General features: G+C 69.7%; 63 protein-coding genes (2 of these 63 running past the window's edge). 28 read left to right on the top strand and 35 right to left on the bottom strand.

All coding sequences use genetic code 11. The features are described from left to right. The 3 genes from BZG35_RS01105 to BZG35_RS01095 all read right to left on the bottom strand — a co-directional run. Positions 1–605, bottom strand: the 5' portion of a protein-coding gene (locus tag BZG35_RS01105; RefSeq protein ID WP_077353960.1) for a TetR/AcrR family transcriptional regulator. Its footprint begins 64 nt before the window's first position; the window shows 605 of its 669 coding nt (coding positions 1–605); its start codon is at positions 603–605; its stop codon lies beyond the left edge, outside the window. Positions 606–752: 147 nt separating this feature from the next. Next, positions 753–3,062: a TonB-dependent receptor gene (locus tag BZG35_RS01100; protein ID WP_171981847.1), complete on the bottom strand. Its 2,310-nt coding sequence runs from the start codon at positions 3,060–3,062 to the stop codon at positions 753–755. A gap of 253 nt (positions 3,063–3,315) precedes the next feature. Continuing rightward, positions 3,316–4,479: a CehA/McbA family metallohydrolase gene (locus BZG35_RS01095; protein ID WP_077353958.1), complete on the bottom strand. Its 1,164-nt coding sequence runs from the start codon at positions 4,477–4,479 to the stop codon at positions 3,316–3,318. 183 nt (positions 4,480–4,662) lie between these two features. Between BZG35_RS01095 and BZG35_RS01090 the strand changes: the two genes are divergently transcribed. Continuing rightward, a complete protein-coding gene (locus BZG35_RS01090) occupies positions 4,663–5,529 on the top strand; it encodes a Ku protein (protein ID WP_077353957.1) in 867 nt (288 codons plus the stop codon). Here BZG35_RS01090 and BZG35_RS01085 read toward each other — a convergent pair. From BZG35_RS01085 to BZG35_RS01055, 7 genes are all read right to left on the bottom strand, one after another. Next, a complete protein-coding gene (locus BZG35_RS01085; RefSeq protein WP_077353956.1) occupies positions 5,526–6,356 on the bottom strand; it encodes a glutaminyl-peptide cyclotransferase in 831 nt (276 codons plus the stop codon). The two genes, BZG35_RS01090 and BZG35_RS01085, sit on opposite strands and share 4 nt — an antisense overlap. A 4-nt stretch (positions 6,357–6,360) precedes the next feature. Then, positions 6,361–7,191 carry a TerC family protein gene (locus BZG35_RS01080; protein WP_077353955.1) on the bottom strand — a complete coding sequence of 277 codons (831 nt, stop codon included), beginning with the start codon at positions 7,189–7,191 and terminating at the stop codon, positions 6,361–6,363. A 140-nt stretch (positions 7,192–7,331) separates the two neighbouring features. Next, positions 7,332–8,687, bottom strand: coding sequence for a sulfite reductase subunit alpha (locus BZG35_RS01075; RefSeq protein WP_077353954.1), 1,356 nt, complete (start codon positions 8,685–8,687; stop codon positions 7,332–7,334). Then, positions 8,684–9,667 carry an FAD:protein FMN transferase gene (locus BZG35_RS01070; RefSeq protein WP_077353953.1) on the bottom strand — a complete coding sequence of 328 codons (984 nt, stop codon included), beginning with the start codon at positions 9,665–9,667 and terminating at the stop codon, positions 8,684–8,686. Before BZG35_RS01070 ends, BZG35_RS01075 begins: the two co-directional genes overlap by 4 nt. Before the next feature lie 77 nt (positions 9,668–9,744). Continuing rightward, positions 9,745–10,545, bottom strand: a complete 801-nt coding sequence (locus BZG35_RS01065; protein WP_077353952.1) for a DUF4198 domain-containing protein — start codon at positions 10,543–10,545, stop codon at positions 9,745–9,747. 14 nt (positions 10,546–10,559) lie between these two features. Then, entirely contained in the window at positions 10,560–11,072 is a 513-nt protein-coding gene (locus BZG35_RS01060) for a DUF2271 domain-containing protein (protein WP_077353951.1), read from the bottom strand. 8 nt (positions 11,073–11,080) lie between these two features. Beyond that, positions 11,081–11,731, bottom strand: coding sequence for a PepSY-associated TM helix domain-containing protein (locus BZG35_RS01055; RefSeq protein ID WP_150125879.1), 651 nt, complete (start codon positions 11,729–11,731; stop codon positions 11,081–11,083). 255 nt (positions 11,732–11,986) lie between these two features. Between BZG35_RS01055 and BZG35_RS01050 the strand changes: the two genes are divergently transcribed. The 9 genes from BZG35_RS01050 (at position 11,987) to BZG35_RS01010 (ending at position 19,094) form a co-directional block, all read left to right on the top strand. Further along, positions 11,987–12,541 (top strand): F0F1 ATP synthase subunit delta, encoded by a 555-nt coding sequence (locus BZG35_RS01050; RefSeq protein ID WP_077353950.1) that lies wholly within the window; start codon positions 11,987–11,989, stop codon positions 12,539–12,541. Positions 12,542–12,621: 80 nt separating this feature from the next. After that, positions 12,622–14,157 carry a F0F1 ATP synthase subunit alpha gene (gene atpA, locus BZG35_RS01045; RefSeq protein WP_077353949.1) on the top strand — a complete coding sequence of 512 codons (1,536 nt, stop codon included), beginning with the start codon at positions 12,622–12,624 and terminating at the stop codon, positions 14,155–14,157. 33 nt (positions 14,158–14,190) lie between these two features. Beyond that, complete coding sequence (locus BZG35_RS01040; protein ID WP_077353948.1) at positions 14,191–15,069, top strand: F0F1 ATP synthase subunit gamma; 879 nt, start codon at positions 14,191–14,193, stop codon at positions 15,067–15,069. 42 nt (positions 15,070–15,111) lie between these two features. Continuing rightward, on the top strand, positions 15,112–16,647 hold the full coding sequence (atpD, locus tag BZG35_RS01035; RefSeq protein ID WP_077353947.1) for a F0F1 ATP synthase subunit beta: 1,536 nt from the start codon (positions 15,112–15,114) through the stop codon (positions 16,645–16,647). Then, on the top strand, positions 16,647–16,916 hold the full coding sequence (locus tag BZG35_RS01030) for an ATP synthase F1 subunit epsilon (RefSeq protein WP_077353946.1): 270 nt from the start codon (positions 16,647–16,649) through the stop codon (positions 16,914–16,916). The genes atpD and BZG35_RS01030 overlap by 1 nt, the downstream gene beginning before the upstream one ends. Before the next feature lie 6 nt (positions 16,917–16,922). Beyond that, complete coding sequence (locus BZG35_RS01025; RefSeq protein WP_077353945.1) at positions 16,923–17,906, top strand: metallophosphoesterase; 984 nt, start codon at positions 16,923–16,925, stop codon at positions 17,904–17,906. Continuing rightward, entirely contained in the window at positions 17,903–18,226 is a 324-nt protein-coding gene (locus tag BZG35_RS01020; RefSeq protein WP_077353944.1) for a YnfA family protein, read from the top strand. The genes BZG35_RS01025 and BZG35_RS01020 overlap by 4 nt, the downstream gene beginning before the upstream one ends. 247 nt (positions 18,227–18,473) lie before the next feature. Next, positions 18,474–18,803, top strand: a complete 330-nt coding sequence (locus tag BZG35_RS01015) for a multidrug efflux SMR transporter (RefSeq protein WP_077353943.1) — start codon at positions 18,474–18,476, stop codon at positions 18,801–18,803. Between the two features lie 63 nt (positions 18,804–18,866). Next, on the top strand, positions 18,867–19,094 hold the full coding sequence (locus tag BZG35_RS01010; RefSeq protein ID WP_077353942.1) for a DUF1272 domain-containing protein: 228 nt from the start codon (positions 18,867–18,869) through the stop codon (positions 19,092–19,094). 312 nt (positions 19,095–19,406) lie between these two features. Here the strand turns inward: BZG35_RS01010 and BZG35_RS01005 are convergent, their stop codons facing one another. From BZG35_RS01005 to BZG35_RS00930, 16 genes are all read right to left on the bottom strand, one after another. Continuing rightward, the gene (locus BZG35_RS01005; RefSeq protein WP_077353941.1) at positions 19,407–19,889 is read right to left on the bottom strand and encodes an RNA pyrophosphohydrolase; all 483 of its coding nucleotides are present in this window, start codon (positions 19,887–19,889) and stop codon (positions 19,407–19,409) included. Positions 19,890–20,002: 113 nt separating this feature from the next. Further along, the gene (locus BZG35_RS01000) at positions 20,003–21,202 is read right to left on the bottom strand and encodes a divergent polysaccharide deacetylase family protein (RefSeq protein WP_077353940.1); all 1,200 of its coding nucleotides are present in this window, start codon (positions 21,200–21,202) and stop codon (positions 20,003–20,005) included. A gap of 305 nt (positions 21,203–21,507) precedes the next feature. After that, positions 21,508–22,878, bottom strand: coding sequence for a S41 family peptidase (locus BZG35_RS00995; RefSeq protein ID WP_077353939.1), 1,371 nt, complete (start codon positions 22,876–22,878; stop codon positions 21,508–21,510). A 238-nt stretch (positions 22,879–23,116) separates the two neighbouring features. Further along, the gene (locus BZG35_RS00990; protein WP_077353938.1) at positions 23,117–24,184 is read right to left on the bottom strand and encodes a murein hydrolase activator EnvC; all 1,068 of its coding nucleotides are present in this window, start codon (positions 24,182–24,184) and stop codon (positions 23,117–23,119) included. Then, positions 24,184–24,648: a 23S rRNA (pseudouridine(1915)-N(3))-methyltransferase RlmH gene (gene rlmH, locus BZG35_RS00985; RefSeq protein ID WP_077353937.1), complete on the bottom strand. Its 465-nt coding sequence runs from the start codon at positions 24,646–24,648 to the stop codon at positions 24,184–24,186. Before rlmH ends, BZG35_RS00990 begins: the two co-directional genes overlap by 1 nt. A 7-nt stretch (positions 24,649–24,655) precedes the next feature. Beyond that, positions 24,656–25,012: a ribosome silencing factor gene (rsfS, locus tag BZG35_RS00980; RefSeq protein WP_253189320.1), complete on the bottom strand. Its 357-nt coding sequence runs from the start codon at positions 25,010–25,012 to the stop codon at positions 24,656–24,658. Positions 25,013–25,288: 276 nt separating this feature from the next. Then, positions 25,289–25,942 (bottom strand): nicotinate-nucleotide adenylyltransferase, encoded by a 654-nt coding sequence (locus BZG35_RS00975; RefSeq protein ID WP_077353936.1) that lies wholly within the window; start codon positions 25,940–25,942, stop codon positions 25,289–25,291. An 80-nt stretch (positions 25,943–26,022) separates the two neighbouring features. Next, positions 26,023–26,271, bottom strand: coding sequence for a hypothetical protein (locus BZG35_RS00970; protein ID WP_077353935.1), 249 nt, complete (start codon positions 26,269–26,271; stop codon positions 26,023–26,025). 50 nt (positions 26,272–26,321) lie between these two features. After that, the gene (gene obgE / locus BZG35_RS00965; RefSeq protein ID WP_077353934.1) at positions 26,322–27,374 is read right to left on the bottom strand and encodes a GTPase ObgE; all 1,053 of its coding nucleotides are present in this window, start codon (positions 27,372–27,374) and stop codon (positions 26,322–26,324) included. 325 nt (positions 27,375–27,699) lie between these two features. Then, positions 27,700–29,055 carry an amidohydrolase family protein gene (locus BZG35_RS00960; RefSeq protein ID WP_077353933.1) on the bottom strand — a complete coding sequence of 452 codons (1,356 nt, stop codon included), beginning with the start codon at positions 29,053–29,055 and terminating at the stop codon, positions 27,700–27,702. Then, complete coding sequence (locus tag BZG35_RS00955; protein WP_077353932.1) at positions 29,055–30,548, bottom strand: amidohydrolase; 1,494 nt, start codon at positions 30,546–30,548, stop codon at positions 29,055–29,057. The genes BZG35_RS00960 and BZG35_RS00955 overlap by 1 nt, the downstream gene beginning before the upstream one ends. 91 nt (positions 30,549–30,639) lie before the next feature. After that, complete coding sequence (locus BZG35_RS00950; protein ID WP_077353931.1) at positions 30,640–30,918, bottom strand: DUF167 family protein; 279 nt, start codon at positions 30,916–30,918, stop codon at positions 30,640–30,642. 8 nt (positions 30,919–30,926) lie between these two features. Then, positions 30,927–31,301 carry an SdpI family protein gene (locus BZG35_RS00945; protein ID WP_077353930.1) on the bottom strand — a complete coding sequence of 125 codons (375 nt, stop codon included), beginning with the start codon at positions 31,299–31,301 and terminating at the stop codon, positions 30,927–30,929. Further along, entirely contained in the window at positions 31,298–31,594 is a 297-nt protein-coding gene (locus BZG35_RS00940) for an autorepressor SdpR family transcription factor (RefSeq protein WP_077353929.1), read from the bottom strand. The genes BZG35_RS00945 and BZG35_RS00940 overlap by 4 nt, the downstream gene beginning before the upstream one ends. A 111-nt stretch (positions 31,595–31,705) precedes the next feature. Beyond that, positions 31,706–32,635, bottom strand: a complete 930-nt coding sequence (locus BZG35_RS00935) for an electron transfer flavoprotein subunit alpha/FixB family protein (protein ID WP_077353928.1) — start codon at positions 32,633–32,635, stop codon at positions 31,706–31,708. Position 32,636: 1 nt separating this feature from the next. Further along, positions 32,637–33,401 carry an electron transfer flavoprotein subunit beta/FixA family protein gene (locus BZG35_RS00930; protein WP_077353927.1) on the bottom strand — a complete coding sequence of 255 codons (765 nt, stop codon included), beginning with the start codon at positions 33,399–33,401 and terminating at the stop codon, positions 32,637–32,639. Between the two features lie 111 nt (positions 33,402–33,512). On the opposite strand from BZG35_RS00930, the gene BZG35_RS00925 reads away from it, so the two are divergent. Both BZG35_RS00925 and BZG35_RS00920 read left to right on the top strand, forming a co-directional pair. Beyond that, positions 33,513–33,854: a hypothetical protein gene (locus BZG35_RS00925; RefSeq protein WP_077353926.1), complete on the top strand. Its 342-nt coding sequence runs from the start codon at positions 33,513–33,515 to the stop codon at positions 33,852–33,854. Continuing rightward, complete coding sequence (locus BZG35_RS00920) at positions 33,854–34,072, top strand: DUF4287 domain-containing protein (RefSeq protein WP_077353925.1); 219 nt, start codon at positions 33,854–33,856, stop codon at positions 34,070–34,072. The genes BZG35_RS00925 and BZG35_RS00920 overlap by 1 nt, the downstream gene beginning before the upstream one ends. On the opposite strand, the gene BZG35_RS00915 is transcribed toward BZG35_RS00920, so the two are convergent. Continuing rightward, positions 34,069–34,962, bottom strand: coding sequence for an alpha/beta fold hydrolase (locus BZG35_RS00915; RefSeq protein ID WP_077353924.1), 894 nt, complete (start codon positions 34,960–34,962; stop codon positions 34,069–34,071). The two genes, BZG35_RS00920 and BZG35_RS00915, sit on opposite strands and share 4 nt — an antisense overlap. 58 nt (positions 34,963–35,020) lie before the next feature. After that, positions 35,021–35,506, bottom strand: a complete 486-nt coding sequence (locus tag BZG35_RS00910) for a Fur family transcriptional regulator (protein ID WP_077353923.1) — start codon at positions 35,504–35,506, stop codon at positions 35,021–35,023. Positions 35,507–35,695: 189 nt separating this feature from the next. Between BZG35_RS00910 and BZG35_RS00905 the strand changes: the two genes are divergently transcribed. Next, positions 35,696–36,499, top strand: coding sequence for a SapC family protein (locus BZG35_RS00905; RefSeq protein ID WP_077353922.1), 804 nt, complete (start codon positions 35,696–35,698; stop codon positions 36,497–36,499). A 110-nt stretch (positions 36,500–36,609) separates the two neighbouring features. On the opposite strand, the gene BZG35_RS00900 is transcribed toward BZG35_RS00905, so the two are convergent. Next, the gene (locus tag BZG35_RS00900; RefSeq protein ID WP_077353921.1) at positions 36,610–37,017 is read right to left on the bottom strand and encodes an acyl dehydratase; all 408 of its coding nucleotides are present in this window, start codon (positions 37,015–37,017) and stop codon (positions 36,610–36,612) included. 4 nt (positions 37,018–37,021) lie between these two features. Beyond that, on the bottom strand, positions 37,022–38,044 hold the full coding sequence (locus tag BZG35_RS00895) for an NADP-dependent oxidoreductase (protein ID WP_077353920.1): 1,023 nt from the start codon (positions 38,042–38,044) through the stop codon (positions 37,022–37,024). 315 nt (positions 38,045–38,359) lie between these two features. Between BZG35_RS00895 and BZG35_RS00890 the strand changes: the two genes are divergently transcribed. Further along, positions 38,360–38,722 (top strand): hypothetical protein, encoded by a 363-nt coding sequence (locus tag BZG35_RS00890; RefSeq protein WP_077353919.1) that lies wholly within the window; start codon positions 38,360–38,362, stop codon positions 38,720–38,722. A gap of 75 nt (positions 38,723–38,797) precedes the next feature. On the opposite strand, the gene BZG35_RS00885 is transcribed toward BZG35_RS00890, so the two are convergent. Next, entirely contained in the window at positions 38,798–39,592 is a 795-nt protein-coding gene (locus BZG35_RS00885; protein WP_077353918.1) for a response regulator, read from the bottom strand. 225 nt (positions 39,593–39,817) lie between these two features. Between BZG35_RS00885 and BZG35_RS00880 the strand changes: the two genes are divergently transcribed. The 7 genes from BZG35_RS00880 (at position 39,818) to BZG35_RS17485 (ending at position 46,335) form a co-directional block, all read left to right on the top strand. Continuing rightward, on the top strand, positions 39,818–40,030 hold the full coding sequence (locus BZG35_RS00880) for a NepR family anti-sigma factor (protein WP_077353917.1): 213 nt from the start codon (positions 39,818–39,820) through the stop codon (positions 40,028–40,030). A 2-nt stretch (positions 40,031–40,032) separates the two neighbouring features. Then, positions 40,033–40,644: a sigma-70 family RNA polymerase sigma factor gene (locus tag BZG35_RS00875; RefSeq protein ID WP_077353916.1), complete on the top strand. Its 612-nt coding sequence runs from the start codon at positions 40,033–40,035 to the stop codon at positions 40,642–40,644. A 4-nt stretch (positions 40,645–40,648) separates the two neighbouring features. Next, on the top strand, positions 40,649–42,493 hold the full coding sequence (locus BZG35_RS00870; protein ID WP_371454824.1) for a sensor histidine kinase: 1,845 nt from the start codon (positions 40,649–40,651) through the stop codon (positions 42,491–42,493). Positions 42,494–42,546: 53 nt separating this feature from the next. Further along, positions 42,547–42,684, top strand: coding sequence for an entericidin A/B family lipoprotein (locus BZG35_RS00865; protein ID WP_077353915.1), 138 nt, complete (start codon positions 42,547–42,549; stop codon positions 42,682–42,684). Between the two features lie 138 nt (positions 42,685–42,822). After that, positions 42,823–44,487 carry an MFS transporter gene (locus tag BZG35_RS00860; RefSeq protein ID WP_077353914.1) on the top strand — a complete coding sequence of 555 codons (1,665 nt, stop codon included), beginning with the start codon at positions 42,823–42,825 and terminating at the stop codon, positions 44,485–44,487. A 178-nt stretch (positions 44,488–44,665) separates the two neighbouring features. After that, entirely contained in the window at positions 44,666–46,120 is a 1,455-nt protein-coding gene (locus BZG35_RS00855) for an NAD-dependent succinate-semialdehyde dehydrogenase (protein WP_077353913.1), read from the top strand. An 11-nt stretch (positions 46,121–46,131) separates the two neighbouring features. Then, the gene (locus tag BZG35_RS17485; protein ID WP_150125878.1) at positions 46,132–46,335 is read left to right on the top strand and encodes a hypothetical protein; all 204 of its coding nucleotides are present in this window, start codon (positions 46,132–46,134) and stop codon (positions 46,333–46,335) included. Here the strand turns inward: BZG35_RS17485 and BZG35_RS00850 are convergent. Both BZG35_RS00850 and BZG35_RS00845 read right to left on the bottom strand, forming a co-directional pair. Continuing rightward, on the bottom strand, positions 46,325–46,732 hold the full coding sequence (locus tag BZG35_RS00850) for a hypothetical protein (RefSeq protein ID WP_077353912.1): 408 nt from the start codon (positions 46,730–46,732) through the stop codon (positions 46,325–46,327). The genes BZG35_RS17485 and BZG35_RS00850 overlap by 11 nt on opposite strands. 31 nt (positions 46,733–46,763) lie before the next feature. Continuing rightward, positions 46,764–47,240 (bottom strand): Lrp/AsnC family transcriptional regulator, encoded by a 477-nt coding sequence (locus BZG35_RS00845; protein ID WP_077353911.1) that lies wholly within the window; start codon positions 47,238–47,240, stop codon positions 46,764–46,766. Between the two features lie 117 nt (positions 47,241–47,357). Here BZG35_RS00845 and ald point away from each other — a divergent pair, with 117 nt between their 5' ends. From ald to arfB, 3 genes are read left to right on the top strand one after another with little or no spacing between them, the layout of a single operon-like run. After that, entirely contained in the window at positions 47,358–48,476 is a 1,119-nt protein-coding gene (ald, locus tag BZG35_RS00840; RefSeq protein ID WP_077353910.1) for an alanine dehydrogenase, read from the top strand. Positions 48,477–48,518: 42 nt separating this feature from the next. Next, on the top strand, positions 48,519–48,992 hold the full coding sequence (locus tag BZG35_RS00835; protein WP_077353909.1) for a YaiI/YqxD family protein: 474 nt from the start codon (positions 48,519–48,521) through the stop codon (positions 48,990–48,992). Next, the gene (gene arfB, locus BZG35_RS00830; RefSeq protein ID WP_077353908.1) at positions 48,989–49,390 is read left to right on the top strand and encodes an alternative ribosome rescue aminoacyl-tRNA hydrolase ArfB; all 402 of its coding nucleotides are present in this window, start codon (positions 48,989–48,991) and stop codon (positions 49,388–49,390) included. The genes BZG35_RS00835 and arfB overlap by 4 nt, the downstream gene beginning before the upstream one ends. Here the strand turns inward: arfB and BZG35_RS00825 are convergent. Then, a complete protein-coding gene (locus BZG35_RS00825) occupies positions 49,356–50,510 on the bottom strand; it encodes a DNA cytosine methyltransferase (RefSeq protein ID WP_077353907.1) in 1,155 nt (384 codons plus the stop codon). The genes arfB and BZG35_RS00825 overlap by 35 nt on opposite strands. A gap of 109 nt (positions 50,511–50,619) precedes the next feature. Here BZG35_RS00825 and BZG35_RS00820 point away from each other — a divergent pair, with 109 nt between their 5' ends. Next, positions 50,620–51,075 (top strand): COG3650 family protein, encoded by a 456-nt coding sequence (locus BZG35_RS00820; protein WP_077353906.1) that lies wholly within the window; start codon positions 50,620–50,622, stop codon positions 51,073–51,075. A gap of 3 nt (positions 51,076–51,078) precedes the next feature. On the opposite strand, the gene BZG35_RS00815 is transcribed toward BZG35_RS00820, so the two are convergent. Continuing rightward, positions 51,079–51,513, bottom strand: coding sequence for a hypothetical protein (locus tag BZG35_RS00815; RefSeq protein WP_077353905.1), 435 nt, complete (start codon positions 51,511–51,513; stop codon positions 51,079–51,081). 65 nt (positions 51,514–51,578) lie between these two features. Here BZG35_RS00815 and BZG35_RS00810 point away from each other — a divergent pair, with 65 nt between their 5' ends. The 3 genes from BZG35_RS00810 to BZG35_RS00800 all read left to right on the top strand — a co-directional run. Then, the gene (locus tag BZG35_RS00810; protein WP_077353904.1) at positions 51,579–52,682 is read left to right on the top strand and encodes an acyltransferase; all 1,104 of its coding nucleotides are present in this window, start codon (positions 51,579–51,581) and stop codon (positions 52,680–52,682) included. Positions 52,683–52,753: 71 nt separating this feature from the next. Further along, entirely contained in the window at positions 52,754–53,293 is a 540-nt protein-coding gene (locus tag BZG35_RS00805; RefSeq protein WP_077353902.1) for a CHAP domain-containing protein, read from the top strand. Between the two features lie 29 nt (positions 53,294–53,322). Beyond that, positions 53,323–53,635, top strand: the 5' end (the start) of a protein-coding gene (locus tag BZG35_RS00800) for a magnesium transporter CorA family protein (RefSeq protein ID WP_077353900.1). The gene runs 647 nt beyond the window's last position; 313 of the gene's 960 nt are visible here — the first part of the coding sequence; it begins with the start codon at positions 53,323–53,325; its stop codon lies off the right edge, out of view.

Raw genomic sequence — 53,635 nt, 5'->3', positions numbered from 1 at the left:
TCGATCAGACGCGCGATTGTGGGCCAGGCCCGGTCGGCATAGGGCCGCATTGGGCCCTCGAGTTTGCAGAGCAGCCAGGCCCGAATGATCGGTCGCATCAGGCCTAGAACGGCACCTGCTGCCACGTCAGCGGCAAGGGCGGACGGCGCATCGAAACTGGTCCGGATCACCGTCGCCAGCTCGCGATCGATCAGGCCGTTGTGGCGGCTCTGGGCTTGCTCGAGACCCGGACAGGCCGAGATGATTTCATAGTGCCGCCGCAGGATCGCGGCGTGAGCATCATAAGCGTCGGCAAGGTCTTCGAGGCCGCACCGAATTCGGGTGTAGGGGTCCGACACATCGTGCCGGCGCATGGCCGAGGCGAACCAGTCGTGGATGTCGAGCCCGTCAAAGAGCAGGGCTTCCTTGGTTTCGAAATAGCGGAACAGCGTCCGCTGGGTCACGCCGGCCTGTCGCGCCACATCGGTGGTGGTGACTGAATCGAAGCCGCGCTCGTGAAACAGTTCAAGCGCCGCATCCCGGATTGCACGTCGCACCGAAAGCCGGGTCTGCGCTCTCCGGTCGGTAGTGCCTTCACGCTGGATGAGGTCGGTCCCATGGCTCATGATTCATCTAGGCCCGCGTGATCGGCGGTGTCCAGCGATGGACGATCAGACCGGACGAACCCGGCTGCCGGCATCGTTCCAGGGCGAAAGGACCGGCCGCCATGCCGTCCGACGGCCGCGCTGGCGACCATCGGACGGGGGGTGCGATCAATACCGGGCTTCGAGAACCAGGCCGACGACGCGCGGATCGCCCAGCAGGGGCCGGAAGGCATCCTGTCCGGCGACATACTCGACGTCGAAGACGTTGCGCGCGAAGACCGAGGCGCGGACCTGGCCGAAATCATAGCCGGCGCGCAGGTTGACCAGGGTCCGGGCATCGTTGACCCGGGTGTTGCCCGTGTCGGAGAAGCTCTCATCCTGATAGTTGACGCTGCCGGAGGCGAACATCGGACCTCGGGTCCAGGAGCCCGCCAGCACCGCGCTCCACTCCGGGGCGTTTGCGAAGCTGTTGCCCTCGAGCCCGTCCAGGCCGGCCGGGTCGACCGCGAGACCCAGTCCCGCCGTGGAGGCCGGCAGCTGGATGTCGAACGACACGAACTCGGTGTGGCTGTAGCCCAGGCCCCCGTTGAGCTTGAACTCGGGGGTCAGGTTGGCCTCGAACTCCACTTCGAACCCGTACAGTTCGGATTGGCCGGCATTGGCCCCGACCTGATCGTTCTGCCGCGTCGACAGGTCGACGGTGACCTGCTGGTCCTTCCAGTCGACATAGAAGACGTTGGCGCTGATCCGGCCGAAGTCCCCCAGGGTCTTGCGGGCGTAGACCTCGTAGTTCGTGGTGAACTCCGGGGCCAATTCGGTCACCAGCTGGCGCACCACATTGACGCTGACGCCGCCCGCGCGATAGGCGCGCTGGGCGACGGCCCCCAGGGTCAGGCTGCTGTCGACATCGTAGCGGATCCCGACCTTGGGCAGCCAGGCGTCGAAGCTGAGTTCGGACGTCGACGTGGCTTCGACGAACGGGTCGAGGGCGGCGCCGATCGCGGCCGCCAGCGGACGAAGCGCCGGGATCGGCAGGGTCGCGGGATTGGCCAGTCCCAGGATCTCGCCCGAGGTCACCACACCGGACGTGTTGTCCTCGCTGTCGTAACGCAGGCCGGCGTTGAGCGTCAGCCGGTCGCTGAGATCGAAATCCACCTCGCCGTAGACGGCATGGTTTTCGACGTCCACCGGCTGGGCGTTGAAGGTGTAGAGGGCCACGTCGTCGGGATAGAAGGAGGCGAACTGGGCCGCCGTCGCCGCCGGCAGGCCCTGGCCCCGCGCCGTATCGATGATCAGGTTTCGCACATTGCGGAACACCAGCAGGCTGAAGTTGTCCTCGCGCTCGCGCTCCTGCGTATAGTAGGCCCCGAGCAGATAGCGCAGGCGGCCGCCGGCATCGTACTTCAGCCGGAATTCCTGGCTGAAGATCTCGAAATCTTCCTGCTGGATCGCGATCGGGTCGGCCGCGACGGTGCCCGCGCGCACATAGTCGAAATCGCCGATGCCGTAGGGATTGAGCAGCGCGACCGTCGGCGTCCGCAGGCCGGTGTAGTTGTAGATCCCGGTGTCCGGATCGTCCTGCTCGAAATCATCCGTGTCCGAATAGGTGGTCTCGGACGTCAGCGTCAGAGCAGTGCTGATGTCGTAGTCGACGGTAACGGCAGCGGCGAGGGTCTTGTTCAGTTCAAAGTCGGCGATATTGCTGAAGGTCTGGCGACGGCCGGCGTCCCCCTGACCCGCGATCCCGGCCTCGAACCCGGGCACCTGACTGGCGCTGCGCGGAAGGAAGCCGTCGGCGCCGAGCGCGCGGGTGTCCGACGACGCGGCGCTGCGGTTGATGTCGGCGTAGTTGACCACGGCCCGCACGGTCAGGTCTTGAGACGGTTCGAACAGCAGCTTGGCGCGGTACTGATAATCGTCGACGAGATCGGCGTCCTCCTTCAGCACCGGGTTGTAGATGAAGCCCCGGCTCTCGTGATGGTCGGCCGTCAGCCGGAACGCCAGGACATCATCAATGATCGGGCCGCCGACGGCGATGGAGGCGGAATAGTCGTCGCCTTCCGCGGCGATGACCCGGGCCCGGGCGTCGAAGCTGTAGGTCGGGTCGTTGGTGTTCAGATAGATGGCCCCGGCCAGGGCGTTGCGCCCCTGCAGCGTCGACTGGGCCCCGCGCAGCACCTCGACCGAGCGCACGTCCCACAGCATGTCCGGCCCGAACGCCGTGCTCTTGTCGCCCAGGCGAACGCCGTCGACGTACAGCGTGCCCAGCTGGCCGAAGCCGGCGCCGTTGACGTTGTCGAAGGGGATACCGCGGATCACGAACCGGTTGTTGGCCCCGGCGACGTTGACGTTGACCAGCTGGTCATAGGCGTCCTCGGCGGTGATCAGGACCTGGTCTTCGATGTCCGCGCCGGACAGAAGGCCGACGCTGGTCGCCGTATCCTTCAGCGTGCGACCGAACTTCGCGCCGGTGACCACGACATCATCCAGCGCCGTGCCCGGTGCCTCTGCGCTTGGGGCTCCGGAGCCGGCCTGTGAGACCTCACTCTCTTGAGCCCCCGCAGTGCCTGCAGTCAGAGCCAGAAGCGAAACGCACGCCGCGAGACGAATTTTCATGACAACCCCCCATGTCAAAATGACAGTGACTGACATATCGTCGCTGCGTGACAGGTGGGCGGCAGTCTCGCGATGTTTTCGCAGCCGCCGGTCCGCCGCGGATCCTCAGACCGGCTCAGAAGTCCGGGTCGAAGTTGAAATAGATGGGATTGGACAGGGCGACCATGTCACCCGCCACCCGCTGCCAGTTCACCAGCGATGGAAACGGCGTCTGTGGCCCGCGGACTTCCACGCGGTAGTAGGTTCGCGCTCCGGTGACCGGCGCGTCCGTGAAGCTGACGCGATCGGTCACCGCGCCGTCTAGGTCGATGACGGAGAGTTCGCCCCCGTCCCGAATGATGCGGATGCGATACAGGCCTGCCTCTCGGTCGCCGTTCAGCCGGACCTCGAACCGCACCGGTTGCCCCGATGCGACGACGTTGTCGCCCATCATCAGGTCCGGCGTGCCGTCGGCATCGAGGTCAGCGGTCAGCTCCACGCGCGGCGATGCCGGATTGGCGCTGATCGAGACGCGGCCGCTTTCGAGCGCAGCGATGACGGCCTCACCGGTTCGGTCTGCGGCGAAGACCCATGTCGTGGGTGTGCCAACGCTGTTGGCCGTCGCTTCCGTGGATTGGGGCGTGGCCACCTCGTCTCCCTGTGGCAACCCGTGATGGGAATCGCTGCCGCCACGACCGGGAAGGCGGCGGCCCGAGCGAAGCATGTCATCCCAGACCAGCAGCGACGCCTCGTTTCTGGGCCACAGCACCGAGTTCCAGACCTCCAGCGAATCCGCCAGGTCGAAGCTGAATCCGAAATGGTCCTTGCCAGTCGGATGGTTGGCCGAGAGGTGGACCCCCAAGGCGTCCTTGATCGTCTTGATGTCCCAATCGCGCGCGTCGCGGACATCATACAGGGCCTGATGGTCATAGGGTTGCGCCGCCATGATGTTGGCGTGCCCGCGGTTGGTGGTCCACTCCGCCCCGTAGAGCAGCACGATATCGTCGGCCACAAACTCCGGATCGGCCCAGGTATGGCCAGCCACATCACCGGCCTGGTGGTTGTCGTGATCGCTGATCAGCAGGAAGCCCATGTTGTTCGCGCGGGCCACAGCGAGGATCTTTCGGATCGGATTGTTGGTCGATTCCGTGCTGTGACGGGAGTGGACGTGCAGATCGCCGCTGAGCCACGTCCCGGTGGGGGGCGTGCCTCGGTCCGATGCCTGGGGAACGCTTTGGGCCGCGACGGACCGCGATGCCAGCGACAGGGCAAGACCGAGGGCGAGAAGGGGCGTTTTCATGAGCAGGGATCCGCGGGGTCTGGTGACAGCGGCTGACATATCCGTGCGGCATGACGTCCCGATGAAGCATCCGGGCGGGAAGGCGGGCCGGCCACTCCGTCGCAAGCGGGCAGCCGCGGCGCTGCCGGCTGTGAACCAAGCGGGGCGGTGGGTGTTTGACTCCGTCTTTCGTGGAGAACGCCCATGCCCAGCCGTCCGACCTGGCAAGGCCATCTGAAGCTGTCGCTGGTGACCTGTCCGGTGGCGCTCTACACCGCGACGTCGAGCACCAGCGACGTGCGCTTCCACATGATCAACCCCAAGACCAACAACCGCATCCGCATGGTGGCGACCGATCCGGACACCGGGCCGGTCGAGCGGTCGGACCTGGTCAAGGGCTATGAGGTGTCGAAGGACGAATACGTCCTGTTCGACAACGCCGATTTCGACAAGGTCCGGCTGGACAGCACCAAGACCATCTCGATCGACAAATTCGTCGACGAGACCGAGATCGACCGGCTGTTCTGGGACGATCCCTTCTTCGTGGTCCCCGAGAAGGGCACGGGGGTGGAGGCCTTCGCCGTGATCCGCGACGCCATGGCCAAACAGGGCAAGATCGCCCTGGGGGTGCTGGTGCTGCGCGGGCGCGAGCGGCAGCTGGCGCTGGAGGTGCGGGGCAAGGGGCTGGTCGCCTATACGCTGCGCGCCCACGACGAGGTGCGGGATAGCGCCGACTATTTCGACAGCATCCCCGAGGTGACCGCCGACGCCGACATGGTCGAGATCGCGGCGCGGATCATCGCCCAGAAGGAGGCGCACTTCGATTCCTCCGACTTCGTCGACCGCTACGAGGACGCCCTGCGCGAGATGATCAAGGCCAAGACCAAGGGCGGCAAGGGCGTGGTGGCGGTCGAGGAGCCGGACGACACCAATGTCATCGACCTGATGGCGGCGCTGCGGAACAGCCTGAAGGGGTCGGCGGCCCCGGCGGCCAAGAAGGCCCCGGCCAAGAAGGCGGCGGCGAAGAAGCCGGCCGAGAAGAAACCCGCGGCCAAGAAGAAGGCGGCCTAACCGCCCGTCCGGGCGCGCGGCACCAGCCGGATCTCGAACAGCTTCGGCCAGTTCTTGCCGGTGACGAACAGGCGGCGCCCGGCGGCGTCCCAGGCGATCCCGTTGAGGACGTCGTCCGACGGATTGGCGACCGGTTCGGGCAGGAGGTCGGACAGGTCGATGACGCCCGTGACCACGCCGGTGGCCGGATCGATGCGCAGGACGACGTCGCTCTGCCAGACGTTGGCGAAGACTTCGCCGTCGATGAACTCCAGCTCGTTCAGCTGGGGCACCGGCTGGCCGCGATAGGTCACGGTGACCGCGCCGGTCTCGGTCAGGGTCTCGGGGTCGAAGAAGCGCAGGGTCGGCGTGCCGTCGGACAGGATCAGCCGGGTGGCGTCGCGGGTCAGCCCCCAGCCCTCGCCCGTATAGGTCCAGGCGCCCGCCGGGGCGAGGTCGTCGGCGTCCCAGATGAGGCCCTGGCCGCCCTGCCAGGTCAGGCTGAGGATCCGGTCGCCCCAATCGGTCAGGCCCTCGCCGAACAGCTGGACCGGCAGATCCCGTTTCTGCAGCACAACGCCGTCCTCCAGCCGCACGCGGCGGACGCTGGAGGGGTGGCGGCCGGTGCTCTCGTACAGGACGCCGTCGCGATAGATCAGCCCCTGGGTGAAGGCGGCCGGGTCGTGCGGATAGGTGGCGACGATCTCATAGTCGTAGACCGGCGGGGCGGCGGGCCGGGTGTCCGGAGCCTGGACCGGGGCCGGCGCGGGGGCCTGGGCCCAGCCGGCCGTTGCCGCCGCGAGGGCGGCGACACCGAACAGGACCGGGATCAGACCCCTGGCGCGCATCGGCTCAGCGGGCCGCTTCGGAAGCGGCCTCGGCCTCGGCGGCCTGGGCGTCGGCCTCGGCCTTGTTCGCGAGGTTGCGGGCCATGACGGCCTTTTCCTTCTTGGTGGCGGAGGACCGCCCCAACATGTTCAGCGCCTCGACCCCGGCCGAGAAGGCCATGGCGGCGTAGATATAGCCCTTGGGCACGTGGAAGCCGAAGCCATCGGCGATCAGGACGAGACCGATCATCAGGAGGAAGCCCAGGGCCAGCATGACAACGGTCGGGTTCCTGGCGATGAAATTGGCCAGGGGGTCGGCGGCCAGCAGCATGACGGTCACGGCGGCCAGAACGGCGACGACCATGATCGGCAGGTGTTCGGTCATGCCGACGGCGGTCAGGATGGAGTCGATCGAGAACACGAGGTCCAGCAGGATGATCTGGAAGATCGCCGCCCCGGCGTTGGTGATCATCACGTCCTTCTTGTCCAGCACGTCGTGGCTGGGCGTGGGGTCGACGGTGTGGTGGATCTCCTTGGTCGCCTTCCAGATCAGGAACAGGCCGCCCGCGATCAGGATCAGGTCCTTCCAAGAGAATTCGTTGCCCATGACCGAGAACACCGGCTGCACCAGGCCGACCAGCCAGGCGATGATCGACAGCAGGGCCAGACGCATGACCAGGGCCAGGCCGATGCCGATGCGCCGCACCCGCTGGCGGTCCGCCTCCGGCAGCTTGTTCGACAGGATCGAGATGAAGATCAGATTGTCGATCCCCAGCACGATCTCCATGATCACCAGGGTGACCAGGGCCGCCCAGGCGGCGGGGTCGGACAGAAGGGGCGTAATCGAATCGAGCATCAAGGGGTCCTGGTGCAGTGGAAAGGTGCGGCGTTTGGTCCGCTATAGCGCATCCCCAACGCGGCGTGACCCCATCTGTGCCGTAAGCCGACTGCGACACGTTCGCAGTCCGTCAGCCGGGACATGCGGGGGGCCGCCGATCAGTAGACGTCGCGGCGATAGCGGCCGGTCTCCTTGAGGGTCAGCAGGAGCGGCTCGCCGAGCTGTCGCGCCAGGGCCTCGTCCACACCCGCGGCCATGCCTTCCAGGGCACCGCAGACCAGGATGACCCCGCCCCGCCCGATCCAGTCGCGCAGATCGGCGCCGTGTTCGTCGATCAGGGCCTGGACATAGCGGCCGTCGTCGGGGTCGCGCGAGAAGGTGCGATCCAGGCGCGTCAGCAGCCCCGCGCGCAGGGCGGCCTGCAGGTCCTCGTCCAGCAGGCGGTCGTGCGCCGCGGTCCGCTCCCCGAACATCAGCCAGGTCCCGCCGTGGCCGGATCCGGCGCGGGCGCGCCAGTGGGCCCGCAGACCGGCCAGGCCGGTTCCGTTGCCGATCAGGATGAGGGGACACTCCGGCGACGGGGGGTGGAAGGCGGCGTTGCGGCGCACCCTCAGCCCCAGGCTGTCGCCGACCGCCAGATCGCCGGTGAGCCAGCCCGAGGCCAGGCCGGGGGTCCCGTCCGGTCGCCGCATGCGGCGCACGATCAGGCCGAGCCGCCCCTCGTCCGGCAGGGAGGCGATCGAATAGTCGCGGCTGATCCCCGGCGCATGGGGCAGGCCGATCTCGGCGATATCGCCCGCCGACCAGTCCGCGCCCGGCCGCTCGGGCTGGAAGGCCAGCCAGTGGATCTCGCCGCCCGGGCTGCCGGGATTGAGGTGGCGGCGGTCGACCAGCCGCCAGGGGTCCAGGCTGGGCGGGGACCAGTCGGCCTCGATGGCGTGGCCGGTCAGGGTGCCGAGCTGGTGCTGCCAGTGCCGGATCGCCCCCGGATCGCCGTCGTCGACCTCGATCCGGTCGAACAGGGCCGCGGCGCCCGAGCGGCCCATCCAGTCGTCCAGCGTTCTGCCGAAGCCGCAGAACCGCTCATAGCCGCGGTCGCCCAGGGCCAGGAGCCCGTAGCGGACGCCCGCCAGCTCAGCCGGCGCGGCCATGTGCCGGGCGACGAACCCGGCCAGGGCGTCCGGGGCATCGCCTTCTCCGGTGGTGGAGGCGATGACGAGCACCCGGCCCGCCTCGACCAGGGTCCGGGGCGTCAGGGCTGCGAGCGCCTCCACCCGCGCCGGCGTGCCCGCGCGCGCCAGGGTCTCGGCGGTCATCCAGGCCAGGGCCTCGGCCGTGCCGGTCTGGCCGGCGTGGGCGATCAGGACGGCGTCGTCCCCGGCTGACAGGGCCTGGCGACGGGCGGCGGCGTGCCGCGACGCCCGTCGCGCGCGCCAGACCTGGGCGGCGACCAGGATCAGCCACGCCAGGATCGCCAGCCCGGCCCACAGCCAGCGCGACGGGTCGGAGGTCATGCGGGCTCATCCATCATGTCGCGGGCGGCGGCGGTCGCGATCTCTCGCGGACCGGCGACGCTCCGGACCCGGAACAGGGCGGCGATGCCCCGGGCCTCGGCCCAGGCCGGCCCCGCGAGCGGCCCCATCACGGTCAGGGCGGTGGCGAGGGCATCGGCCTGCCGCGCCGTGTCGGCCACGACGCTGACCGCGGCCAGTCCGTTGTCGATCGGCCGGCCGGTGCGGCCGTCGAGGGTGTGGCCGTACCGATGGCCGGCGGCCTCGAACGCGCGCTCCGCGTCGCCGGAGGTGGCGAGGGCCAGGCCATGCAGCGCCACCAGGGTGCGAGGGCCAGCCGCGCCCGGTGGCGACTCGATCTCGACCCACCAGGGCAGGCCGTCCGGCTTGACGCCCTGGCCGCGCAGCTCGCCGCCGATCTCGACCAGATGGTGGTCGAACCCGGCCGCCGACAGCGCCTCGGACAGCCGGTCCACGGCGTGTCCCTTGGCGATGCCGGACAGGTCCAGGCGCAGGCCGCCGGGCTGACGCAGGCTGCGGGTCGCGGCGTCGGGCTCCAGCCGTCGCCAGCCGCCGCAGGCGCGGGCGGCCATGATCTCGGTGTCCGGGGGCAGGCGGCGGTCGGCCGGGCGCGGGCCTGGGGGTCCAAATCCCCACAGATCGACGAGGGCGCCCAGGGCGGGATCCAGCGCCCCGTCCGTCTCGCGGGCCAGGGCCAGGGCCGGCTCGATGACCGCCCACAGCTCGGCCGAGACGGGGACTCGCCCGGGCGGGGCGGCGTTGAAGCGCGACAGCTCGGAGGTCGGGTCCCAATGGCTGAAGGTCGCGACCTGGTGGTCCAGCGTCGAGACGGCGGCGCGCCCGACCGTCGCCGGATCGTCCGACGGCCCCAGCACGACGTGGATCGACCAGACCGTGCCCATGGTCTGACCGGCGAGCCGGTGGATCCGCCCGTCCGCCATGGCCGACGGCGGACGGGTCATATCGACCGCGATCAGGACCCGGGTGTCAGCCGCCGGTTCGATCAGGACCGGCGGCGGGGCCGAGGCGCTCGAAGGGCTCAGGGCAGGACTTCCAGGACACCGCTGTACTGGGCGTTGGTCGCCCGGCGCTCGCCCTCGGCCGGGGAGCGGACCGAGGCGTTGATCCAGTACAGACCGGCCTCGGGCCAGGTGACGGTGAAGATCCCGTCCGCGTCCGTCCGCACCGTCATCTCCTCGGGATTGTCGCGGTAGCGGCTGCCGCCCCGCGCGACCGTGACCTCCAGATCGCCGGCCGGGGCGCCGTCGTGCAGCAGTTTGAAGCGCGCGGCCTCGCCGGCGACCAGGTCGTTGGGGTGGCTCACCGGCACCAGTTCGATGCCCTCGCCGGTGGGAGCCAGGGCCGTGTCGTTCGGCGCGCCCAGGGTCACGAAGGTCTCGATGCGGTTGCTGTTCAGGGTGGCCGAGACCTCGGTGGCGTCGGCCGGCACATTGGCCGCCATCTCGGCTTCTGCGCCGCGCCAGCGCTTCTGCTCGCCGCCCTGTTTGTAGCTGACCATCAGACCGTTGCTGACGTTGGCGACGCGGTAGGTGCCGGGCGTGGTCAGGTGGACGTCGAAGGTGGCGCGGTAGCGGGCGCGGTGCATGTTCTCGGCCGTGACCGGCTGGCCGTCGGGCCCGGTGACGACCAGGCCGTCCAGCCGCATGGCGGCATGGTCCGGAATGAAGACCCCGTTGGACATGGCGGCGTCGAAACCGACCCAGGCCTCGGTCCCGGACAGGACGGTGGCGGTCGGGGCCAGCCAGGCGCGGTGGGCCTGGGCCGTCAGGGGCGCGGCGAGGGCGGCGACGGCGGCGACGAGGGCGAGGGCGCGTTTCATGATGGGCTTCCTGTTCAGCGGGTGACGGTGACGCGGACAGCGCCGAGTTCGGTGGCGCCGGAGGCCGCGCCGGTGTTGGGCCCGCCCCAGCGGAAGGGCACGCGCACGACCTCGCGTCCGCCCAATTCACGCGCCGCCTCGACCGCGACGACGTAGTTTCCGGCGGGCAGGCCGGCGAGGCGCGCGGCCGGCACGGTCACGCTGTGGCGGCCCGGGGCCTTGGTGGCGCTGGAGACCCCGTCGGCCGGCAGGGTCATGCTGCGCCCGGCCTTGCGCCACCAGGTGCGCATGTCCTTCAGCCAGTCCTCGCCCCGGCCCTCGCTGTTGGCCGTCTGCTGGTACCAGACCGCCAGGGTGCGGACCGCCGTCTGGTCCGGGCGCTCGATCCAGACCGCCACATAGGGCCGGTGATAGGCGGCCCCCAACAGGTGCGGCAGTTCGACGGAGACCGACAGGTCGGCGGCGGCGGCGGGGCCGGCCAGGGCGCCGGCGGCGGTGGCGGTCAGGAGCAGGGGCAGGCGGTTCATGGCGGGTCTCAATGAATGAACAGAAGGGCGATGACGACGGGAACGAGCAGGCCGAGCCCCAGCAGCGGCCAGGTCGAGGGGCGCTGGCGGGCATGCATCCAGGTCAGGGCCAGGCCGGTGACGGCGAAGACGAGGCAGGCCACGGCGAAGACGTCGATGAACCAGAACCAGACGGCGCCGGCGTTGCGTCCCTTGTGCAGGTCGTTGAGGTAGGCGACCGCGCCGCGCGTGGTGCGCTCGTGGACCAGGTCGCCGGTGGCCCGGTCGATCGTCAGCCAGGCATCGCCCCCGGGCTCGGCCAGGGCGACATACACCTCGTCCGGCGTGGTCTCGGTGGGCCGGCCGCCGATGGCGACGTCCAGGGCCGCCTGCACGCCGCGCGCGACGGCCTCGGGCACCGGGTCCGTCGTCTCGGCCGCCATCGCGTCCAGACGGGACACGAGCGGGGCCGCGAGCACGGCCGTGCGCTCGACGACCCGGGGCTCGCCCGGGATCTGGGCCGCGTGGTTGAGGGTGATGCCGGTGATCGCGAACAGCAGCAGCCCCACGAGGCTGACCGCCGCCGAGATCCAGTGCCACTGATGCAATTGCTTGAGCCAGAACCCGCGCGTCGCGGGAACGATCGAGGCCTTGTTCACGGGGACGGAGGCATTGGACACACCGTCTTGTGCCGCGACTGCGAATGATTAGCAAGTAGCCACACGGCCGGGCCGCTGTCTTAGTGGAAGCCGGACACATCGCTCACGCCTCCGGTTGCGACAGCCCCGGCCCCATGCTATCAGGCGCCCGGCTTCCAGGGGGCGTTTCCAGCGAAACGGCTCGTTGAGTGCTTTCCATAAGCATTACAGGCCTTTGATCGGCGCGAGGCTCGCGACCGGTCGCTTGAACAGATACGTATTTCGGACGGACAGGCCTTGGCTGACGATTTCAGAACGACGGAAGTCGGCGCGCGGTACGCTCAGGCGCTGTTCGATCTCGCGCTCGAGACGGGCAAACTCGACGCCGTGCGCAGCGACCTGTTGTCGCTGAAGGCCGCCTGGATCGAGAGCGACGACCTGCGCCGCATGGCCCAGTCGCCGCTCCTGTCGGCCGAAGAGCAGGGCCGGGGCCTGACCGCCGTCGCCACCGCCGCCAAGTTCGAGACGACGACCGTGAATTTCCTCGGCCTGCTGGCCCAGAACGGCCGCGCCCGCGACCTGGCCGGCGTCATCACCGGGTTCGAGACCCTGTATGCGCGCCACACCGGAGTCGTGGCCGCCGAGATCGTCTCGGCCGTGGCCCTGACCCCGCTCCAGACGACCCATATCCGCGGCGCCCTGGTCCAGGCCCTGGGCAAGGTGCCGGAACTGACCACCCGCGTGGATCCCTCGATCCTGGGCGGGCTGAAGGTCAAGGTCGGCTCGAAACTGTTCGACGCCTCGCTGAAGACCAAGCTCGACCAGATGAAGTTCGCCCTCAAACGGGCATAAGCCACCCAACGCTATGACGTGGCCCCAGCCTGTAAAAAGGGGGGCCGCGCACCTGAAAAGACGAAACAGAGAGCCCGACCATGGACATCCGCGCCGCCGAGATTTCGGCCATCCTCAAGTCCCAGATCGCCAATTTCGGCGTGGAAGCCGACGTCTCGGACGTGGGCCAGGTCCTGTCGGTCGGCGACGGCATCGCCCGCATCCACGGTCTGGACAACGTCCAGGCCGGCGAGATGATCGAATTCCCCAAGGCCGGGGTTAAGGGCATGGCCCTGAACCTGGAGCGCGACAACGTCGGGGCCGTGATCTTCGGCGCCGACGCCGCCATCGCCGAGGGCGACGAAGTGCGCCGCCTGGGCGAGATCGTGGACGTGCCGGTCGGCAAGGGCCTGCTGGGCCGCGTCGTCAACCCGCTGGGCGAGCCGATCGACGGCAAGGGCCCGATCCAGTTCACCGAGCGCCGCCGCGTCGACGTCAAGGCGCCGGGCATCATCCCCCGCAAGTCGGTGCACGAGCCGATGCAGACCGGCCTGAAGGCCATCGACACCCTGATCCCCGTCGGCCGCGGCCAGCGCGAACTGATCATCGGCGACCGCCAGGTCGGCAAGACCGCCGTGGCCATCGACGCGATCCTGAACCAGAAGTCGATCAACGTCGAAGGCGCGTCGGAAAGCGACAAGCTGTACTGCATCTATGTCGCCATCGGGCAGAAGCGCTCGACCGTGGCCCAGATCGTCAAGACGCTCGAGGAGCGCGGCGCCCTGGAATACACGATCGTCGTGGCCGCCACGGCGTCGGAGCCCGCCCCGCTGCAGTTCCTGGCCCCGTTCGCCGGCACCGCCATGGGCGAGTTCTTCCGCGACAACGGCATGCACGCTCTGATCGTCTATGACGACCTGTCCAAGCAGGCTGTGGCGTATCGCCAGATGTCGCTGCTGCTGCGCCGTCCGCCGGGCCGCGAGGCCTATCCGGGCGACGTCTTCTATCTGCACAGCCGCCTGCTGGAGCGGTCGGCCAAGCTGAACGAGGACAACGGCTCGGGCTCGATGACCGCCCTGCCGCTGATCGAGACCCAGGCCAACGACGTCTCGGCCTATATCCCGACCAATGTGATCTCGATCACCGACGGCCAGATCTTCCTGGAGTCCGACCTGTTCTACCAGGGCATCCGCCCGGCCGTGAACGTCGGCATCTCGGTGTCGCGCGTGGGCTCCTCGGCCCAGATCAAGGCGATGAAACAGGTCGCCGGTTCGATCAAGGGCGAGCTGGCCCAGTATCGGGAGATGGCCGCCTTCGCCAAGTTCGGCTCGGACCTGGACGTCTCGACCCAGAACCTGCTGGCCCGCGGCGCGCGCCTGACGGAACTGCTGAAACAGCCCCAGTACTCGCCGCTGACGGTCGAGGAGCAGGTGGTGTCGATCTATGCCGGCACGCGCGGCTTCCTCGACAAGATCGCGGTGGCCGACATCGCCCGCTTCGAGAGCGAACTGCTGGCCCGGATGCATTCGGCCCACCAGTCGACCCTGGACGCCATCAAGTCGACCAAGGCCCTGTCCAAGGACCTGGAAGCCGAGCTGAAGGCCGCCATCGACGGCTTCGCCAAGACCTTCGCCTAAGTCTGACCCCGGAAAGCTGAAAGAGTAGCGCCGATGGCCAGTCTCAAGGAAATGCGCAATCGGATCGAAAGCGTGAAGTCCACGCAGAAGATCACGAAGGCCCTGAACATGGTCGCCGCGGCCAAGCTCAAACGCGCCCAGGACCAGGCCGAGAGCGCCCGGCCCTATGCCACCAAGATGGCCGCCGTGATCGCCAATCTGGCGGCGGGCGTGACCGGCGACGACGCGCCCCGGCTGCTGGCCGGGACCGGGTCGGACCAGAAGCACCTGGTGGTGGTGGCCACGGGCGACAAGGGTCTGGCCGGCGGGTTCAACTCCAACGTCATCCGCGCCGCGCGGGACCGGATCAACACCCTGGTCGCCCACGGCAAGGATGTGAAGATCATCGCCGTGGGCCGCAAGGTCCGCGACGGCCTGACCCGCCTGTACGGCGGCCGGATCATCGAGACCTTCGAGCTGAGCGGCCACAAGGTCATCGGCATGAGCCTCGCCGAGCCGATCGCCGCCCGCATCGCGGCCGAGTTCGAGGCCGGCAACGCCGACGTCGTGACCCTGATCTACAGCCGCTTCCAGTCGGTGATCAGCCAGGTGCCGACGCCGAAACAGCTGATCCCCGCCGTGGTCGACGGCGGCGCCGCCCCGATCGACCTGAACGGCGCGGTCTATGAATACGAGCCCTCGGAAGAGGAGATCCTCGAGACCCTGCTGCCGCGCAACCTGAAGACCCAGGTCCTGGCCGCGCTGCTGGAGAACCAGGCCAGCTTCTTCGGCGCCCAGATGGGGGCCATGGACAACGCCACGCGCAACGCGGGCGAACTCATCACCGCCCTGAGGCTGACGTACAACCGCAAGCGCCAGGCCCAGATCACCACCGAACTGATCGAGATCATCGCCGGCGCGGAAGCGCTCTGATCCTCCGATCCTGACAGACACACGATAAACGGACCGCACCCGATGACCGACACCGTCGCCCCCAAGAAGCCCGCCGCCCCCCGCAAGCCCAAGGCCCCGGCCGAAGCCGCCGCCACCGGCAACACCGTGTTTTCGGCCGGCACCGGCGTGGGCAAGGTCGCCCAGGTCATCGGCGCCGTGGTCGACGTGGAGTTCACCGGCCACCTGCCGGCCATTCTGAACGCCCTGCACACCCAGAACGTCGACCAGAAGACGGGCGAGCCCTTCACCCTGGTGCTGGAAGTCGCCCAGCACCTGGGGGAGAACATGGTCCGCACCATCTCGATGGACACGACCGAAGGCCTGACGCGCGGCCAGCCGGTGACGGACACGGGTTCCTCGATCCAGGCGCCGGTCGGACCGGGCACCCTGGGCCGCATCATGAACGTCGTCGGCGCGCCGATCGACGAGGCCGGCCCGATCCAGACGACCATGTACCGTCCGATCCACCGCGAGGCCCCGACGTTCGAGGAGCAGTCGACCAGCTCCGAGATCCTCGTCACGGGCATCAAGGTCATCGACCTGATCTGCCCCTACACCAAGGGCGGCAAGACCGGCCTGTTCGGCGGCGCCGGCGTGGGCAAGACCGTGACCATGCAGGAGCTGATCAACAACATCGCCAAGGCCTACGGCGGCTATTCCGTCCTGGCCGGCGTGGGTGAGCGCACCCGCGAGGGCAACGACCTGTATCACGAGATGATCGAGTCCAACGTGAACGTCGCCGGCGGCGGCGAGGGCTCCAAATGCGCCCTGGTCTACGGCCAGATGAACGAGCCTCCCGGGGCCCGCGCCCGCGTCGCCCTGACCGGCCTGGCCCAGGCCGAATATTTCCGCGACGAAGAGGGCAAGGACGTCCTGCTGTTCATCGACAACATCTTCCGCTTCACCCAGGCCGGTTCGGAAATGTCCGCCCTGCTGGGCCGCATCCCGTCGGCGGTGGGCTATCAGCCGACGCTGGCGACCGAGATGGGCAATCTGCAGGAGCGGATCACCTCGACCAAGAAGGGCTCGATCACCTCGATCCAGGCCATCTACGTCCCCGCCGACGACCTGACCGACCCCGCGCCCGCCGCCTCCTTCGCCCACCTCGACGCGACGACCGTGCTGAACCGCGACATCGCCGCCCAGGCCATCTTCCCGGCCGTGGACCCGCTGGACTCCACCAGCCGGATCATGGACCCGCTGGTCATCGGCGAGGAGCACTACCGCGTCGCCCGTTCGGTCCAGGAAGTCCTGCAGCAGTACAAGGCGCTGAAGGACATCATCGCCATCCTGGGCATGGACGAGCTGTCGGAAGAGGACAAGCTGGTCGTCTCGCGCGCCCGCAAGATCCAGCGCTTCCTGTCGCAGCCCTTCTTCGTGGCCGAGCAGTTCACCAATGCGCCCGGCAAGTTCGTCGAGCTGGCCGACACCATCCGCAGCTTCAAGGGCATCGTCGCCGGTGAATACGACCACCTGCCCGAAGCCGCCTTCTACATGGTCGGCGCCATCGAGGAAGCCGTCGAGAAGGCCCAGAAACTGGCCGCGGACGCGTCCTAATGGCGGGCAAGCTCAGCTTCTCGCTGGTCTCGCCGGAGCGCGAGGTCTTCTCGGGCCTGGTGGATCAGGTCGATGCGCCGGGCGTCGAGGGTGACTTCGGCGTCCTGGCCAACCACGCGCCGTTCATGACCGCCCTGCGCGAGGGCACGGTGACGGTCATCGACGGGAGCGCGCGCCGCCGGTTCGACATCCACGGCGGCTTCGCCGACGTGACGCCCGCCGGCCTGTCGATCCTGGCCGAACAGGCCACCGAGATCGCGGCGGCCTGACCCACGATGGCCGGGCCGGGTCTGATCCTGACCCTGGCCTGGATCGGGGCCGTCCTGGCTCCCCTCGTCTGCGCCTTTTTGATCCGGCGGCTGCTGCGCGGTCGCCGGATTTTTCTTGCCGTCAGCGTGGGCGTGGCGACCGGCGTGGTCTGGACGCTGGGGGTCTGGGCCTTCCTGGTTGAGCCCGCGACCCTGACGGTGCGCCAGGTCACGGTCGAGAGCGCGACCTGGACCGGCGCGCCGCTGCGCATCGGTCTCATCTCCGACACCCATGTCGCCGCCCCCCACACCGACGTCGCCCGCATCGAGCGGCTGGTCGCGCGGATGAACCGGGAAAGACCTGACGTTATAATGCTGATGGGCGACTATGCCGGGGGGCATGAACCGGCGGCGACGCGCGCCCGGCCGGAGCAGTCCGAAATCCTGCGCGGGGTCGAGGCCTTCCGCGGCCTGTCCGCGCCGCTCGGCGTCCACGGCGTGCTCGGCAATCACGACAGCTGGTATGACGACGCCGCCATCGCCGGGGCGATGCGACGCGCGGGGGTTCGCGTGCTGGAGAACCGGGCGGAGCGCGTCGAGCGGCCCGGCGGGGCGTTCTGGATCGCCGGTCTGGCGGACATGGAGTCGCCGCGCGAGGGGCCCCGCGTCGCCCGGACCCTGGCGACCGTCGGGGACGCCGCCCCAGTGATCGCCCTGACCCACTGGCCGGACCCTTTCGTCGAGGTGCCCGGGCGGGTGGCCCTGACCCTGGCGGGCCACACCCATTGCGGCCAGGTCAACCTGCCCTTCGTGGGGCGTCTGGTCCACGCCTCGAGGATGTCGGAGCGATGGGCCTGCGGCCTGTATGACGAGGATGGGCGCAAACTGTTCGTCACCGGCGGGGTGGGGGTGTCGATCCTGCCCGTACGGTTCCGGGCCCCGCCGGAGATCGTGATCCTGACGCTGAGGCGGCCAGCGCGGGCCTCGATCCAGGCCTCGCGCGTCCCATGACCGTCCTGATCTACGTCCTGGCCGCCCTGGCCGAGATCGCCGGCTGTTTCGCGTTCTGGGCCTGGCTGAGGCTGGGCCAGTCGGTGTGGTGGGTCGGGCCGGGGATGGTGTCGCTGGCCCTGTTCGCCTGGCTGCTGACGCGGGTCGAGGCGGACGCGGCGGGGCGCGCCTATGCGGCCTATGGCGGGGTCTATATCGCGGCGTCGCTGCTGTGGCTGTGGCTGGTCGAGCAGAGGGCCCCGGACCGCTGGGACCTTCTGGGCGGCGGGCTGTGCCTGGTGGGGGCAGCGGTCATTCTGCTGGGGCCTCGGGGCGGCTGAGCCGCTTGTCATCCCGGCTCGGTGGCCGGGTCTGCGTTCCGAGTTGAGGCGACCTCCCGGCTCTCGCTGCGCTCGGCCGGGATGACAAGGCGCCGGAGGGCGATGCCACCGAGGTCTGTTCAGCCGACTTGACCCTCAAGCCCGGCATCCTAGATTGCCCTTCAGACGAGGCCACGTCCTCGCCCCGACGCCCGGCGGCGGGTCAAGCCCGGGACGGCCCGGCCCTTTGCGAGGAGGGCCGAACACCATGGCCTGGGTCTATCTCATCATCGCCGGCCTGTTCGAGATCGTCTGGGCCTATTTCATGAAACAGTCCGAGGGCTTCACCCGGCTGTGGCCCAGCGTGGCGACGATCGGCTTCATGATCGTCAGCTTCGCCCTGCTGTCGCAGGCGATGAAGGTCCTGCCGATGGGCACGGCCTATGTGATCTGGACCGGGATCGGGGCGGTGGGGGCCTTCGTGGTCGGGGTGGTCCTGCTGGGCGAGAGCCTGACCCTGTGGCGGGTGCTGGCGGCCTTGCTCGTCGTCGCGGGACTGGTCATCTTCCGCCTGGCTCCGGGGGGCTCTTCGCACTGACCGGAAGGGGCGCTATCGCTCGATACGCAGCGTCTCGCTGCTTGAGCCTTGGGGGAGACATCGATGCTGGAGCTTCGGCCCAACTGCGAATGCTGCGACCGGGACCTGCCCTATGACAGCCCGGACGCGCGCATCTGTACGTTCGAATGCACCTTCTGCGCCGACTGCGTGGGCGGGGTGTGCCTGAACTGCGGCGGCGAACTGGTGAAGCGGCCGGTCCGGCCGGCGCGGCTGCTGGAGAAATATCCGGCCTCGACCAGGCGGGTGCTGAAGGTCGGCTGCGCGGCCTAGGGCGATGTCCGTTTTGAACTTGTCGCTGAACCCTCGGGCCAGGGCGGCGGCCGACAGGTTCATCACAAAGGGCACGAAGAAAGGCCACAAAGGACACGGAGGTAGCGGAGCCGTGTTGAGGTCGATGTCCTGGGCCTGAGGTTTGATTGCGGCGTACGCCGCATCGATCCAGGCGACGACGGCCCGGTTCGGACCACATCATAGGAACCGTCGTGCCCTTTGTGGCTCCCTTTGTGTTCTCTGTGATGAACCCGCCATTGTCGGATCACCGCGGACAGCGCAGCGACAAGACCGACGAACGGCCTAACGCCCTTAAACCGCGAACCGGCCGAAGGTCGCGACGACCTGGGCGTAGGCGTCGCGCTTGAAGGGGACGATCAGGTCGCAGGCCTCGGACAGGGCGCCCCAGCGCCAGGCGTCGAATTCGACCTCCGCATGGCGGTTCAGGTCGATCTCGGCGTCCTCACCGGTGAAGCGGAAGGCGAACCAGACCTGTTTCTGGCCGTCCCAGGGTTTGCGGCCCTTGAGCTTGTGCGCCAGCTTCAGGGCGGCGGGGAAGTCGTAGACGATCCATCCGTCGGTCCGGGCCAGAAGCTCGACCGAGGTGACCCCGGTCTCCTCCTCCAGCTCACGCCGGGCGGCGGCTTCCAGATCCTCGCCCTTGTCCACGCCGCCTTGCGGGAACTGCCAGGCGTGGCCGTGCAGCTGGCCGGCGCGGTGGCCGTACCAGACCTGGCCCGCGGCGTTGAACAGGACGACGCCGACGTTGGGGCGGTGCTTGGGGAAGGGCTGCATAGGCAGTAGGCAGTAGGCAGTAGGCAGTAGGAAGCAAGAAAAATGGTGGGACGCTGTCCTGCGCTTTGAACGGGTCGCATGACCCCGACACCCTACTGCCTACTGCCTGCGCGTCAGCGTCCCGGCCGCCGCGTCATCGCCGAGGCGGGGGCCAGTTGCAGGCCGCGGGCGTCGAGGCCGGCTGTCCAGCGGGCGGCGGCCTCGACCGTGACGGGGTAGGCGAAGCCGGTGCCGAGGGCGGCGCCCCGGGTCCGGGCGGCGGCCTCCAGGCCGTTGAGGGCCCCGATGATGGCGGCGGGGGTCTGGGTCTCGTCGATCACGCTGTCGGCCGAGGCGCGGGCCCAGGCGCCCGGGCGGCGCCGGGCCGAGCCGTCGTCGAGGAAGGCGACGCCGCGCTGGCGCAGGATGCCGAGAAAGGCGCTCATGCCGGTGTCGGAGCTCATGAACTGGTCGCCCAGATAGTTGGTGACGGCGAAATACCCCGTGGCGCGGCCCAGCAGCCAGTTCATCTTGGCCTCGACGTCGTCGGGGGTGGCGCTGTTCAGCAGGGTGTAGGGGCCGGGATCGGTGTTGGGATAGCCGGTCGGCTCCATCGGGATCTCGATCATCACCTCATGGCCCTGGGCCCGGGCCAGGTTGATCCAGCCCTGCAGGCCGTCGGCATAGGGCACGAACGACAGGGTGACGTCGGCGGGCAGGCGTTCGATGGCGGCTCGGGTGGTCACGGCGTTGAGGCCGAGGCCGCCGACGATCAGGGCCACGGTCGGCTTGCCGTTGGGACGGAAGGGGCGGGCATAGGCCTGGGCCGGAACCCGGCCGTCGGTGGCGATGACCGGAAGGAGGCCCTGGGGCCCCGGCTGGCTGAGGCCGGCGATCGGAGCCGCGACCAGCGGCTGAGCCGGCTGCTGCGGCGCTGCAACGGCGGCGCCGCCGGCGACGGTGGTCCCGTCCGGCAGGGTGATCAGGGCCTCGCCCCCGGCGGCGCCGGTGGTCGGGTCGATGGGGACGCCCGACAGACCCTGCCAGGCGCCGAACCCGCCCATGCTGAAGGCCTCCAGCCCGCTGGGCGCGGGCGGGGCGACGGCGGCCTCGCGCTTCAGGGCCACGCGGGCGGAGGGGGTGCCGGCGCTGGGGTCGCCCAGCACGGTCAGGAACAGGGCCACGGCCCCGAGCAGCAGCAGGCCCGCAGCCCCCACCGCGACCGGCGGCTTCTTCAGCAGGGCGGCGACGGGCTTGAAATCGAGCCGCGGCATCCGGCCCGTGGGCGGGGCTCCGGCGGCGGCGGCGAGGGCGGACTGGCGCTTGGCGAACATGATGGGCGGACGCTCGATGCAGGCGACCGGACGGATTCCGGACGTCGACCTTCGCCGGGGACTATGAACGGACGGCGGTTAAGAAAGCCTAACGGGGCATTAGGCATGATTGGGGCGTCGCATGAGCCCTTCCCCCATTCTTCATGGGGGAAAGCGGCCCATCGATCGCGCAGCGATCCAGGGCCGATGGGGGAAGTCTTGCCTGGCTTTGCAGAAGACCAAGTTCCCCCATCCGTCCTGTTCGGCCTGCGGCCGAAGACGGACGGCTTTCCCCCGCGAAGGGCGGGGGAAGGCCTTTCGCTCGCCTATTCGCCTTCCGGCGCTTCCGTGGTGTCGATCGCGGCGGTCTCGACCGTGCCGTCGCTGATGACGATGCCTTCGGGGGCGGCGGCGAGGCGGGTCAGGTCGCCGTCGGCGCGCAGCACGTCCAGCGCCCGCTGCAGCTGATAGTCGGCCTCCTCGTCATAGTCCTTGCCCGGCGCCTCGCGGGGCGTGTGGGCGCCCTTGCGCTCGGCCCCGATCGAGGCGTCCAGGGCCGTGGCATAGGCGGCCTCGGAATAGATGAAGCTGGAGCGGGACACGATCCGCGCCTCGGCCTCGGTGCGGGCGACCTCGAGGTCGGGCTCGATGCCGATCTTCTGGATCGAGGAGCCGGAGGGGGTGTAGTAGCGCGCCGTGGTGATCGACAGGGCCCCGTCCTGGCCGTTGCGCAGCGGGATCACGGTCTGGACCGACCCCTTGCCGAAGCTGGTCAGGCCGACGATCGTGGCCCGTTCCTGATCCTTCAGCGCCCCGGCGACGATCTCGGAGGCGGAGGCCGAGCCGTAGTTGATCAGGACCACCAGGGGCAGGCCCTCGATCTGATCGCCGGCGCGGGCGGCATAGCGTTCGATCTGGTCGGGTTTCCGGCCCCGCTGGCTGACGATCTCGCCGCGTTCCAGGAAGGCGTCCGAGACGTCGATGGCGGCCGTCAGCAGGCCGCCGCCGTTGTTGCGCAGGTCCAGCACATAGCCCTTCACGCCCGGGTTCTCCGCCTTGATCTTGGCGATCGCGGCGGTCAGTTCGCGGCCGGTGTTCTGGTTGAAGGTCGAGACCCGCAAATAGCCGAACTCCCCCTCGACACGGCCGGTGACGCTGTCGACCTTGATGACCTCGCGGACCAGGGTGGTCTCCAGCGGCTCCTCGCCGTCGCGCAGGAAGGTGACCTTGACCGCCGTGCCCATGGCCCCGCGCAGCTTGTCCGAGACCTGGGACACGGTCAGGCCCGAGGCGTTCTGGCCGTCGATGGCGGAGATGACGTCGCCCGCCTTGACCCCGGCGCGGGCGGCGGGGCTGTCGTCCATCGGCGAGATGACCTTGACCAGGCCGCCCTCGGCCGAGATGGTCAGGCCGACGCCCGAATATTCGCCGGTGGTCCGCTCCTGCAGCTCGCCATAGCCGTCCGGCGACAGATAGTTGGAGTGCGGGTCGAGGGCGGTCATCATGCCGGCCAGGGCGGCCTCGATCAGCTTCTTGTTGTCGACCGGGACGACATAGGCCTGCTCGACCACGGCCAGGGTGTCGCCGAACAGCTGCAGCATGCGGAAGGTCTCGTTCCGCGGCGTCTGCGAGGCCACGGCCATGCCGCTGAGCCCCAGGGCCAGAGCGGCGCCGCCGACGATGAGCAGTTTACGCATTCGGTCTCTTTCAGGCCGCCCGGGGGCGGCAGGGCTTAGTGAGTAGGGCTTAGGGCTTAGATCACACGCTGAAATCATGGCCACCGCGCGTCCGGTGGATAAAATCAGTGTGCGGCGGGGTTGGGAAGGGGGATTGGGAAGGGAGGGCTTAGGTCTTAGGTCTTAGAAGAGAGGGGTACAGGCTGGATCTGGCACAGTGTCGGCTAAGCCCTAAGCCCTAAGCCCTAAGCCCTACTCCTCATAGATACGGTGCCGGATCCACGGGCCGGTCCTCGCGGCGGAGTTCCAGATAGACCTCGCCGCCGGGGGTGCCGGTGCCGAGCGACTGGCCGTCGGCGATCCGGTCGCCGGGGGCCACGGCGACGACGTCCAGACCGGCGACGACGGCGCGCCAGCCGGGACCGAGGTCCAGGATGACGACCTGGCCCCAGCCGCTGAGCGGACCGGCATAGTCGACGCGGGCGGCGGCGGGGGCGGCGACGGGGCCGGCCGACGACGGCCAGCGCCAGCCGCTGGAGCCGCGCCCGAACCGGGTGGAGGGCGCGCCGGCCACCGGCGGCGTCAGGCGGGCGCGGCCGGCGGGCAGGCGCATGGCGGGCGCCGCGTCCTCGGAGCGGGCCACGCTGGCCGGGCGGCCGCCCAGGTCGCGGATGTGGGTCTCGAGCGCCGCCGAGGCCCGATCGGCCCGATCGGCGTCGGCCTTCAGCACGGCCAGCAGGGCCGCGCGGCGGGCGACCAGGTCCTCGATCTCGGCCCGGCGGTCGCCCTGGGCGCTCTCGCTGGTCAGCAGCCGTTCGCTGGCCAGGACGGCGAGGCGGCGGATGCGGCGGATCTCGGCCTGGCGGGCGCCGATGGCGGCGGCGCGGCCCTGCAGCGCGGGGGCCATGGTCTTCATCAGGATCGCGGCGCGGACGGTGTCGACGGCCTGGTCGGCGGGGATCAGCAGCGGCGGGGGCGGGCGGCGGCTCATCATCTGCAGGGCCGAGAACAGCCGGCCCTGGGCGTCGCGCGTGCGGGCCAGTTCCGTGACGATGGCGGCCTCGCGGGCGGACAGGTCGCGCAGACGCTGGCGCTGGGCCGACATCTGCACGTCGTCGGCGGTCTGGTCACGACGCAGGACCGCCAGCTGGCGGTCGAGGGCGGTCAAAGAGACCGAGGCCTCGGCGGCGTCGGCGCGCAGGCGGCGGGCGCGGATGACCTCGTCGCGATAGCGGGCCTGGAGCTGTTCGAGGTCGTCCTGAACGGAGGCCGCAGCCGGCAGGGCCGACAGGGCGAGCAGCAGGGACAGGAGGGCGGGCCGGTTCATCAGTCGCGATGATAGGGTGATCCGGCCAAGATCGTCACCGCCCGGTACAGCTGTTCGGCCAGCATCGCCCGGGCCAGGGCGTGGGGCCAGGTCTGGGGCCCGAAGGCCAGGGTCGATCCGGCGGCGGCCAGGACCGAGGCGTCCAGCCCGTCCGCCCCGCCGATGGCGAACACCAGCCGCCGCTCGCCGCGGTCGCGCAGGGTGGCGATGTGGTCGGCGAAGGCGCGGCTGGGATAGGTCCTGCCCCGCTCGTCGCAGGCGATCAGGTGGGCGCCTTCGGCGGCGGCCAAAATCAGCTCGGCCTCCGGGGCCTTGCCGGGCTTCCTGGGATCGAGGTCGATCAGCTCCAGCGGGCCGAGGCCCAGGACGCGACCCGCGGCGCTGGCGCGGGCGGCATAGTCGGCGGCGAGGCTGGCCTCGGGCCCGCGCCCCGGCTTGCCGATGGCGGCGATGGCCAGCCTCATGGGTGGATCAGGCGTTCGCCGTGCGGTGGGCGCTGTCGACGGCCCAGATCTTCTCGATGTTGTAGAACATCCGCACCTCGGGCCGGAACAGGTGGACGATGACGTCGCCGGCGTCGATCAGCACCCAGTCGCAGTGCGGCAGGCCCTCGACCTTGGCGCGACCCAGGCCCTGTTCCTTCAGCGTGCGCAGCAGGTGGTCGGCGAGGGCGCCGACGTGGCGGTGCGACCGGCCCGAGGCCACGATCATGGTGTCGGCCATGGGCGACTTGCCCTTCAGGTCGATCAGGACGATGTCCTGGGCCTTGTCCTCGTCCAGCTTGGACAGCAGGGCGGTCTCCAGCGCGTTGGAGCCGGTCGGCACCACGCCCTGGCGGTCGAAGTTCGAGGCGTCGTCGGCGTCGTCGGCATCCGCGTTGAACAGCGGGAAGTCGGCGGCGGAGTCGTCGGAAAGGTCGTCGTCCGAACCGTCTTCGCCGTCCTCGGCGTGGAGGGGTTCGATCGGATCGGTTTCGTGGGCCGTGTTCGAAACGGCCTCATCCTTGATGGGATGGTCTTGCGCGTCGTGCGCGGGCGAGGGGGTCAGCGGAAGGCTCCGGGCGGGTTCACTAAAGACGCTCTCTAGCATATCCAGCCCGATTGGTCACCCGTGGGCTTTGGCGCGCAGCGCCGTCGACGAACTGGGGTTCAAAGGCGCGCGCAGATAGGTCCAGGCGGGGGCGGTCATCAGGGGCAGCAGGCGGGCCTCGCGCGACGAGACGCGGTGGCCGGCGAAGCGTCGCGCGGCGGGGGCGGAGCGGCTTTCCAGCAGGCTGCCCGGGCGGGCGACCACGGCCACCGGCATCATCCGCATGATGTCGGTCCAGCCGCGCCAGCGGTGGAAGGTCTCCAGATTGTCCGACCCCATCAGCCAGACGAACTTCACGCCCGGGTGCCGCCGCTGCAGGGCTCGCAGGGTGTCGACCGTCCAGCGCGTGCCGACCCGGGTCTCGAAATCCGAAACGATCATCCGGGGCCCGTGGGCCCGGTCGCGCGCCGAGGCCATGCGGTCGGCCAGGGGGGCGGTCTGGCGGCTGTCCTTGAGCGGGTTCTGGGGCGAGACCAGCCAGACCACGCGGTCCAGGTCCAGCCGCTGCAGGGCGGTCTCGGCGACATGGGCGTGGCCGTCGTGGGCCGGGTTGAACGAGCCGCCGAACAGGCCGACCCGCATCCCTGGGCTCAGGCCCAGCCCGTCCCGCAGCGCCCCCGGACGGGGGCCGCTGGCCTGGGGCGCGGGACCGGCGTGGAAGAAGGACAAGACGGTTCGCGCTCGTGGACGGCTTATGCTCAGCCGTGCGCTAACACGGGACCGGTCGGCTGTCGCCCTTCGCGTCGCGCTCAGCCGGCGAGGGTGTCCTTCGGCGTGTCGGTCGAGGCCGAAGCGGGTTCGTCGATCGGCGCGCTCGGCGCGGGAGCCTTCTTGAAGGTGTCGCCGACCACGGTGGGATCAGGGCCGTCGGGGCCTGCGTTCTCGCGGCCCTGCCGCCCGGTGCGTTCGACGGCCTCCTTCGAGGTCGAGGCCTCGGGCTTGCCGCCGGGGATGGCGCCGTTCTTCTCGCGGCCCTCGGTCTGGTCTCTGTCGGTCATAATGGCTCCTTGCGGTCAGGGAGCGGTCGGCGGCCGATGCGGTTCCCGGTTCAGGGCTTCCACTGGTCGGCGTCGGAGGCGATCTCGTCGCCGTCGGCGTCGATCTCGCCGCGCGTCTTCCGCACCTCGGCCCAGGCGGCGCGCAGCAGTTCGGGCACGCCCTCGCCGGACACGCCCGAGACCAGCATAGGCCGGCGTCCGGCCACTGCCGCCAGCTCCGCCGCCTTCTCCTCGCGCGCCTCGGGGGTCAGGGCGTCGATCTTGTTGAGGGCCAGGATCTCCTGCTTGTCGGCCAGGCCTTCGCCGTAGGCGTCCAGTTCGCCCCGGATGATGCGATAGGCCTCGGCCACGTCGTCCTGGGTGCCGTCGACCAGGTGGATCAGGGAGGCCGAGCGCTCGACGTGGCCCAGGAAGCGCGTGCCCAGGCCCGCGCCCTCGGACGCCCCCTCGATCAGGCCGGGGATGTCGGCGATCACGAACCGTTCGCCGGGGCTCAGGTCCACCATGCCGAGGTTGGGGGCCAGGGTGGTAAACGGATAGTCGGCGATCTTGGGCCGGGCGGCGCTGGCGGCGGCCAGGAAGGTCGACTTTCCGGCGTTGGGCAGGCCGGCCAGGCCGATGTCGGCGATCAGCTTCAGCCTCAGCCAGATCCACATCTCCTGGCCTTCCTGACCGGGATTGGCGTGGCGCGGGGCCTGGTTGATCGGGCCCTTGAAGCGGACATTGCCCCAGCCGCCGTTGCCGCCCGAGAGCAGCAGCTCCTTCTGGCCGGCCTCGGTCATGTCCAGCACGACCGTCTCCTTGTCCTCGCCCAGGACCTGGGTGCCGACCGGGACCTTCAGCACCACGTCCTCGCCCTTGGCCCCGTGCATCTGCCGGCCCTGGCCGTGGCCGCCGGTCGGGGCCTTGAAATGCTGCTGGTAGCGGTAGTCGATCAGGGTGTTCAGCCCGTCGACCGCCTCGACCCAGACATTGCCCCCATGGCCGCCGTCGCCGCCGTCCGGCCCGCCGTTGGGAATGAATTTCTCGCGCCGGAACGAGACGGAGCCCGCCCCGCCATTGCCGGAGCGGATGTAGATCTTGGCCTGGTCGAGGAACTTCATCGGGGGATTTCTAAGAGAGGGCGCGGACGCGCGCGACGCCGGGTCGCGCGGCTTGACCGCGCCCTATAGGCGAAGAGAGCGGCGATTTACAGGCGGGTGTCAGACAGACCTCTCCCTCCCCCTCGGGGGACATGAAGGTGATCGTATACGATCACCTTCATACGTCATCGCGCAGCGAGGACGGGGTGGGAAGGGCCGGTGATACGGACACAGGTCTGTGCGGCCTTGCCTTGCCGTCCCCACCCGGCTTCGCTTCGCTCAGCCATATGAACGCGATCGCATACGATCGCGTTCATGCCCCCGAGGGGGAGGGAGACGCGCGTGCTCAGTTCCCGTAGGCAAGCGGCATCCCGCCCTCCGAGCGGCCGCCGTTGCGGTAGCGGTCGCGGAGCAGGATCTGGCGGCTGGTCAGGGACTGTTCCTGGCCGTTGATGAACTCCGCCGTAACCGAGGACAGGGGCTCCAGCGGGTCGCCGGACCAGACCACGACGTCGGCGGCGGCCCCGGCGCGCAGCTCGCCGAAGCGGCCGCCCATGCCGAAGATGCGGGCCGGGTTGACCGTCAGGGCGGCGATCGCCGCCTCGAACGGCAGGCCGTGCGAGACCGCGTTGCCGGCGTTGTAGCGAGCCTCGCGGGCGCGGTGGACCGAACCCTCATTGCCCTTGATGGCGATGACCACCCCGGCGGCGTTGAGGGCGGCGGCGTTCTCCATCCTTGCCGCCCGCATCTCCAGATTGGAGGGCAGGTTGGAGATCGGGTTCAGAAGCACGGGCACGTCGGCCGCGGCGATGTCGGCGGCGACCAGCCAGCCCTCCTCGGCCCCGTCGAGGATCAGCTTGATCCCCTCCTCGCGGGCCAGGCGCAGGACCTGCTGGATGTCGGCGGCGCGGTGGACCGTGACGATGAGCGGCAGGGTGCCGTCGGCGACGGGGATCAGGGCCTCCAGATCGGCGCGCGAGACCGACAGGTCGCGCAGGGCCGCCCGGTCGTAGGCGGCCTTGTTGCGGGCATACAGGCGGACCTCGGCCAGGGTCTCCTTGAACAGGGTGAAGGTGGCTCCGCGCGCCCCGCCGGCGACGCCGGCCCCGGCCTCGCCGAAGGGGGCGACCATGGCCACGCGCGGCTGGACCAGGATGTCGGTCCCGGCCGCCAGATGGATGACCGAGGCGGTGCCGGCGAACAGGCCCGGCGTCTGATAGCCGCCCTCGCCCGCGCCGGCGAAGTCGCTGTCGTCCTGATGCTGGTGGCCGCCGGACCCGCCCGGATGGTTCGGCACGACGATGGCGCGGGTGATCCCGCCCAGTCGCGCTACGGGGAGGGCGATCGACCAGGGGTCGAGGCCGTAGCTGACGTCGAAGGAGGCCGAGATGGTGTTGGCCCCGTTCGACTGGTCCTCCGACCCGCCGACCGAGGAGATCTCGGTCAGGCCCAGGCCGGAATCCACGGCGACGAAGCCGGGGGCGACGACCTGGCCGGTGGCGTCGATGACCCGGGCCCCGGACGGGGCGGCTCCGGTGCCGACCGAGACGATGCGGCCGTTCTGGATCACCACCGTCCCGTTCTCGATGACGGAGGTGCCGGTCAGGACCCGACCGCCCGTGATGGCGGTGAGCTCCTGGGCCATTGCGGGAAGGGCGGACGCGGCGAGGGCCGCGAGCGAGATCAGGGCGAGACGGCGCATCAGCGGGCTCCTGCGGCGACGGTGGCGGCCGACAGGCCATAGCCGGGCTGGCCCAGTTCGAAATCGGACTGGGGCTGATAGCGGGGGTCGAAACGGTCGAAGCTGAGGGCCCCGTCGACGAAGACCTGATCGGCGCGGGCATAGACGCTGAAGGGATTGGCGCTCCAGATCACCACGTCGCCGCGCTTGCCGGGCTCCAGCGAGCCGGTCTGGTCGGCGATGCCGATCGAGCGGGCGGCGTTGGAGGTGATCCAGCCGATGGCCCGCTCTTCCGAAATATTCATGCCGGCGCGGCGGCCGGCGGCCAGGGCGGCGGCGGCCTCCTGGTTCAGGCGCTGGGTCAGTTCGGCGTCGTCGGAGTGGATCACGGCGCAGGAGCCGGGCTGGGCGTCGACCAGGGCGGCGTTCTCCTCGACCGCGTCCAGGGCCTCCATCTTGAAGCCCCACCAGCCGGTCCACATGTCGGCGCAGACCCCGGCGGCGGCCAGTTGCGGCGCCAGTTTGTAGGCCTCGATGGCGTGGTGGAAGGCGGTGACGCGGTAGCCGAACTCCTCGGCGATATCGAGCATCACGGCCATCTCATCGGCGCGGTAGCAGTGGTTCTGGACCAGGATCGACCCGTCCAGCACCCCGGCCAGGGTCTCGTTCTGGAGGTTGCGGGTCGGCGGCGAGCCCTCGCCGTCCTCGCGCCACGTGTCCCATTTGGCCTTGTACTCGCGGGCGGCGATGAAGGCGGCGCGATAGCCGGCGACATTGCCCATGCCGGTGGCCGGCGACTGGTTGCGGCCGCCGTAGACGCGGCTGGGGTTCTCGCCGCAGGCCATCTTGACGCCGTAGGGGGCGCCCGGGAACTTCATCCCCTGCATGGTGATGGACGGGATGTTGCGGACGGTGACGCCGCGGCCGCCGAACAGATTGGCCGAGCCGGGGAGGATCTGGAGGGTGGTGACGCCGCCGGCCCGGGCGGTGTTGAAGCCGGGGTCCTGGGGCCACAGGGAGTGCTCGGCCCAGACCTGGGCAGTGTTCGGGCTGGTGGCCTCATTGCCGTCGCTCATGCCGCTGACGCCGGGCGAGGGATAGACGCCCAGGTGGCTGTGGACGTCGATGATGCCGGGGGTGACGAACCGGCCCCGGGCGTCGACGACGCGGTAGCCGGCGGGCACGGGGGTCGAGGCCGGGCCGACCGCCTCGACCTTGCCGTCCGCGACCAGGACCACCCCGGCCTCGATCCGCCGGTCGGTGCCGGTCAGGACGGTGCCGCCGACGATGGCGATATTGTCGCGCGGCAGAGGTTGATAGGTCGAGGGATAGGGGTCGGGGTTGGTCGAATAGTCGAGACCGGTGGACAGGGTCTTGTCGGCGGCCTCCGTCTTGCCGGGGCCGGCCGGGGTCTCGCCGGTGTCGGTGGTGGCGCAGGCCGCGAGAACCATGGGGAGCGCGATCGCGCAGGCGAAAACGGCGAGGCTGGGGCCCCGCAAGGCGTGACGGATCATGGAGTACTCTAATCTACTGCACTGGGACGCAGAGGGCCTGGACTGGGCGGGATTACAAAGCTTTGGAGACACGGCGTCAAAGGCGCAAACATTACCGATCGGTAAGACGGGCCCGAAGCGCCGCGTCATCCAGCCCCTCGACGTCCAACCGCTTCAGACGCGACTGCCCGCCGCGCGCCAGGGACACCGAGGACCGAGAGACCCCGAGTGATTTCGCCAGCAACAGGATCAGGGCGGCATTGGCCTCGCCCTCGACCGGACGGGCGCGCACGCGGACCTGGAGGACCGGCCGTCCCTCGGGGTCGACCCCCCAGCCGTCGATCCGGTCGGCCGAGGCCCCGGGCGTCAGTTTGACGGCAAGGCGACCCATCGCCCGCGTCAGGCAGCCCTGGCCCTGCCGCGCAGCGACAGGCAGTAGGCGAAGGTGACGGCCATCCCGAGGATCACCGCCCCGCAGCCGACCACCACCGCGGTCGCGATCGGCGCGAAGATGAAGGCTCCGGCATAGACCAGACCACTGATCACCATCGACCAGGCGGCGACGCGCTGGGCCTTGCGGGCCCCTTCGCCGCGAACGAAGGTCTTGGGGATGCGATCGCCGAACGAGGCGATCATCAGGCCGGTGGCGCCCAGGACGATCCGCAGGGTGGTCTCCTGGTCGATGTAGCCGAGATTGCGCGCCGCGCTCGAGACGAGGGCGAGGGCGACGATGCCGCCGCCCCAGGCCAGGCTGTTGATCACGTCCCTGTTCATTTCGCGGGCTCCGGCTTGGGCGTCGACGGGTCCGCGTCGAGGCCGAACGATTGGACGAAGCCCAGCAGCGCCTCTTCGAGCACCGAGAGCTTCAGGTGATAGAGGACCGACTTTCCGGCCTTCTCGGCATGAACCAGGTCAGCCTCCTTCAGCACGGCAAAATGGGCCGACATGGTGGGCTTGGAGACGTCGAACCGGTCGGCGATGTCGCCGGCGCTCATGGGCCCCTGACGCAGGAGCTGAAGCACGCGGCGGCGGGTCGGATCGGAAAGAGCCTTGAAGACCTGGGTCATGAATCGACAATTAGCTAAACGTCGAAATGAATCAAGAGCCCTATGTGTCGGGCATTAAAAAGGGCGCGGACCTGTCGGCACCGCGCCCCTGTTCGTCGGTCCGGGTTCGGATCAGCCCAGGGCGGTCATCAGCTCCGGCAGGACGGTCTTGTAGTCGCCGACGATGCCGTAGTCGGCGACCTGGAAGATCGGGGCGTCGGCGTCCTTGTTGATGGCGACGATGATCTTGGAGTCCTTCATCCCGGCCAGGTGCTGGATGGCCCCCGAGATGCCGATGGCGATGTAGAGGGCCGGGGCGACGACCTTGCCGGTCTGGCCGACCTGGTAGTCGTTGGGCGCATAGCCCGCGTCGACGGCGGCGCGGCTGGCCCCGACGGCGGCGCCCAGCCGGTCGGCCAGGGGATCCATGACGGCATGGAACTCCTCGGCCGAGCCCAGGGCGCGACCGCCGGAGACGACGATCTTGGCCGCGCCGAGGTCGGGGCGGTCGGACTTGACCATCTCCTCGCCGACGAAGGCGGCCTTGCCGGCGTCGCTGGCGGTGACGGTCTCGACCGGGGCGGAGCCGCCCTCGGCGGCCGCCGCGAAGGCGGTCGGGCGGACGGTGATGACCTTCTTGGCGTCCGACGACTGGATCGTTTCCAGGGCGTTGCCGGCATAGATGGGCCGCACGAAGGTGTTGGCCGAGACGACCTCGATGATGTCCGAGATCGGGGCGACGTCCAGCCTGGCGGCGATGCGCGGCATGAAATTCTTGCCGTCCATCGAGGCGGGCGACAGGATCGCCTCATAGCCGTCGGCCAGACCGACCACCGTTGCGGTGACGGCCTCGGCCAGGGCGTGGGACAGTTCGCCGCTCTCGGCCAGCAGGACCTTGCGGACGCCGGCGATGGTGGCGGCGCTGTCGGCGGCGGCCTGGGCGCCCTGGCCCACGATCAGGACGTCGACGTCGGAGGACAGGGCCAGGGCGGCGGTCACGGTCTTGTGGGTGGTGTCGCGGACGGACGCGCCGTCGTGATCGGCGATGACGAGAACGGCCATGTCAGAGGGCTCCGGCGGTCTTGAGTTTGGACACCAGTTCGGCGGCGTCGGCGACCTTGATCCCGGCCGAGCGGGTCGGCGGGGCGGTGACCTTGACCACGCTCAGGCGCGGGGCCGTGTCGACGCCGTAGTCGGCGACCGCCTTCATGGCGATCTCCTTCTTCTTGGCCTTCATGATGTTGGGCAGAGAGGCGTAGCGGGGCGTGTTGAGCCGCAGGTCGACGGTGATCACCGCCGGCAGGGCCGCCGACAGGGTCTGGATGCCGCCGTCGACTTCGCGGGTCACGGTGGCGGTGCCGCCGGCGAGTTCGATCTTGGCGGCGAAGGTGGCCTGGGGCCAGTCCAGCAGGGCGGCCAGCATCTGGCCGACGGCATTGTTGTCGCCGTCGATCGACTGCTTGCCCATCAGGACCAGGTCGGGCTTCTCCTCGGCCACCACGGCGGCCAGGAGCTTGGCCACGGCCAAGGGCTCAAGGTCGGTGTCGGACTGGATCAGGATGCCGCGGTCCGCGCCCATGGCCAGGGCCGTGCGGATGGTTTCCTGGGCCTGGGTCACGCCGATGGAGACGACCACGATCTCGGTCGCCGTGCCGGCGGCGTGGTGCTCCTTGCCTTCTTTCAGACGGACGGCCTCTTCGACGGCGATTTCGTCGAAGGGATTCATGCTCATCTTGACGTTGGCGAGGTCGACGCCGGTCTGGTCGGCCTTGACGCGGGCCTTGACGTTATAGTCGATCACCCGTTTGACGGGGACGAGAACTTTCATGCTTGTCTGTCCATAGGATCGCCGGAATGCTGGCGCAGGAAATGGGCCGGGCGAACGGGCCTGTCAACGTAACGCGACGTCACCGGGCGTCGCACCGGGGTATGATCTGAGATGAACCGCCTTCTGAACCCGCGCCGGATCACCATCCTGTTTGTCAGCCTTTTCGTCGTGCTGACGGCGGGCGTGCTGCTGATGCAGCGCTACTGGATCGCGCCCGAGGATGCCTGCATCGACAGCGGCCGCTGGTGGTACGAGGAGGGTCGCGAATGCGTCCAGCCCATCTCGATCGCCGAGATCACCGGCCGCCCGATCGGCGTCAGCCGCGCCGAGGCCTCGCTGGAGAAGAACCGCGAACTGGTGGAGATTGAACGCCGCCTGGCCGTCGAGCGCACCGCCCGGGCGGCGGCGATCGAGCGGGACAGGCGGGCTTTGGAGTCCAAGGCGGGAATCTGATGTCGTTCCAGGCCTATATCGACAACGTCCAGGCCAGGACCGGCAAGACGCCCGACGACTTTCGCGCCCTGGCCACCGAAAAAGGCTTCCTGGTCGACGGCGCGGTCCCGGCCTCGGTCAAGGCCACGCAGATCACCGACTGGCTGAAGGCGGAGTTCGATCTGGGCCATGGCCACGCCATGGCCGTCTATGCCCTGCTGAAGGGAAAGACCGCCTAGACCACGGCGTCGAACAGGGCGTCGCGGACGATGTCGGCGCGGACCATCGGGAACAGGTGGCCGGTTCCGGGCGCGGTCTCGACCGCCACATGCTCGAGGCCACGCGGCTTTTCGGGCACCTGGGTGATCGAGCCGGTCTCGGCCTTCAGGATCCGGGTCGGTCCGCGATAGGTCCGCATCGCCTTCCAGGGGTCGTGCCCCTGGGCCAGATAGTTCGACGCTTCCCAGTCCGGCGCGCAGGCCAGGACCAGGCCGTCGCCGGACGACGGCACGAGACCCTCGGCGAGATAGTCGATCAGGACGGGATCCGGCCAACCCTTGAAGGCCCCTCGTCCGCGATAGGCCGCCAGGGCCGCCTCCCGGCTGTCGAAACCCGGGCGGCGGCGGCGAGCCCCGCGCACGATCGGAATCCGCTCGGCCAGGCGGCGCAGGACCGGGGTGCGGAACAGCAGGGCGGTCGGGCCGCGCCAGATCACCGGATCGAACAGGACCAGCCGCGAAACCCGCTCCGGACGCTCGGCCGCCGCCAGCAGGCTGGCGGTGCCGCCCATCGAATGGCCGGCCATCACCACCGGGGGACCCGGAAAGGTGTCGAGCAGGGCGGTCAGGTCATCGCGGTGGTCGTGCCAGCCGCGGCGTCCGACCGTCGCAGTCGGCAGGGTGGTCGCCCCGTGACCGCGCAGATCGGGGGCCAGGATGCGCATCGACGAGGCCAGGGGCGCCAGCAGGGTGCGGTAGGTGCGGGCGTTGAACCCGTTCGCATGGACGAAGATCAGGTCGACCGGCCGGTTGGCGTCGCCGAAGTCCAGCACGGCCATATCGCCCGCGCCCCACCGATTCTGGATGGGGACCGTCAGGCGGCGGGGTGGGGTCAGCCGGGCGGCGTCCATGACCCAATCTAGGCCTCGGCGCCCCGCCGCGCCAGCGTCGCCGCGGCGGATCAGGTCGTTATGCGGCGATCCGGCACGCGGGGCACCGGCCGTGGCCCTCGATCGTGGTCCGCTGCAGCAGATAGCCGGAGGCCGAGGCGGCCTGCTGCAGGGCTTCGCCTTCCGGCGGCGTGACCTCCTCGGTGGCGCCGCAGCAGTCGCAGATCAGGAAGGCGGCGGCGTGGGCGCGGTCGCCGACGGAGCAGGCGACATAGGCGCTGATCGAGGCGATCCGGTGCGCCAGGCCCTTCTTCTCGAGGAAGTCGAGCGCGCGATAGACGGTGGGCGGTTTGGCGGCGGTCCCGTCGGCCCCGAACCGGGCGATCAGATCATAAGCCTTCACCGCCTCGCCGGCCTGCAGCAGCAGTTCCAGCACGCGACGGCGCGGCGCGGTCATCCGCTCGCCGTCGGCCACGCAGCGGTCTTCGGCCAGGGTGAGGGCGCGGCCGATCTCGCTGGCCGACAGCCCCCCGGGGGCGTGCTCGTGATCGCAGACGGATCCCATACGCCACAGCTAGGGCGGGTCGGCGTCCACCGCAACCGGCGTCGCGCGACGCCCGGACGGCGCTTCGCCGCGGAGGGCTTGCGCCCGCTCCCCTGGCACGTGAATCGGCAGGACCGATCCCGCGGGCGTTTGCCCGATCCCGCCCGGTCGGCTAGAAGCGCGCTTCCTGCAATTCCAGAGCCCGCGTCCATGACCGATACCATCGCAGCCAATGGCGGCAACCAGGCCCAGCTGGACGGAAACGTCCTGTTCTACTCGCAGCCCGAGCCGCTCTCGAGCGAGCTGCACGGCAAACTGGGCGTCAACCCGGTCGAGAAGCCCTATGCCTTCGTCGGCGCCTCGCACGTCGTGCCCCTGACGGTCACCGAGTTCGCGCCGGCGGCCCTGTCCTATCCGATCGTCTTCCTGGGCGAGGCCAAGCAGCCGGTCGCGGTCATGGGTCTGCGCCAGACCGAGAACCTCTACGTCAGCCTCGCCGGCGACTTCCGCCCCGAGGCCTATATCCCGGCCTATGTGCGCCGCTATCCGTTCGTCTTCGCCAACGATCCGGGCGCCGGTCGGATGATCCTGTGCATCGACCGCGCCGCGCCCTTCCTGGTCGAAGGCGGCCAGGCCCCGCTGTTCGCCGACGGCAAGCCGACCGACTACGTCAACCAGGCGATGGAGTTCTGCAACAATTTCGAGCAGGAGCGCCAACGCACGGAAAGCTTCGTCGCCCTGCTGACCGAACTGGACCTGTTCGACGTGCGCGAGGCCGTGTTCACCCCGCGCGACGAGAACGGCAACCCCGGCGCGCCGCAGAAGCTGGCCGACTATTTCGCGGTGTCGGAAGACAAGCTGAAGGCCCTGCCGGCCGAGAAGCTGGCCGAGCTGCGCGACAACGGTGCCCTGGGCCAGATCTACGCCCATCTGGTGTCCCTGCTGGGCTGGGACCGTCTGATCGCCCTGGCCTTCCAGCGCGCGGCCGAGATGCCGACGGCGGCGAACGCTTAAGCCGCAAGCGCGGCTTAAGCGTTTTTCTTGGGGCTATCGCCCTTCGGGCTACTTGAGCCCCGGTTGTTTTTGATTGGCCCCGTCGGTTCGCCGGCGGGGCCTTCTCTTGTCTACCTCCGAACGAACAGCCCGCGCGTCAGGCAGGAGAAGACCAGGCGGCCGGCTTCGTCGAGCAGGTCGTGCTGGGCGATGACGATGCCCTTCTCGTCGCCGACGGGGTCCTTGCCCATCACCGTCATGCGGCCGCGCAGCAGCTCGCCGGCGGGGGGATTGCGCATGAAGCGCAGGCCGTCGACGGCCAGCAGCTTGGACTGGGCCCAGGTGGCCGCCTTGTCGGCATGCAGGCGGCTCCACAGCGCATAGACCAGGGCCTCGGGAGCCCCGTAGGCGGCGTCCCAGCCGGGCGCGAAATGGGTCACGAACAGTTCGATCGCCGCCTCGTCGGCCGCGCAGGCCCCCAGCTGCAGGACCTGGCCGATCTCGAGATCCTCGAAATGGATATGCAGCGGATCGCTCATCCGATCAGCCCGCCGGCTCTTCGGAGACCCGGACCAGTAGCTTGCCGTCGTGGTCGCCGGTGAAGAGGCGGTTCAGCGAGGTCACGGCCCCCTCCAGCCCGTCGTCGACATGGACCTTCCACTTGACCTGTCCGGAGGCCAGCCAGGGGCCCAGTTCGGCGGCCATCTCCCGGGCGCGCGGGGCATAGTCCAGCACGAGGAAGCCCTGGACCGTCATGCGGTGGGTGATCAGGCGGCTGAGATCGGGGGCGGGCGGGCGCTGGGTCGCGTTATAGGCCGAGACCATGCCGCAGACCGCCATCCGGGCCCCGATGTTCAGCCGGTTCCAGACGGCGATCATGATGTCGCCGCCGACGTTCTCGAAATTCAGATCGATGCCGTTGGGGCAGAGGCGGTCCAGCGCGGTGCCGACGTCCTCGTTCTTGTAGTCCACGGCCCCGTCGAACCCGAGGTCCTCGACCAGCCAGCGGCATTTGTCGGGTCCGCCGGCGATGCCGATGACCCGCGCGCCCTTCTGTTTGGCGATCTGACCGGCGATGGAGCCGACGGCCCCGGCGGCGGCCGAGACGACCAGGGTCTGGCCGGGTTGCGGGCGCAGCACGTCGGTGACGCCGAAATAGGCGGTCATGCCCGTCATCCCCATGACCGACATATGGGCGGTCAGCGGCAGGCCGGGCACGCGATGGACGCGCGAGACGCCGCCGGCCGGCACCACGCCGTAGTCGCCCCACCCGCCCAGGGCGGTCGAGACCAGATCCCCGACTGCGAACCGGTCCGACCGCGACTGTTCCACGACGCCGAGCGTCAGACCGCGCATCACGTCGCCCAGGCCCACGGGCGGCAGATAGCCGACGGCGTCGTTCATCCAGGTGCGGTTGGTCGGATCCAGCGACAGATAAAGGGTCCGGATCAGCAGCTCATCGGGCTGCAGGTCGGGCACGGGGGTGGAGACCAGCTCCAGGTCGCCGTCCTGGACCAGGCCGTGCGGCCGCTGACGCAGCACCCATTGTCGATTCTGCTGGGCCATCGCCGTCTCCCGGTGGGTTTCTTTTGAAGATCACCATGGCCCAACCGATCGCGCAGGCAAAGAAAAAGGCGACCCGGTCGGGTCGCCTTGAGTGGGCAATCATCGAGAATGAGGCGCGGAGGCGGCAAGGACCAGCGGGGGGGCGGGTCCAGGTCGGGGGGGCGTCGCCGCCTCCGCACGAGGATAAGCGTGCCGGTGCCATTGGGTTCCGCACACCGGCGATATTTTTGTGGGGCGGTTCGCACGCCCCGGTCCGGAACGGCGACGCTTCGCTGGCGTTGTCAGCCTGACCCTCATGAGCCAACCGGAGCCCGCATGTCCCACGACGATCCTCATTCCAAGGCCGCCGACGCCGTCCACGAAGGCCGGCCGGTCGAGGCCCAGTACGCCAAGGGCGGCAAAGGCGGTCGTCGCATCTCGGCCGGCATGGGCATCGCCATCGTCCTGACGGCGATCGGCTTCATCGTCGTGTTCCTGATGTTCAGCGGGGCCTTCAATCGGCCCGGCGACGACGACGCCGACAATCAGACGTCTCAGGCCCAGGCCTTCTCGGACGACGACCGGGTCCCGGCGGCGGACGCCCCGACCACCTCGACCGGAGAGCCGACCAGCCCGCCGACCGGCGAAGCGCCCAACGTCAACGCCCCGACCGTCCAGGCCGCGCCCTCGTCCAACTGATCGGATGGCGGACAAGAAAAGGCCCCGCCGGTTCGCACCGGCGGGGCCTTTTTCCGTTTCGCGACGTCGCGTGGATCAGGCCGCGGCCTTGTCCTGTCGCGACGGGTGGAAGAACAGGGCCTGGCTGATCGCCGCCTTCACCGTCTCCGGCTGGAACGGCTTGGTGATCAGGAAGGTCGGCTCGGGCCGTTCGCCGGTCAGCAGGCGCTCGGGGAAGGCCGTGATGAAGATCACCGGCACGTCGAACCGCTTCAGGATGTCCTTGACCGCATCGATGCCCGACGAGCCGTCGGCCAGCTGGATGTCGGCCAGGACCAGGCCGGGCCGGTGACGGGCGACCGCGTCCACGGCCTCGTCATGCGTCGTCGCCGTGGCGGTGACGTTGTGACCCAGTTCGCGGACCAGACTTTCGATGTCGGCCGAGATGATGGCCTCGTCCTCGATGATCAGGACGTCGGTGGCCAGTTCGGCGTCGATCTCGGCCTGGGCATCGGCGATCAGACGCTCGACGCCATGGGCGTCGGCGGACAGGATCTGGGCCGCCTCGGAGGGGGTGAACCCTTCCAGAGCCGTCAGCAGGAAGGCCTGCCGCGACTTCGGCGCGATCCGCATCAGCCGGCTGGAGGCGTCGCTGCTCTCCAGACCGCTGGTGTCCTCCAGCTGCGCGCCGGTCGACGACCAGATGGCGTGGAACACGTGATAGAGGGCGACGCGCGGCGTCATGTCCGGCGACAGCTGACGCTCGCCGGCGGCCAGGGCCTCCAGGGCGACGCGCACGTAGTTGTCGCCGGTCGCCTGATCGCCGGTGAGGGCCCGCGCATAGCGGCGGACGTAGGGCAGATGCGGCGCGAGTCTGGCCAGAAGGCTCATTTAGATAATCCCCGAGAAATCGTTGCGGCCGGCATTCTACGACATCGGCGCAGAGGCGGAAACGTATCCGTGCTGCAACGGTTCCCGTGACACGCGCCAGCTTGACCATTAAATGCCCTGGAGACCGGAACCGGCCTTCAACGGCGACGTTGAGCGGGTTCGGCAGAACAATAAACCGGTACAGCCGGTGACGAGATTGGGATTCACTTTGGCGACCGGCAACAGATGATCGACTCCCCCGATTCAGGGCGCAAGCCTGGCACCGCGACCCCGGCCGCGAGCGAGCCCCCGCTGGAAGAGGCCCGCCTTCGCCAGCAGGCCATCGGCGTCAAGCTGCGGCATATGTTCGACGAGGTCGTCAACGAACCGGTGCCCGACGAGTTCCTGGAGATCCTGCGCCGGGCCGATGAGCGGACCGCCGGTGGAGGCAAGACGTGAGCGTGGGAACACCGCGCTCGACCGCGCCCAAGCCTCCGTCCGCCGATGACGAGGGTTTCAAGCGCGAGCTCGTGCAGTTGATCCCGCATCTGCGCGCCTTCGCCCGCACCCTGACCGGCGATCCGACCGCCGCCGACGACCTGGCCCAGGACGCCATGATGAAGGCCTGGGACGCCCGGGCCAGCTATCAAATGGGCACCAATATGAAGGCCTGGACCTTCATGATCCTGCGCAACCAGTTCTATTCCGAGAAGCGTCGCTCCTGGCGCTCGACCCAGCTGGACCAGGAGGCCGCCGAGCGGACCCTGGTGGCCGTCGATGATCCGGAGGCTCCGGTCGCGCTGGACGAACTGCGCCAGGCCCTGAACACCCTGCCGGAAGAGCAGCGCGAGGCCCTGATCCTGGTCGGGGCCGGGGGCTTCGCCTATGAAGAGGCCGCCGAGATCTGCCAGTGCGCCGTGGGCACGGTCAAAAGCCGCGTCAGCCGGGCGCGCAAGGCGCTGCAGGCCACGCTGGAGCGCGGCGGCTATGGCCGCGACGGTCGCGCCGCCGGTGACGCCATGCGTTCAATCCTGGCCGACGCCGATCGTTTGAGCGGCGCCAGGCAGGGCTGAGCGGGTGGCCGACGGATCGTCGACGGGCCAGACCCGCCTGACCGCGCGGGTTCCCCGACCGATGCGCAAATTCCTGTCCCGCTCGCCGCGCTTCCAGGGCATCCGCTTCCGGATGGGCCTCGCCATGGCCGTGGCCCTGCTGCCGATCCTGGTCCTGGGCGCGGTCCAGGCCCAGGTCGAGTTCCAGCAGCAGGCCGACCAGCGCCGCGCCGACCTGCAGCAGGCGGCCGGGCGGGCGGCGATCGCCGCGCGGGCGCGGCTGGACACGGCGACGGTGCTGCTGGAGGCCCTGGCCCCGGACGGTGACACCGAAAACTGCGCCGAGCGTCTGGCCGCCCTGGTCGACCGGGTCGACGGCTTCCAGGCCCTCTATCGCGTCGGACCGTCCGGACGGACGGTCTGCAGGGGGGGCGCCGATGACCAGGCCCCCGCCACGGTCGAGGCCAGCCAGTTTCGCAGCGAGCCGTGGTTCCAGCGGCTGGCCCAGGGCGAGGCCGTCACCGTGGGGCGGGCGTCGCGCGACGTCAGCGTCACCCCGGCTCTGATGGTCGGGGTGCGGTGGGAGCGGGCCGACGGCGCCTTCGCGGGCGTGATGGCCGCCGCCCTGCCCCTGGCCGATCTGCAGCCGGACACCGACGATCCCGCTCTGCCGGACGGGGCGGAAGCCGCCCTGACCGACGATGCAGGCCGTCTCCTGGTCGCCACCGATGCCCGCGCCTTCGATCTTCAGCGCGACGACAGCCTGGCGGCGCGGGTGCAGCAGGCGCACCGCGTCGGGGCGGCGACTTTCGCCGCTTGGGACGCCACCGGCCAGCACCGGGACTATGCGGGCGCCGAACTGGCGGGGCGCGACGTCTACGTGGTGGTCTCGGCCCCGTCGCCGGGCCTGCTGTCGTGGGCGACGCTGAACCCGATCGGCGTGCTGATCCTGCCGCTGGCGGCCTGGCTGATCGCCTTTTCGGCGGTGATGCTGGTGTCCGAGCGGATCGTCATCCGCTGGCTGGACTATCTGGAGCGGATCGCCGCCCTCTACGCCCGGGGACGCTATTCGGTGCGGCCGGTCCAGGCTGAAAACGCCCCGTCCGAGATCCGCAATCTGGCGTCGACGCTGGACGGTCTTGCCGAGGCGATCTCGGCCCGCGACGGGTCGCTGAACGAAAGCCTGGCCGAGAAGGACGCGCTGATGCGCGAGATCCATCACCGGGTGAAGAACAACCTGCAGATCATCTCGTCCCTGTTGTCGATGCAGCAGCGCTCGCTGAAGGATGAGCCGGCTAAGGCCGCGCTGGGCGATACGCGCCAGCGGATCTCGGCCCTCGCCCTGATCTATCGCACCCTGTACCAGAGCGAGGACATCCGCCACGCCGATGCGCGCGACTTCGTCAACGAACTGGTCGGTCAGCTGGTCGCCGCCGAGTCGGGGCGCGGCCCGGTCGTCACCAGTTCCATCGACGCCGACAGTCTGGTGGTCGATCCCGACAAACTGGCGCCCCTGGCCCTGTGGCTGGTCGAGGCCGTGTCCAATGCCCAGAAACACGCTTTTGCGGGGCGGGGCGGGGCGTTGCAGGTTCGGTTCCGGGTCCATGGGGACCACAGCGTGATGGAGGTCCAGGACGACGGCCCGGGCCCGCAGGCCGGAGCGACAGGCACGGGCGTAGGCCAGACCCTGATGGGGGCCTTCGCCAAGCAGCTGCGCGGCGAGACCCAGTTCCTGCCGGCCCCCGGCGGCGGCACGATCGCGCGGATGGTCTTCGCCACGCCGGAGGCGGCGGTGCCGATCGATCCCCGGGATCTGGAACGCAGCGATGCGGTGGTCCGCCCGGGAACCCTGACCCGCGCGCGGCGTTGATCGGACGAAGCGGCACCCTGTGGTGCCCGATCGCAGATTTCAGGAGTTTCCCCATGCGCAAGATTTTCGTTCTGGTCGCCGCCGCCGCCGCCCTGACCACCGCCGCCTGCAACACCGTCGCCGGTGCCGGCCGTGACACCCAGGCCGCCGGTTCGGCCGTGACGGGTGCCGCCGAGTCCGCCAAGAACTAGGCCTTCTCGATCGATCCTGCAGAGCCCCGTCGGTCCGCCGGCGGGGCTTTCGCTTGTCCGCTTGGCCGTCGCCGCGCGTGCCGCTAGACCTTGGGGGGAACGGCGTCCGCCAGACGACGCCTCGGGGAACGGGACACGATGAGCGAGCGCGCGACGACGGCGGAAAAGGGCGGGCCGGGCCTGAAGACGGTGGTGGGGGCATCGGCCGCCGGCACGGCCTTCGAATGGTACGACTTCTTCATCTTCGGCTCGCTGACCACGATCATCGCCCGGCATTTCTATTCCGACGTCGGCGAGGCGACTTCCTACATCCTGGCGCTTCTGACCTTCGGCGTCGGTTTCGTGGTGCGGCCGCTGGGGGCCCTGGTGTTCGGCTGGTTCGGCGACAAGACCGGACGCAAGACGACCTTCCTGGTCACCATCTCGCTGATGGGCGTGGCCACCGTCGCCATCGGCCTGTTGCCGGACTACGATCAGATCGGCATCGTCGCGCCCATCCTGCTGCTGACCCTGCGGGTGCTGCAGGGGTTCGCCCTGGGGGGCGAATACGGCGGCGCGGCCATCTATGTCGCCGAGCACGCGCCGGCCAAGTCGCGGGGTTTCCTGACCGGCTGGATCCAGACCACCGCCGCCATCGGCCTGATCATGGCGCTCAGCGTCATCCTGATCACCCGCGCGATCCTGGGCGTCGAGGCCTTCAACGCCTGGGGCTGGCGGGTCCCGTTCCTGCTGTCGTCCATCTTGCTCATCATCAGCCTGTGGATCCGGCTGAAGCTGCACGAAAGCCCGGCGTTCACGCGGATGGTCGCGGAAAGCACCGAACGCCAGGCCCCCTTCCGGGAGAGCTTCGGCACCTGGACGGTCGGCCGGTTCGTCCTGATCGCCCTGGTCGGCATCATGTTCGCCCAGGGGGCCGTCTGGTACGCGGGCTATTTCTACACCCGATTCTTCATGGAGCGGGTGCTGAAGGTCGAGGTCGGCACGGTCGACGGGCTGATCCTGGCCATCACCGTGGCCTCGGCCTTCCTCTATGTCTTCTTCGGCTGGCTGTCGGACCGCATCGGCCGCAAGCCGGTGATGGTCGGGGGCATGGTGCTGTTCCTGCTGGCCGTCTTCCCCGGCTTCCAGGCCCTGACCCAGGCGGCCAACCCGGCCCTGGCGCGGGCCCAGGCCGCCTCGCCCGTCACTGTGATCGCCGATCCGGCCACCTGCGCGGTCCAGTTCGACCCGGTCGGCAAGACCGCCTTCGCCTCGTCCTGCGACCTGGCCAAGTCGGTTCTGTCCAACGCCGGGGTCAGCTATGACAACCGGGCCGCGCCGACCGGCACCCAGGCCAGCGTCAGGATCGGCCGCGTCGAGATCGCCTCGGTCGAAGGCGCGGGCCTGGACGCCGCCGCCCTGAAGGCCGCCCGGACCGACGTCGAGACCCGCATCAAGGCGGCCCTGACCCAGGCCGGCTATCCGGCCACGGCCGATCCGGCCGCGATCAATCTTCTGGCCGTGTTCGGCGTGCTGATGGTCTTCATGGTGGCGGCCACCGCCGTCTATGGCCCCCAGGCCGCGGCCCTGGTCGAGCTGTTCCCGACCCGGGTGCGCTATACGGCCATGAGCCTGCCCTACAACGTCGGCACGGGCTGGGTCGGGGGTCTGCTGCCCGCCGCCAGCTTCGCCCTGGTGGCCTGGTCGGGGAATATCTATTTCGGCCTGTGGTATTCGGTGGCCTTCACCGCCATCGCCGCCGTGGTCGCCCTGCTGTTCCTGCCGGAAACCCGGGGCCGGGATCTGAACACGATCGGCGACTGAGGCGTTGGGTCTAGCGGCGGCTTCTCCCGCCCCCTGCGGGGGAGGGTGGTCGCAGCGCAGCGAAGACCGGGTGGGGGCGGCAGGGCAAGGCCCCATATGTGTCGCCCCGCCGCCCCCACCCCGTCGCTTCGCGACGACCCTCCCCCGCAGGGGGAGGGAGAAGACAAGAGGTCACGCCATGAACACCGCCGCCCGCGACGCCGGTCTGAAGCTCCTGCGCGAGCACGCCTTCATCGCCTGGGAGGCCATCCCCGCCGGGGCGGACGGGATCGCCGTCGACGATCCCGCCACCGGCGAGATCCTCGGCCATGTCCCCAACCTGGGCGTCGTCGAGACCGAGCGCGCCATCCAGGCCGCACACGACGCCTTCCCCGCCTGGTCGCGTTCCGATCCGCACAAGCGGGCCGCCTTTTTGCGCGAATGGGCCCGTCTGATCGACGAGCACACCGAAGGTCTGGGGGCCCTGATGGCGCTCGAGAACGGCAAGCCGTTCGAGGAAGCCAAGGGCGAGGTCGCCTATGCCAACGGCTTCATCAAATGGTTCGCCGGCGAGGCCGAGCGCATCCTCGGAGAGACCCAGGACAGCCCGCTGGGCCACGTGGTCCTGACCTTCCGCGAAGCGGTCGGGCCCTGCGCCTTGATCACGCCGTGGAATTTCCCGGCCGCCATGCTGACGCGCAAACTGGGCCCCGCCTTCGCCGCCGGCTGCACTGCCGTGGTCAAGCCCGCCAGCCAGACCCCTTTCACCGCCATCGCCCTGGCCGAGCTCGCTTACCAGGCCGGCCTGCCCAAGGGCGCGCTTAGCGTCGTGACCGGCGAGGCGAGCGTCATCGGCGGGGTGCTGACCGCCTCGCCCCTGATCCGCAAACTGTCCTTCACCGGCTCTACCCCGATCGGGCGCAAGCTGGCCGAACAGTGCGCCCCGACGCTGAAGCGGGTGTCGATGGAGCTGGGCGGCGCCGCGCCCCTGATCGTGTTCGAGGACGCCGACCTGGACCTGGCCGTGGCCGAGACGATCAAGGGCAAGTTCAGGAACGCCGGCCAGACCTGCGTCTGCCCCAACCGGGTCTATGTCCAGGCCGCGGTGGCCGAGGCCTATGCGACGAAGCTGGCCGAGGCCGTGGCGAAGATCCCGGTCGGCCCGGCCTTCGAGGACGGCGTCAAGGTCGGGCCCCTGATCGAGGACAAGGCCATCGAGAAGGTCGAGAAACACCTGGCCCAGGTGAAGGCGGACGGCGGACGGGTCCTGACCGGCGGCGCGCGTCACGCGCTGGGCGGCCGCTTCTTCCAGCCGACCGTGACCCTGGGCGGCGACGACGAGCTGTTCCGCCACGAGGAGACCTTCGGACCCCTGATCCCGGTCTTCCCGTTCGACACGGAGGACGAGGTCCTGGCCAAGGCGAACGACAGCGAGTTCGGTCTGGCCTCCTACCTGTTCACCCGCGACCTCGACCGGGCCATGCGGATCGGCCGCCATATCGAGGCGGGCATGATCGGCATCAATACCGGTCTGATCTCCACCGCCGTCGCCCCCTTCGGCGGGGTCAAGCAGTCGGGCTACGGCCGCGAGGGCTCGGTCCACGGCATCGAGGAATATGTCGACATCAAACAGGTCACCCTTGCGTTGAAATAGGGGGCGCTGACGTGACCCGTCGTCGGCTGAAGCCCCTGGTCTGGCCCGTGACCCTGCTGGTCGCGAGCGGGCTGACGGCGCTGCTGGCCGAGGCGACCGCGTGGTCGGATGGGACGGTGGGGATGTACGGGATGGCGAAGATGGTCAGCGACCTGGTGCTGGGGATCGGGTCCGTATGGTTGGTCGCGGGGTTGGTGCGGGTCGTCAGACCTTGACGAGCGCTGCCTTGAAGGCCGCCACATCCTCGTCGAGCCAGAACTTGCCTTCCCACCAGAAGCTGGCGAGCGCTTCGTGGTTCAGACGGACCCACTCTAGGACAAGGGGCGCCATTCTGTTCATGTCCCGGTCGTCCATGCTGTTGGCGAGAACGCGCGGCTGGGACGCGACAGCGACGGAGAAGCTCGGCTGGGCCGGACCGGTCCTGAGGTAATATTTCACGCGAGGGCCGTGCGAACCCATCACGGTCGAGATGAAGACGACGCCGGGGATGCCCGTCTGCTTCTCGCCGAGATTGGCCATCTCGAAAATGTCCTCATCCTCGAGCGCGCTGATTTCTTCTTCGCGCGTGGGCTCGCGGTCGATCCAGACGGCAATGGACTCGTGAACGCTCATGGTTCGATGATCCGGCCAGTCCATCGTGGAGTCAAACCGGCAGCGCCCCCCGCTTGACCACCGTCCGCATCGCCACGCTGGACGACACCCGGGTCACCCCCGGAATGGTGGTCAGGGCCTTGGCATGGACCCGTTCCAGGTCGTCGACGTCCTTGACCACCAGCCGCAGCAGATAGTCGGACCCGCCGGTCATCAGATAGCATTCGACCACCTCGGGCACGGTGGCGATGGCGGTCTCGAAGGCGGTCAGGGCGCTCTCGGCCTGGGACGACAGGGTCACAGTCACGAACACGCTGATCGGCAGGCCCACGGCCCGTTCGTTGATGATGGCGGCGTAGCGGCTGATCACCCCCGCCGTCTCCAGCGCCCGCAGACGGCGCAGAGAGGCGCTCTCCGACAGGGCCACCGCGCGGGCCAGGTCGGTGTTGCTCATCCGCCCGTCCGCCTGCAACGCGCGGAGCATCTTTCTGTCGGTGGCGTCCAGGGTGACGGCGGAAACGGTCTTCATGGCAGCCCCATGCGCAAGTTTCTGCGAGTTTACATCGTTCAGTCATGCAAAAGAACAGGAACCTGCGGGCCGCCCGGCGCTATTTTCGCGTCAAACCCATCAGAGGCAGGAAACCCCATGCGCGTCGGCGTCCCCAAGGAAATCAAGAAGAACGAACACCGCGTCGGCCTGACGCCCACGGCCGTCCGCGAATACGTCGCCCACGGCCATGCGGTGTCGGTCCAGACGGGCGCGGGCCTTGGGGCCGGCTTCACCGACGAGGACTATACCCGGGCAGGCGCCGAGCTCGCCGCCGACGCCGCGAGCATCTTCGCCTCGGCCGACATGATCGTGAAGGTCAAGGAGCCCCAGCAGGCCGAGTGGGAGATGCTGCGCGAGGACCAGATCCTCTACACCTATCTGCACCTCGCCCCCGATCCGGAACAGACTAAGGGGCTGCTGGCGTCGAAATGCGCGGCCGTGGCCTATGAGACCGTGACCGACGCGCGCGGCGGCCTGCCGCTGCTGGCCCCGATGTCCGAGGTCGCCGGCCGGATCGCCGTCTTCTCGGCCGCCGAGACCCTGCTGAAGCACAACGGCGGCATGGGTCTGCTGTTCTGCGGCGTGCCGGGCGTCGCGCCCGCGCGGGTGCTGGTGCTGGGCGGCGGGGTCGTCGGGCTGAACGCGGCGCGCATGGCCATGGGCCTAGGGGCCGAGGTCGTGGTGCTGGAGCGCTCGATCCCGCGCATGGCCTATATCGACGAGGTCACCAACGGTCGCGTCATCACCCGTTATTCCTCGATCGGCGCGATCGAGGAGGAGATGGTCAAGGCCGACGTCATCGTCGGCGCGGTCCTGGTGCCCGGGGCCGAGGCGCCGAAGCTGATCAAGCGCGCGCACCTGGCGCGGATGAAGCCCGGCTCGGTGCTGGTCGACGTCGCCATCGACCAGGGCGGCTGTTTCGAGACCAGCCACGCCACCACCCACGAGGACCCGACCTATACGGTCGACGGCGTCGTCCACTACTGCGTCGCCAACATGCCGGGTGCCGCCCCGCGCACCTCGTCCGAGGCCCTGAACAACGCCACCCTGCCGTTCGGCCTGGCCCTGGCGGACCACGGGCTGGAGGCCCTGAAGAAGGATCCGCACCTGGCGCGCGGCCTGAACGTGCTGAAGGGCGAGATCACCTATCCCGCCGTGGCCGAGGCCATGGGTCTGGACTGGACCGATCCGTACGGGGTCTGGGCCAAGGCGTAGGCGCGGCTTCTCTCGTCGAACCGGGCGGGCTATCCTTGCGGCATGGCCCCCCGCATCTTCATCGACGCCGACGCCTGCCCGGTGAAGGACGAGGTCTATCGCGTGGCCGAACGCTATGGCCTGCACGTCTTCGTGGTGTCCAACAGCTGGATCAACACCCCGCGCCAGAGCTGGATCGAACAGGTGGTGGTCGATGCGGGGCCGGACCTCGCCGACGACTGGATCGCCGAGCGGGCGCAGGGCGGCGACATCGTCGTGACCTCGGACATTCCCCTGGCGGACCGCTGCCTGACGGCCGGGGCCCAGGCGCTGAAGTCCAACGGCCAGCCCTTCACCCCGGATTCGATCGGCTCGGCCCTGGCCGGGCGGATGGTGGGCGAGCATCTGCGGTCGATGGGCGTGGCCACCTCCGGTCCGCCGCCGTTCGGGCCCAGGGATCGCTCGGCCTTCCTCCAGGCGCTGGATCAGGCCGTGGTGCGGGCGAAACGGGTCGCGCCCCCCCGCCCGGCGCCATGACCGTCATCCCGGAAGACGAGCTGGAGTTCCGCTTCTATCGGGCCGGGGGTCCGGGCGGCCAGAACGTCAACAAGGTCTCGACCGCTGTGCAGATGCGGTTCGACGTGGTCAACTCCCCGTCGCTCCGCGATCCGGTTAAGCAACGGTTGATGAAGCTGGCGGGCAGCCGGCTGACGCTGGACGGCGTGATATTGATCACCGCCGTCCGCCATCGGACCCAGGAGCGCAACCGCGCCGACGCCATCGCCCGGCTGCAGGAGATGGTGGACCAGGCCTCGATCGCGCCCACCTACCGCGTCCCGACCCGCCCGACCCGCGCCTCCAAGGAGCGCCGGCTGGACGGCAAGGCCAAACGCTCGGGGATCAAGTCGGGACGCGGCCGGCCGGAGATGGACTAACGGCGCGACCCGCCAACGCCGGGCGCAGCAGGCCGTCGCAAAGGGCCCGCACCACCGGCACCGCCACCGCGTCGCCCATCAGCTTCAGCGCCGCCGTCTGGCCGGCGGGCAGGACATAGGTGTCCGGCACCCCCATCAGCCGCGCCGCCTCCCGCCCGGTCAGCCGCCGCGCCCGGACCTCGCCACGGTCGCAGACGATCACATACTGGCGCGAGGATCCGCCCGACGGGGTGCGCAGACAGCCGGCCAGACCGTCCAGCCGCAGCTCCAGCCGCTGGACCTTCGCCCCCGCCTCGACCCTCACGCGCCGGAATGCCGCCGCCACGCGGCGTTCGCCCGAGGCACGGGCCGCCTCCAGCCGATCGCGGTGCAGCGGGGCGGTCAGGGCCAGCAGGGCGCGGGTCTCGGTCTCGCTGAACCAGTCGACGGCGGCGTCAAGTTCCAGCAGGGCTGCGAGGTCCAGGTTCCGACGAGGCGGGAACGGCAGGGACCACCAGGCCCAGGCCTCGCGCGCCGCCTCGGGCAGCCGCGCCTGGGCCGCCACCAGACGGGGGGTGTGGAAGGGGCCGGCGGGACCCGCGCTCATGGGCCCGTCCAGGCCGCGCAGGGCGACGATGAACAGGCGGGGGCGGGACTGCGGCAGCCAGTGGACGGCGTCCATCTCCAGCGCCCCGACGCGGTATCCGGCGCCCGCCAGAGCCTCGCAGACGGCTCCGAAATCGCGGCCCTGACCCGAGGTCAGCAGGCCCACGACGTTCTCGATGACGATGACGGGCGGGGACCGGCCGTCGGCATCCAGCGCCTCGATCAGCCGCCAGAATCCCCAGAAGGCCCCCGAGCGGCGCGCCGCCAGCCCCTCCCGCGCCCCGGCCAGGCTGACGTCCTGACAGGGGGAGGAGGCCCAGGCGAGGTCGGCGCGGCCCGGGAGGTCGGTCGCCGACAGGTCCCAGACGTCGCCGACCGCGATCTCGCCCCCATGGTTGGCGCGCCAGCTGGCGGCCTTGGCCGGGTCGATGTCATTGGCGAACAGGGTGCGGAAACCCGCCAGCCCCAGCCCGGCCAGACCGCCACCGGCGAAGAATTCATAGGCCCCCGGGGCTGCTTGCGTGCGAATCGCCATGATCGGACGATAGGCGCCCCGGCCCCGCTCCGCGACCGTCGCGCTTGACCGGTGGGACGCAGGGTCTATCCGAGGCTGTCCCACGACCTGATCCCTCGGAGCCCACCCGATGCGCCTGACCCTCTCCGCCATGGCCCTGATCACGATGGTCGCGCTGGGGGCCTGCTCCGGCGGGTCGGACGATGAGGGGGCGCCCGCCGCGGCCCGCGCTGCGGCCGCCCCGGTGGTGATCGGGGGCACCGACCTGCTCCAGCCGCTTCGGGTGCTGGGGACGGAGCCCTTCTGGGCCGTCGACATCGCCGATGCGCGCGTGATCCTGACCCGGCCCGGCGTGGCCGATGTCGCGGCCGCCGCGTCCTCGCCCGTCGTGACCGGGACGACGGCCGTCTACAGCGGCACGACCGACGGCGGCCAGACCCTGGTCCTGACGCTGATCGCGACCGAGTGTTCCGACGGGATGAGCGACCGGGTCTACCCGCTGACCGCCCGGGTCGAGCTGGGCGAGGAGACGCTCAACGGCTGCGGCAACACCCAGCAGGCCCTGTCCCAGGCCCCCGCGCCCTAGGGCTCAGCCGTCGCCGAGCAGGGGGCCGACTCCCGGGACGCTGCGAACGGCCTCGCCCAGCAGGTCCTGGCCGGTCAGGGCGCGGACCCGTTCGCGGGCGGCGGGCAGCAGGCGTTTGAGATCGGCTTTCGACACCCCGGCCTCGTCCAGCTGGTCCAGCAGGCCCATGGCCTCGGCCACGGCCTTGCCGGACAGCCCGCCGGCGCCGGCCAGCAGTCCCCCGAACAGGCCGCGCTTCGGCCGGGCGGCGGACTCGGAGCGGGCGGCTGCCGCGGTCCCCGGTATGGCGTCATAGAGGGCGACCAGAGGCTCCCGCGCGGCATGGCGGTCCAGCAGGCCCAGGGCCCCGGTCAGGGCGATGCGGCCCTGAGCCTGGGACAGGCCGGCGTCGCCGGCGCTGAGCACGGTCAGATCGTCGAAGCTCAGGTCCTGAAGCATGGGGTCGCGGGCTATCATCGGCCCCTTAACGCTTCCCGAACCGATCCGGGTGCATAGGGGGTTCGATGATCTCCGGACCCGCCCCCGCAGACCTGCGCCCCCTGACCGCCCTGCGGTTCTTCGCGGCCGCCTGGGTGGCGGTGTACGCCTTCTGGCCCAATCTGGACGTGGGCTTCGTCCCGACCCTGGTGACCAAGGGCTATCTGGGCGTCGAGGTCTTCTTCGTCCTGTCCGGCTTCATCCTCAGCCATGTCTATCTGGAGGCGGTAGGACACAAGCGTTTCCGTTACGCCGGCTTCCTGTGGGCACGGCTGGCTCGGGTCTATCCGCTGCATCTGGCGACCCTGATCGGGGTGGGCGTCCTCGGCGTCGCCGCCGTGGCCCTGGGCATGGCCATCGACGGCAATATCCTCAGCTGGCCGTCCCTGCCCGCCAACCTGCTGCTGCTGCACGCCTGGGGCCTGGCCCCGCAGGCGGGCTGGAACCATTCGTCCTGGTCGATCTCGGCCGAGTGGTTCGCCTATCTGGCCTTTCCGGTCTTCGCGGTCGTGGCCTGGCGGCTGAAAGACAGGCCTAGGCTCGCCGTGGCCGGGGCCGCCGTCTTCATGATCGCCCTGTACGCCGCCTTCGAGGCCGTGGCCGGCTTTTCCCTGACCGAGGCGACGATCCTCTGGGGGGCGCTGCGCATCGTCCCCTGTTTCGCCCTCGGTTGCGCCCTGTATCTGCTGCACCGCCGGGTGGCCCTGCCGGGCGCGGCCTGGATCGCGACGCTCTGCGTCTGCGGCATGGCGGCTGCGGGCTCGGCGGGCGCGCCGGACGGTGTCGTGGTCCTGCTGGGGGGCGGCCTGATCCTGGCCCTGGCCGCCCTGCCCAACACCGGCTGGCTGGCCTCCCGCCCGGCCGTCTATCTGGGGGAGATCAGCTATGCGGTCTATATGGTGCTGGTGCCGTGGCAACTTCTGGCGGTCAACCTGGCCGCGCGGCTGACCGGGGCCGAGGACAAGAAGCTTCAACTTTTCGTGTGGTTGGCCGTCGTCCTGGCCCTGCCGCTGGTCGCCGCGGCCGCCTACCACCTGGTCGAACACCCCGCCCGGCGGGCCCTGCGCGGCCTTGCGGACCGTCGCGCCGCGCGCCGGAAGCCCGCAGAACCCCTCAACCAACTCGCCTGACAAGGGTGGTTCACCGCTCCTAAACTATCGTCTAGGAAGAGTGGGCGCGTAACAGTCGGAAACAATCCAGCATGATGAAACGACTCACTGCCGCCGCGGTTGCGGCGACCCTCGGTCTTTTCGCCCTGGCACCGGCCGTCGTGGCCACGCCGGCACGGGCCGAGGATCCCTACTGGCAGTGCGTGACGTTCGCGCGGATGTTCTCCGGCATCAATATCTTCGGCGACGCCTGGACCTGGTGGAACCAGGCCGTCGAGAAGTTCCGCACCGGCCGCGCGCCCGAGACCGGCTCGGTCCTGGTGTTCCGGCCCGAGGGGCGGATGAGCCGGGGCCATGTGGCGGTCGTCTCCGACATCCTCACCGACCGGGTGATCCGCGTGACCCATGCCAACTGGGGCGGCAGCCGCGGCAAGGTCGAGGAGAACGTGACCGTGGTCGACGTCTCCGGGGCCAATGACTGGAGCCAGGTCAAGGTCTGGTACAATCCGATCCGCGATCTGGGCACGACCGTCTATCCGACCTATGGCTTCATCTATAATGGGGCCCGCGACGCCTATGGGGCCGGGCGTCAGCTGGCCGCCAATGCGACCTCGGCCGGCGGCCAGCCCTGATCCCTTAGCCTGTCCTCGAGGCGACGCCGATGATCCGCCTCTATCGCTCCGGCTGCACGGCCTGCGAACCGGTCGTGGCCGCGCCCGCCGACTGGGTCATGCCGCCCGACACCCTGTGGATCGACCTGATCGATCCGACCCTCGACGAGGACCGGGCCGTCGAGCGGGCCCTGGGCCTGTCCATCCCCACGCGCGAGGAGATGAGCGAACTGGAGGCCTCCAGCCGCCTGTATCGCGAAGGCGGGGCCACCTATCTGACCGCCGACATCCTGCACAACGGCGACTCGGAGATGCCGACCATCGACCCGGTCACCTTCGTGCTGACGCCGGGCCCCCTGGTCA

The sequence above is a fragment of the Brevundimonas sp. LM2 genome (assembly GCF_002002865.1).
GTDB lineage: Bacteria > Pseudomonadota > Alphaproteobacteria > Caulobacterales > Caulobacteraceae > Brevundimonas.
This window is presented reverse-complemented; position numbering and strand designations above follow the sequence as displayed.

Bases quoted from the DNA above. Each gene is read 5' to 3' on its own strand.
- BZG35_RS01020 (WP_077353944.1), top strand. From the start codon at position 17,903: ATGACCGTCCTGATCTACGTCCTGGCCGCCCTGGCCGAGATCGCCGGC.
- BZG35_RS00935 (WP_077353928.1), bottom strand. From the start codon at position 32,635: ATGGCCGTTCTCGTCATCGCCGATCACGACGGCGCGTCCGTCCGCGAC.
- BZG35_RS01040 (WP_077353948.1), top strand. From the start codon at position 14,191: ATGGCCAGTCTCAAGGAAATGCGCAATCGGATCGAAAGCGTGAAGTCC.
- BZG35_RS01000 (WP_077353940.1), bottom strand. From the start codon at position 21,202: ATGTTCGCCAAGCGCCAGTCCGCCCTCGCCGCCGCCGCCGGAGCCCCG.
- BZG35_RS01025 (WP_077353945.1), top strand. From the start codon at position 16,923: ATGGCCGGGCCGGGTCTGATCCTGACCCTGGCCTGGATCGGGGCCGTC.
- BZG35_RS00865 (WP_077353915.1), top strand. From the start codon at position 42,547: ATGCGCAAGATTTTCGTTCTGGTCGCCGCCGCCGCCGCCCTGACCACC.
- BZG35_RS00880 (WP_077353917.1), top strand. From the start codon at position 39,818: ATGATCGACTCCCCCGATTCAGGGCGCAAGCCTGGCACCGCGACCCCG.
- BZG35_RS00915 (WP_077353924.1), bottom strand. From the start codon at position 34,962: ATGGACGCCGCCCGGCTGACCCCACCCCGCCGCCTGACGGTCCCCATC.
- BZG35_RS01030 (WP_077353946.1), top strand. From the start codon at position 16,647: ATGGCGGGCAAGCTCAGCTTCTCGCTGGTCTCGCCGGAGCGCGAGGTC.
- BZG35_RS00990 (WP_077353938.1), bottom strand. From the start codon at position 24,184: ATGAACCGGCCCGCCCTCCTGTCCCTGCTGCTCGCCCTGTCGGCCCTG.
- BZG35_RS00920 (WP_077353925.1), top strand. From the start codon at position 33,854: ATGTCGTTCCAGGCCTATATCGACAACGTCCAGGCCAGGACCGGCAAG.
- BZG35_RS01015 (WP_077353943.1), top strand. From the start codon at position 18,474: ATGGCCTGGGTCTATCTCATCATCGCCGGCCTGTTCGAGATCGTCTGG.
- BZG35_RS00810 (WP_077353904.1), top strand. From the start codon at position 51,579: ATGATCTCCGGACCCGCCCCCGCAGACCTGCGCCCCCTGACCGCCCTG.
- BZG35_RS00890 (WP_077353919.1), top strand. From the start codon at position 38,360: ATGTCCCACGACGATCCTCATTCCAAGGCCGCCGACGCCGTCCACGAA.
- BZG35_RS00820 (WP_077353906.1), top strand. From the start codon at position 50,620: ATGCGCCTGACCCTCTCCGCCATGGCCCTGATCACGATGGTCGCGCTG.
- BZG35_RS00940 (WP_077353929.1), bottom strand. From the start codon at position 31,594: ATGACCCAGGTCTTCAAGGCTCTTTCCGATCCGACCCGCCGCCGCGTG.
- ald (WP_077353910.1), top strand. From the start codon at position 47,358: ATGCGCGTCGGCGTCCCCAAGGAAATCAAGAAGAACGAACACCGCGTC.
- BZG35_RS01090 (WP_077353957.1), top strand. From the start codon at position 4,663: ATGCCCAGCCGTCCGACCTGGCAAGGCCATCTGAAGCTGTCGCTGGTG.
- atpA (WP_077353949.1), top strand. From the start codon at position 12,622: ATGGACATCCGCGCCGCCGAGATTTCGGCCATCCTCAAGTCCCAGATC.
- atpD (WP_077353947.1), top strand. From the start codon at position 15,112: ATGACCGACACCGTCGCCCCCAAGAAGCCCGCCGCCCCCCGCAAGCCC.
- BZG35_RS01070 (WP_077353953.1), bottom strand. From the start codon at position 9,667: ATGACCCGTCCGCCGTCGGCCATGGCGGACGGGCGGATCCACCGGCTC.
- BZG35_RS00910 (WP_077353923.1), bottom strand. From the start codon at position 35,506: ATGGGATCCGTCTGCGATCACGAGCACGCCCCCGGGGGGCTGTCGGCC.
- BZG35_RS00835 (WP_077353909.1), top strand. From the start codon at position 48,519: ATGGCCCCCCGCATCTTCATCGACGCCGACGCCTGCCCGGTGAAGGAC.
- BZG35_RS00815 (WP_077353905.1), bottom strand. From the start codon at position 51,513: ATGCTTCAGGACCTGAGCTTCGACGATCTGACCGTGCTCAGCGCCGGC.
- BZG35_RS00895 (WP_077353920.1), bottom strand. From the start codon at position 38,044: ATGGCCCAGCAGAATCGACAATGGGTGCTGCGTCAGCGGCCGCACGGC.
- BZG35_RS01010 (WP_077353942.1), top strand. From the start codon at position 18,867: ATGCTGGAGCTTCGGCCCAACTGCGAATGCTGCGACCGGGACCTGCCC.
- BZG35_RS00850 (WP_077353912.1), bottom strand. From the start codon at position 46,732: ATGAGCGTTCACGAGTCCATTGCCGTCTGGATCGACCGCGAGCCCACG.
- BZG35_RS00860 (WP_077353914.1), top strand. From the start codon at position 42,823: ATGAGCGAGCGCGCGACGACGGCGGAAAAGGGCGGGCCGGGCCTGAAG.
- arfB (WP_077353908.1), top strand. From the start codon at position 48,989: ATGACCGTCATCCCGGAAGACGAGCTGGAGTTCCGCTTCTATCGGGCC.
- BZG35_RS00845 (WP_077353911.1), bottom strand. From the start codon at position 47,240: ATGAAGACCGTTTCCGCCGTCACCCTGGACGCCACCGACAGAAAGATG.
- BZG35_RS00970 (WP_077353935.1), bottom strand. From the start codon at position 26,271: ATGACCGACAGAGACCAGACCGAGGGCCGCGAGAAGAACGGCGCCATC.
- BZG35_RS01085 (WP_077353956.1), bottom strand. From the start codon at position 6,356: ATGCGCGCCAGGGGTCTGATCCCGGTCCTGTTCGGTGTCGCCGCCCTC.
- BZG35_RS00905 (WP_077353922.1), top strand. From the start codon at position 35,696: ATGACCGATACCATCGCAGCCAATGGCGGCAACCAGGCCCAGCTGGAC.
- BZG35_RS00960 (WP_077353933.1), bottom strand. From the start codon at position 29,055: ATGCGCCGTCTCGCCCTGATCTCGCTCGCGGCCCTCGCCGCGTCCGCC.
- BZG35_RS00945 (WP_077353930.1), bottom strand. From the start codon at position 31,301: ATGAACAGGGACGTGATCAACAGCCTGGCCTGGGGCGGCGGCATCGTC.
- obgE (WP_077353934.1), bottom strand. From the start codon at position 27,374: ATGAAGTTCCTCGACCAGGCCAAGATCTACATCCGCTCCGGCAATGGC.
- BZG35_RS01075 (WP_077353954.1), bottom strand. From the start codon at position 8,687: ATGACCTCCGACCCGTCGCGCTGGCTGTGGGCCGGGCTGGCGATCCTG.
- BZG35_RS01065 (WP_077353952.1), bottom strand. From the start codon at position 10,545: ATGAAACGCGCCCTCGCCCTCGTCGCCGCCGTCGCCGCCCTCGCCGCG.
- BZG35_RS00885 (WP_077353918.1), bottom strand. From the start codon at position 39,592: ATGAGCCTTCTGGCCAGACTCGCGCCGCATCTGCCCTACGTCCGCCGC.
- BZG35_RS00825 (WP_077353907.1), bottom strand. From the start codon at position 50,510: ATGGCGATTCGCACGCAAGCAGCCCCGGGGGCCTATGAATTCTTCGCC.
- BZG35_RS01095 (WP_077353958.1), bottom strand. From the start codon at position 4,479: ATGAAAACGCCCCTTCTCGCCCTCGGTCTTGCCCTGTCGCTGGCATCG.
- BZG35_RS01005 (WP_077353941.1), bottom strand. From the start codon at position 19,889: ATGCAGCCCTTCCCCAAGCACCGCCCCAACGTCGGCGTCGTCCTGTTC.
- BZG35_RS00955 (WP_077353932.1), bottom strand. From the start codon at position 30,548: ATGATCCGTCACGCCTTGCGGGGCCCCAGCCTCGCCGTTTTCGCCTGC.
- BZG35_RS00950 (WP_077353931.1), bottom strand. From the start codon at position 30,918: ATGGGTCGCCTTGCCGTCAAACTGACGCCCGGGGCCTCGGCCGACCGG.
- BZG35_RS00930 (WP_077353927.1), bottom strand. From the start codon at position 33,401: ATGAAAGTTCTCGTCCCCGTCAAACGGGTGATCGACTATAACGTCAAG.
- BZG35_RS01060 (WP_077353951.1), bottom strand. From the start codon at position 11,072: ATGAACCGCCTGCCCCTGCTCCTGACCGCCACCGCCGCCGGCGCCCTG.
- BZG35_RS00855 (WP_077353913.1), top strand. From the start codon at position 44,666: ATGAACACCGCCGCCCGCGACGCCGGTCTGAAGCTCCTGCGCGAGCAC.
- BZG35_RS00925 (WP_077353926.1), top strand. From the start codon at position 33,513: ATGAACCGCCTTCTGAACCCGCGCCGGATCACCATCCTGTTTGTCAGC.
- BZG35_RS00900 (WP_077353921.1), bottom strand. From the start codon at position 37,017: ATGAGCGATCCGCTGCATATCCATTTCGAGGATCTCGAGATCGGCCAG.
- BZG35_RS00805 (WP_077353902.1), top strand. From the start codon at position 52,754: ATGATGAAACGACTCACTGCCGCCGCGGTTGCGGCGACCCTCGGTCTT.
- rlmH (WP_077353937.1), bottom strand. From the start codon at position 24,648: ATGAGGCTGGCCATCGCCGCCATCGGCAAGCCGGGGCGCGGGCCCGAG.
- BZG35_RS01080 (WP_077353955.1), bottom strand. From the start codon at position 7,191: ATGCTCGATTCGATTACGCCCCTTCTGTCCGACCCCGCCGCCTGGGCG.
- BZG35_RS00995 (WP_077353939.1), bottom strand. From the start codon at position 22,878: ATGCGTAAACTGCTCATCGTCGGCGGCGCCGCTCTGGCCCTGGGGCTC.